At 65.2% G+C, this 56,512-nt stretch carries 52 protein-coding genes and 1 pseudogene (1 of these 53 cut by a window edge); 27 read left to right on the top strand and 26 right to left on the bottom strand.

Translation table 11 applies throughout. From position 1 onward, the window contains the following. A protein-coding gene (locus IQ16_RS39065) for an isocitrate/isopropylmalate dehydrogenase family protein (protein WP_026312485.1) crosses the window boundary here: on the bottom strand, window positions 1-917 show its 5' portion. The gene continues 145 nt to the left of window position 1, outside the view; the window shows 917 of its 1,062 coding nt (coding positions 1-917); its start codon is at window positions 915-917; its stop codon lies beyond the left edge, outside the window. A 170-nt stretch (window positions 918-1,087) separates the two neighbouring features. On the opposite strand from IQ16_RS39065, the gene IQ16_RS39060 reads away from it, so the two are divergent. Continuing rightward, window positions 1,088-2,476: an MFS transporter gene (locus tag IQ16_RS39060; protein WP_026312484.1), complete on the top strand. Its 1,389-nt coding sequence runs from the start codon at window positions 1,088-1,090 to the stop codon at window positions 2,474-2,476. 4 nt (window positions 2,477-2,480) lie between these two features. Here IQ16_RS39060 and IQ16_RS39055 read toward each other — a convergent pair whose 3' ends face one another. The 7 genes from IQ16_RS39055 to IQ16_RS39025 form a co-directional block, all read right to left on the bottom strand. Beyond that, window positions 2,481-4,097, bottom strand: a complete 1,617-nt coding sequence (locus IQ16_RS39055) for a B12-binding domain-containing radical SAM protein (RefSeq protein ID WP_018646173.1) — start codon at window positions 4,095-4,097, stop codon at window positions 2,481-2,483. Between the two features lie 188 nt (window positions 4,098-4,285). Beyond that, on the bottom strand, window positions 4,286-5,125 hold the full coding sequence (locus IQ16_RS39050) for an aKG-HExxH-type peptide beta-hydroxylase (RefSeq protein ID WP_018646172.1): 840 nt from the start codon (window positions 5,123-5,125) through the stop codon (window positions 4,286-4,288). Between the two features lie 22 nt (window positions 5,126-5,147). After that, a complete protein-coding gene (locus IQ16_RS39045) occupies window positions 5,148-6,563 on the bottom strand; it encodes a hypothetical protein (protein ID WP_018646171.1) in 1,416 nt (471 codons plus the stop codon). Further along, window positions 6,560-7,720: a radical SAM protein gene (locus tag IQ16_RS39040; RefSeq protein WP_018646170.1), complete on the bottom strand. Its 1,161-nt coding sequence runs from the start codon at window positions 7,718-7,720 to the stop codon at window positions 6,560-6,562. Before IQ16_RS39040 ends, IQ16_RS39045 begins: the two co-directional genes overlap by 4 nt. Then, the gene (locus IQ16_RS39035) at window positions 7,717-9,663 is read right to left on the bottom strand and encodes a RiPP maturation radical SAM C-methyltransferase (protein WP_018646169.1); all 1,947 of its coding nucleotides are present in this window, start codon (window positions 9,661-9,663) and stop codon (window positions 7,717-7,719) included. Before IQ16_RS39035 ends, IQ16_RS39040 begins: the two co-directional genes overlap by 4 nt. Then, a complete protein-coding gene (locus tag IQ16_RS39030; RefSeq protein WP_244636024.1) occupies window positions 9,660-10,727 on the bottom strand; it encodes a radical SAM/SPASM domain-containing protein in 1,068 nt (355 codons plus the stop codon). Before IQ16_RS39030 ends, IQ16_RS39035 begins: the two co-directional genes overlap by 4 nt. 70 nt (window positions 10,728-10,797) lie before the next feature. Next, window positions 10,798-11,052 (bottom strand): hypothetical protein, encoded by a 255-nt coding sequence (locus tag IQ16_RS39025; RefSeq protein ID WP_018646167.1) that lies wholly within the window; start codon window positions 11,050-11,052, stop codon window positions 10,798-10,800. Between the two features lie 269 nt (window positions 11,053-11,321). Between IQ16_RS39025 and IQ16_RS39020 the strand changes: the two genes are divergently transcribed. The 10 genes from IQ16_RS39020 (at window position 11,322) to IQ16_RS38975 (ending at window position 20,660) form a co-directional block, all read left to right on the top strand. Continuing rightward, window positions 11,322-11,771, top strand: a complete 450-nt coding sequence (locus tag IQ16_RS39020; RefSeq protein WP_026312483.1) for a (2Fe-2S)-binding protein — start codon at window positions 11,322-11,324, stop codon at window positions 11,769-11,771. Window positions 11,772-11,782: 11 nt separating this feature from the next. Further along, a complete protein-coding gene (locus IQ16_RS39015; RefSeq protein WP_018646165.1) occupies window positions 11,783-13,969 on the top strand; it encodes a xanthine dehydrogenase family protein molybdopterin-binding subunit in 2,187 nt (728 codons plus the stop codon). A gap of 48 nt (window positions 13,970-14,017) precedes the next feature. Then, on the top strand, window positions 14,018-15,301 hold the full coding sequence (locus IQ16_RS39010) for an NAD(P)/FAD-dependent oxidoreductase (RefSeq protein ID WP_018646164.1): 1,284 nt from the start codon (window positions 14,018-14,020) through the stop codon (window positions 15,299-15,301). 234 nt (window positions 15,302-15,535) lie between these two features. Continuing rightward, window positions 15,536-15,931 carry a sulfur oxidation c-type cytochrome SoxX gene (soxX, locus tag IQ16_RS39005; RefSeq protein WP_244636022.1) on the top strand — a complete coding sequence of 132 codons (396 nt, stop codon included), beginning with the start codon at window positions 15,536-15,538 and terminating at the stop codon, window positions 15,929-15,931. Between the two features lie 7 nt (window positions 15,932-15,938). Then, window positions 15,939-16,406, top strand: coding sequence for a SoxY-related AACIE arm protein (locus IQ16_RS39000; RefSeq protein ID WP_018646162.1), 468 nt, complete (start codon window positions 15,939-15,941; stop codon window positions 16,404-16,406). Beyond that, the gene (soxZ, locus tag IQ16_RS38995) at window positions 16,406-16,723 is read left to right on the top strand and encodes a thiosulfate oxidation carrier complex protein SoxZ (protein ID WP_018646161.1); all 318 of its coding nucleotides are present in this window, start codon (window positions 16,406-16,408) and stop codon (window positions 16,721-16,723) included. The genes IQ16_RS39000 and soxZ overlap by 1 nt, the downstream gene beginning before the upstream one ends. Then, entirely contained in the window at window positions 16,720-17,499 is a 780-nt protein-coding gene (soxA, locus tag IQ16_RS38990) for a sulfur oxidation c-type cytochrome SoxA (RefSeq protein ID WP_018646160.1), read from the top strand. The genes soxZ and soxA overlap by 4 nt, the downstream gene beginning before the upstream one ends. A gap of 79 nt (window positions 17,500-17,578) precedes the next feature. Next, window positions 17,579-18,904, top strand: a complete 1,326-nt coding sequence (locus IQ16_RS38985; protein WP_145832106.1) for an ABC transporter substrate-binding protein — start codon at window positions 17,579-17,581, stop codon at window positions 18,902-18,904. Then, window positions 18,901-19,839, top strand: a complete 939-nt coding sequence (locus tag IQ16_RS38980; RefSeq protein ID WP_026312481.1) for a carbohydrate ABC transporter permease — start codon at window positions 18,901-18,903, stop codon at window positions 19,837-19,839. Before IQ16_RS38985 ends, IQ16_RS38980 begins: the two co-directional genes overlap by 4 nt. Continuing rightward, the gene (locus IQ16_RS38975) at window positions 19,836-20,660 is read left to right on the top strand and encodes a carbohydrate ABC transporter permease (RefSeq protein WP_026312480.1); all 825 of its coding nucleotides are present in this window, start codon (window positions 19,836-19,838) and stop codon (window positions 20,658-20,660) included. Before IQ16_RS38980 ends, IQ16_RS38975 begins: the two co-directional genes overlap by 4 nt. A 69-nt stretch (window positions 20,661-20,729) precedes the next feature. Here the strand turns inward: IQ16_RS38975 and IQ16_RS38970 are convergent, their stop codons facing one another. After that, window positions 20,730-21,734 (bottom strand): NADP-dependent oxidoreductase, encoded by a 1,005-nt coding sequence (locus IQ16_RS38970; protein WP_145832105.1) that lies wholly within the window; start codon window positions 21,732-21,734, stop codon window positions 20,730-20,732. A 60-nt stretch (window positions 21,735-21,794) separates the two neighbouring features. After that, the gene (locus IQ16_RS38965; protein ID WP_018646155.1) at window positions 21,795-22,730 is read right to left on the bottom strand and encodes an oxidoreductase; all 936 of its coding nucleotides are present in this window, start codon (window positions 22,728-22,730) and stop codon (window positions 21,795-21,797) included. 36 nt (window positions 22,731-22,766) lie between these two features. Between IQ16_RS38965 and IQ16_RS38960 the strand changes: the two genes are divergently transcribed. Continuing rightward, on the top strand, window positions 22,767-23,318 hold the full coding sequence (locus IQ16_RS38960) for a TetR/AcrR family transcriptional regulator (RefSeq protein WP_018646154.1): 552 nt from the start codon (window positions 22,767-22,769) through the stop codon (window positions 23,316-23,318). 108 nt (window positions 23,319-23,426) lie between these two features. Here the strand turns inward: IQ16_RS38960 and IQ16_RS38955 are convergent, their stop codons facing one another. The 3 genes from IQ16_RS38955 to IQ16_RS38945 all read right to left on the bottom strand — a co-directional run bounded on the left by IQ16_RS38955 (window position 23,427) and on the right by IQ16_RS38945 (window position 27,079). Continuing rightward, window positions 23,427-25,094, bottom strand: coding sequence for a xanthine/uracil/vitamin C permease (locus IQ16_RS38955; protein ID WP_018646153.1), 1,668 nt, complete (start codon window positions 25,092-25,094; stop codon window positions 23,427-23,429). A gap of 10 nt (window positions 25,095-25,104) precedes the next feature. Continuing rightward, window positions 25,105-25,803: a cysteine hydrolase family protein gene (locus IQ16_RS38950; RefSeq protein WP_018646152.1), complete on the bottom strand. Its 699-nt coding sequence runs from the start codon at window positions 25,801-25,803 to the stop codon at window positions 25,105-25,107. Window positions 25,804-26,113: 310 nt separating this feature from the next. Further along, entirely contained in the window at window positions 26,114-27,079 is a 966-nt protein-coding gene (locus IQ16_RS38945; protein WP_018646151.1) for a hypothetical protein, read from the bottom strand. A 166-nt stretch (window positions 27,080-27,245) separates the two neighbouring features. On the opposite strand from IQ16_RS38945, the gene IQ16_RS38940 reads away from it, so the two are divergent. Then, window positions 27,246-30,722 (top strand): indolepyruvate ferredoxin oxidoreductase family protein, encoded by a 3,477-nt coding sequence (locus IQ16_RS38940; protein ID WP_018646150.1) that lies wholly within the window; start codon window positions 27,246-27,248, stop codon window positions 30,720-30,722. 258 nt (window positions 30,723-30,980) lie between these two features. Here IQ16_RS38940 and IQ16_RS38930 read toward each other — a convergent pair whose 3' ends face one another. The 4 genes from IQ16_RS38930 to IQ16_RS38915 all read right to left on the bottom strand — a co-directional run bounded on the left by IQ16_RS38930 (window position 30,981) and on the right by IQ16_RS38915 (window position 35,941). Further along, a complete protein-coding gene (locus IQ16_RS38930; RefSeq protein ID WP_018646149.1) occupies window positions 30,981-32,705 on the bottom strand; it encodes an FAD-dependent oxidoreductase in 1,725 nt (574 codons plus the stop codon). A 58-nt stretch (window positions 32,706-32,763) separates the two neighbouring features. Beyond that, entirely contained in the window at window positions 32,764-33,783 is a 1,020-nt protein-coding gene (locus tag IQ16_RS38925) for a S1C family serine protease (RefSeq protein ID WP_018646148.1), read from the bottom strand. Between the two features lie 102 nt (window positions 33,784-33,885). After that, window positions 33,886-34,335: a hypothetical protein gene (locus tag IQ16_RS38920; protein WP_018646147.1), complete on the bottom strand. Its 450-nt coding sequence runs from the start codon at window positions 34,333-34,335 to the stop codon at window positions 33,886-33,888. A 7-nt stretch (window positions 34,336-34,342) separates the two neighbouring features. After that, complete coding sequence (locus tag IQ16_RS38915) at window positions 34,343-35,941, bottom strand: GMC family oxidoreductase (protein ID WP_018646146.1); 1,599 nt, start codon at window positions 35,939-35,941, stop codon at window positions 34,343-34,345. A gap of 200 nt (window positions 35,942-36,141) precedes the next feature. Between IQ16_RS38915 and IQ16_RS38910 the strand changes: the two genes are divergently transcribed. Then, on the top strand, window positions 36,142-36,930 hold the full coding sequence (locus tag IQ16_RS38910) for a thermonuclease family protein (RefSeq protein WP_018646145.1): 789 nt from the start codon (window positions 36,142-36,144) through the stop codon (window positions 36,928-36,930). A gap of 213 nt (window positions 36,931-37,143) precedes the next feature. Here the strand turns inward: IQ16_RS38910 and cyoD are convergent, their stop codons facing one another. The 4 genes from cyoD to IQ16_RS38890 are packed head-to-tail and all read right to left on the bottom strand — an operon-like array spanning window position 37,144 to window position 40,994. Further along, window positions 37,144-37,533: a cytochrome o ubiquinol oxidase subunit IV gene (gene cyoD / locus IQ16_RS38905; protein WP_018646144.1), complete on the bottom strand. Its 390-nt coding sequence runs from the start codon at window positions 37,531-37,533 to the stop codon at window positions 37,144-37,146. Beyond that, a complete protein-coding gene (locus IQ16_RS38900) occupies window positions 37,530-38,171 on the bottom strand; it encodes a cytochrome (ubi)quinol oxidase subunit III (RefSeq protein WP_018646143.1) in 642 nt (213 codons plus the stop codon). The genes cyoD and IQ16_RS38900 overlap by 4 nt, the downstream gene beginning before the upstream one ends. Beyond that, window positions 38,171-40,171 (bottom strand): cytochrome o ubiquinol oxidase subunit I, encoded by a 2,001-nt coding sequence (gene cyoB / locus IQ16_RS38895; RefSeq protein ID WP_026312478.1) that lies wholly within the window; start codon window positions 40,169-40,171, stop codon window positions 38,171-38,173. Before cyoB ends, IQ16_RS38900 begins: the two co-directional genes overlap by 1 nt. Further along, window positions 40,161-40,994 carry a cytochrome ubiquinol oxidase subunit II family protein gene (locus tag IQ16_RS38890; protein ID WP_018646141.1) on the bottom strand — a complete coding sequence of 278 codons (834 nt, stop codon included), beginning with the start codon at window positions 40,992-40,994 and terminating at the stop codon, window positions 40,161-40,163. Before IQ16_RS38890 ends, cyoB begins: the two co-directional genes overlap by 11 nt. A 249-nt stretch (window positions 40,995-41,243) precedes the next feature. On the opposite strand from IQ16_RS38890, the gene IQ16_RS38885 reads away from it, so the two are divergent. Continuing rightward, a complete protein-coding gene (locus IQ16_RS38885) occupies window positions 41,244-42,044 on the top strand; it encodes an SDR family NAD(P)-dependent oxidoreductase (RefSeq protein WP_018646140.1) in 801 nt (266 codons plus the stop codon). A 182-nt stretch (window positions 42,045-42,226) separates the two neighbouring features. Here IQ16_RS38885 and IQ16_RS38880 read toward each other — a convergent pair whose 3' ends face one another. Beyond that, a complete protein-coding gene (locus IQ16_RS38880) occupies window positions 42,227-43,558 on the bottom strand; it encodes a PQQ-dependent sugar dehydrogenase (RefSeq protein WP_018646139.1) in 1,332 nt (443 codons plus the stop codon). A 237-nt stretch (window positions 43,559-43,795) separates the two neighbouring features. Between IQ16_RS38880 and IQ16_RS38875 the strand changes: the two genes are divergently transcribed. The 4 genes from IQ16_RS38875 to IQ16_RS38860 all read left to right on the top strand — a co-directional run bounded on the left by IQ16_RS38875 (window position 43,796) and on the right by IQ16_RS38860 (window position 47,506). After that, window positions 43,796-44,986, top strand: coding sequence for a urate hydroxylase PuuD (locus IQ16_RS38875; protein WP_018646138.1), 1,191 nt, complete (start codon window positions 43,796-43,798; stop codon window positions 44,984-44,986). A 147-nt stretch (window positions 44,987-45,133) separates the two neighbouring features. Then, window positions 45,134-45,991, top strand: coding sequence for a VOC family protein (locus IQ16_RS38870; protein ID WP_018646137.1), 858 nt, complete (start codon window positions 45,134-45,136; stop codon window positions 45,989-45,991). Window positions 45,992-46,068: 77 nt separating this feature from the next. After that, window positions 46,069-46,344: a hypothetical protein gene (locus IQ16_RS38865; protein WP_018646136.1), complete on the top strand. Its 276-nt coding sequence runs from the start codon at window positions 46,069-46,071 to the stop codon at window positions 46,342-46,344. A 199-nt stretch (window positions 46,345-46,543) separates the two neighbouring features. Then, window positions 46,544-47,506 (top strand): lytic transglycosylase domain-containing protein, encoded by a 963-nt coding sequence (locus IQ16_RS38860; protein WP_018646135.1) that lies wholly within the window; start codon window positions 46,544-46,546, stop codon window positions 47,504-47,506. Between the two features lie 47 nt (window positions 47,507-47,553). Here the strand turns inward: IQ16_RS38860 and IQ16_RS46975 are convergent, their stop codons facing one another. Together IQ16_RS46975 and IQ16_RS46970 are read right to left on the bottom strand one after the other, a co-directional pair. After that, the gene (locus IQ16_RS46975) at window positions 47,554-47,796 is read right to left on the bottom strand and encodes a DUF1236 domain-containing protein (RefSeq protein ID WP_244636021.1); all 243 of its coding nucleotides are present in this window, start codon (window positions 47,794-47,796) and stop codon (window positions 47,554-47,556) included. Window positions 47,797-47,932: 136 nt separating this feature from the next. After that, window positions 47,933-48,016, bottom strand: a pseudogene (locus IQ16_RS46970) (DUF1236 domain-containing protein); the annotation flags it as partial. A 223-nt stretch (window positions 48,017-48,239) separates the two neighbouring features. On the opposite strand from IQ16_RS46970, the gene IQ16_RS46965 reads away from it, so the two are divergent. From IQ16_RS46965 to IQ16_RS38845, 3 genes are all read left to right on the top strand, one after another. Continuing rightward, complete coding sequence (locus tag IQ16_RS46965; protein WP_244636020.1) at window positions 48,240-48,683, top strand: hypothetical protein; 444 nt, start codon at window positions 48,240-48,242, stop codon at window positions 48,681-48,683. A gap of 58 nt (window positions 48,684-48,741) precedes the next feature. After that, complete coding sequence (locus IQ16_RS38850) at window positions 48,742-49,203, top strand: NUDIX hydrolase (RefSeq protein WP_018646133.1); 462 nt, start codon at window positions 48,742-48,744, stop codon at window positions 49,201-49,203. A 185-nt stretch (window positions 49,204-49,388) separates the two neighbouring features. Continuing rightward, window positions 49,389-50,303 carry an IclR family transcriptional regulator gene (locus IQ16_RS38845; RefSeq protein WP_035667438.1) on the top strand — a complete coding sequence of 305 codons (915 nt, stop codon included), beginning with the start codon at window positions 49,389-49,391 and terminating at the stop codon, window positions 50,301-50,303. Window positions 50,304-50,595: 292 nt separating this feature from the next. Here the strand turns inward: IQ16_RS38845 and IQ16_RS38840 are convergent, their stop codons facing one another. Then, window positions 50,596-51,579, bottom strand: a complete 984-nt coding sequence (locus IQ16_RS38840) for a Bug family tripartite tricarboxylate transporter substrate binding protein (RefSeq protein ID WP_018646131.1) — start codon at window positions 51,577-51,579, stop codon at window positions 50,596-50,598. A gap of 454 nt (window positions 51,580-52,033) precedes the next feature. Here IQ16_RS38840 and IQ16_RS38835 point away from each other — a divergent pair, with 454 nt between their 5' ends. The 5 genes from IQ16_RS38835 to IQ16_RS38815 all read left to right on the top strand — a co-directional run bounded on the left by IQ16_RS38835 (window position 52,034) and on the right by IQ16_RS38815 (window position 55,636). Beyond that, window positions 52,034-52,636: a hypothetical protein gene (locus IQ16_RS38835; RefSeq protein ID WP_018646130.1), complete on the top strand. Its 603-nt coding sequence runs from the start codon at window positions 52,034-52,036 to the stop codon at window positions 52,634-52,636. Beyond that, complete coding sequence (locus IQ16_RS38830) at window positions 52,633-52,902, top strand: HGGxSTG domain-containing protein (protein WP_018646129.1); 270 nt, start codon at window positions 52,633-52,635, stop codon at window positions 52,900-52,902. Before IQ16_RS38835 ends, IQ16_RS38830 begins: the two co-directional genes overlap by 4 nt. Before the next feature lie 112 nt (window positions 52,903-53,014). Beyond that, window positions 53,015-54,529, top strand: a complete 1,515-nt coding sequence (locus IQ16_RS38825) for a CYTH and CHAD domain-containing protein (protein WP_018646128.1) — start codon at window positions 53,015-53,017, stop codon at window positions 54,527-54,529. 15 nt (window positions 54,530-54,544) lie between these two features. After that, entirely contained in the window at window positions 54,545-54,913 is a 369-nt protein-coding gene (locus IQ16_RS38820; RefSeq protein ID WP_018646127.1) for an avidin/streptavidin family protein, read from the top strand. Window positions 54,914-55,219: 306 nt separating this feature from the next. Then, on the top strand, window positions 55,220-55,636 hold the full coding sequence (locus IQ16_RS38815; RefSeq protein WP_321175563.1) for a hypothetical protein: 417 nt from the start codon (window positions 55,220-55,222) through the stop codon (window positions 55,634-55,636). Between the two features lie 109 nt (window positions 55,637-55,745). Here IQ16_RS38815 and IQ16_RS38810 read toward each other — a convergent pair whose 3' ends face one another. After that, the gene (locus tag IQ16_RS38810) at window positions 55,746-56,084 is read right to left on the bottom strand and encodes a hypothetical protein (RefSeq protein WP_018646125.1); all 339 of its coding nucleotides are present in this window, start codon (window positions 56,082-56,084) and stop codon (window positions 55,746-55,748) included. Window positions 56,085-56,512: the final 428 nt, after the last annotated feature.

Here is a 56,512-nt window from a genome sequence, read left to right as displayed (position 1 = left end):
GCGCTGGTCTTCTCGCCGTGCCAGGCCAGCAGCAGCGCCGTCGACAGGATCAGCGAGACCGGGTTGGCGACGTCCTGGCCTGCGATGTCAGGCGCCGAGCCGTGCGCGGCCTGCGCCATCGCGTAGCGGTCGCCGACATTGAGCGAGCCGCCGAGGCCGAGACTGCCTGAAAGCTCCGCCGTGAGATCGGACAGGATGTCGCCGAACATGTTGGTCGAGACGATCACGTCGAAACGGTCGGGGCTCCGCACCACATGCGCCATCATGGCGTCGACCAGGATGTCGTCGACCGCAAGGCCGGGATAGCCCTTCGCCGCCGCGCGGCAGATGTCGAGGAACATGCCGTCGCCGATCTTCAGCACATTGGCCTTGTGCACGATGGTGAGATGCTTGCGCCGCTTCATCGCGAGCCGGCAGGCGGCGTGCGCGATACGCTCGCAGCACAGGCGCGTGATCCGGCGCAGCGAGATCGCGACGTCCGGCGTGACCAGCATCTCGCCATTGCCCTGCTCCATGTTGCGGTCGGCATAAAACCCTTCGGTGTTCTCACGCACCACGACGAGGTCGAAATCACCGATGCGGCCGGGCCGCCCCTCATAGGTGCGCGCGGGCCGGACATTGGCATAGAGATCGAGGTTCTTGCGGAAATGCCTGGATGGATTGATCTCGCCATGCGCTTCGTCCTTGAAGTCGAAGGTCGCCGTCGGCCCCAGGATCAGGCCGTCGGCGGCGCGGACGATGTCGAGCAGCTCGGGGCGCACCGTCGTGCCCGATAGCTTCAGGCTCGCATGCCCGACCGCATGCTCCTCGAGGCGGAGATTGAGCTGGAAGCGTTCGGAGGCCGCGCGCAACACGCCCGATGTCGCGGTCGTGATCTCCGGACCGATGCCGTCACCGGGCAGAACGACGATTTGCATGGCGTTTCCCCATATTGCGGCAGCCGGCGCGATCATACGCCGGCGCAAGGCAACATCGCCTCATCTTCGCGCATACACAGCATGCAAGCATATGCCTGTGGAAGCTGCCTTCGGCGTAGTACATGCCAAAAGTCCTCTCAGCCACGCCGCCGGAGCAACGCGCCAGCGCAATGACAATCACGTTACCTGCCGCCGCGCGCGAGCCCGACCACATCACCGCCGACGGCCTTCCGGCAGCGCAGCGGCGCTGGGCCATTGCTGCGATCTTCACCGCGCTGGCGATGGCCTCGCTCGACACCGCGATCGCCAACATCGCACTGCCCGCCATTGCCGCCGATCTGCACGTCACGCCGGAGCAGTCGGTGTGGGTGGTCAACGTCTACCAGATCGCGCTGGTGGCGACCCTGCTGCCGCTCGGGGCGCTCGGCGAGATCGTCGGGCACCAGCGCATCTATCTCGGCGGCCTGATCCTGTTCACCATCGCCTCGCTGTTCTGCGCGGTGGCGTGGTCGCTGGACAGCCTCCTGGTCGCGCGCACGCTGCAGGGCCTTGGCGCCAGCGGCATCATGAGCGTCAACACGGCGCTGGTGCGCTTCGTCTATCCCGGCCGCATGCTCGGCCGCGGCTTCGGCCACAACGCGCTTGTTGTCGCGACCGCCTTCACCTTCGGCCCCTCGATCGCCTCCGCCATCCTCGCGCTCGGCCCGTGGCCCTGGCTGTTCGCCGTCAACATCCCGTTCGGCCTGGTCGCGATCGGCATCGGCTTTGCGATGCTGCCGAAGACGCCGCGGGCCGATCACGGCTTTGACTTCCTCGGCGCGATCCTGGCGTCGGCCTGCCTCGGCCTGTTCATCACCGGCATCGGCAGCGCCGCGCACAATTTGTCGCCGGTTGTCGTGGGCATCGAGCTGGTCGCGGCCATCGCGTTCGGCTTCATCCTGACGCGCCGCCATGCTGACCATCCCGCGCCGATGCTGCCGATCGACCTGTTCGCCCGGCCGATGTTCGCGCTGTCGGCGGCGACCGCGGTGTGCTCCTTTGCCGTCCAGGGCCTCGCCTTCGTCTCGCTGCCGTTCTATTTCGAGGACGTGCTCGGGCGCTCGCAGGTCGAGACCGGCTTCTTCATGACGCCATGGCCGCTGGTGGTCGGCATCATGGCGCCGATCGCAGGACGCCTGTCCGACCGCCACGCGGTCGGCCTGCTCGGCGGCATCGGCCTCGTGCTGCTTGGCCTCGGCATGGCATTGCTCGCGATGCTGCCGTCCAACCCTGCCATCCCCGACATCATCTGGCGGATGGTGATCTGCGGCATGGGGTTCGGCTTCTTCCAGGCGCCGAACATGAAGGCGGTGATGTCGAGCGCCCCGCCCCATCGCAGCGGCAGCGCCTCCGGCATCGTCGCCACCGCACGCCTGACCGGGCAGACCACGGGCGCGGCGCTCGCCGCGCTCTGCTTTGCGCTTGCCGGCCACGACGGCGCAACCGTCGCGCTGGCCCTCGGCGCGGGCTTTGCCGCGCTCGGCAGCGTCATGAGCTTTTTGCGGCTCGCGGTGAAGTAAGGCTTCAGGCCAGGTGCCGCGCCGCAGTCACGTCGATCGTCGCCGCGGGGACGACCGACTCGTCATCGAGCGCGGCGAGGCGCGTGTCGATGGCTTCGATGACCTTGCGCGAGAACGGCCCGAGATGCGCATAGGCGGCAATCATCTGCACCGCAATGCGCGCCGATGACGTGTCGCGCTTGGCGCAGTTCATGAAGGTCTGCCAGAGCGGCCCGCGCGCCTCGGGAAGGGCGGTGACGACGCGGTGCACCGTCTCCATCGCCCCGAGCCTGGCGCGGATATCTCCTTCGGCGAGTTCGGGGCGCTGCCTGGAACGGTCGAGCAGCGTCATCAGGCGGTCGACGCGCCTCGCATACGCCGCCGGGCTATAGATGTGCTCCAGCACCCGCTTGTAGTCCATCAGGATGTCGCGCAACGGGCGGACCGGATCGAAGTTGATGCCGGCCGTGCACTGATCGGCACCGATGGTCGGCGCCACATCGTGGCCCGTATGCAGCCGGCCTTCGCGCTCGAGTCGGCGCGTCAGCTGCGTGTTCGGCAACGCATAGAGCAGGCCGACCATGGCGACCGGAATCGCGGCCTCCTCGATGAAATCGATCATCGCCTCCGCCATCGAGACCTTCTCGTTGTCGAAGCCGACGATGAAGCCCGCGGTGACCAGCATGCCGGCGGCGTAGATCTTGTGGATGCTCTCGGCAATGTTGCGCCGCGTGTTCTGCTTCTTGCGCATCGCGACCAGGGTCGCGGGGTCCGGGCTTTCGATGCCGACGAAGATGCCGAAGAAATTTGCAGCTCCCATCAGCTCCAGCAATTCAGGATCGTCGGCGAGGTTGACCGAAGCTTCGGTCGACAGCTCGAAGGGATAGTTGTGAGCGCGCTGCCATTCGGCGAGCTGGGGCAGGAACTGCCGCAGCGATTTCTTGTTGCCGATGAAATTGTCGTCGACGAAGTCGAGATGGCCGCGATAGCCCATGTTGTAGAGCGTCTGGAGCTCGACGAACATCTGCTCGGTCGTCTTGGTCCTGGGCACGCGGCCGTAGAGCTCGATGATGTCGCAGAACTCGCAGGTGAACGGGCAGCCGCGCGAATACTGCACACCGATATAGAGATAGTCCTCGAATTTGAGCAGGTCGAAGCGCGGCACCGGCGTCTTGGTGACGTCGGCCTGGAATTTCGGCGCGGTGAACACGCCGGAGCGGGCCCCGCCCTCCCAGGCGGCGATGAACTCGTCAATGACACTTTCGGCCTCGCCGAGCACCCGGAAGTCGGCCTTCTCGTAGATGTGGGGGCTGGAGGTGGGATCGGGCCCGCCCACGACCACCGGCTTGCCGGCGGCGCGGCAGAGCTCGATCAGGTGCAGCGTGTCGGCCTGCTGCGGCAACATGCCGCCGGTGAAGACGACATCGGCCCAGGCGAGATCCTCGTCGCCGAAAGCTTGCGTGTTGCAGTCGATCAGCCGGACCGTCCAGTCCTTGGGCAACATCGCGGCGACCGTGATCAGGCCCAAAGGGGCCGCAGGGCGCTTGACGCCCATCACCTTGCAGGATTCGCCAAAGCTCCAGAAGGACTCTGCCGAGAACAGCGGATAGAGCATTAGCACGTTGGGACCCGGCACGTTCATGGAACTCCTTTTGACTCGGGTGCAGTGTAGCAAAGCATTTCCGTCTTGCACCCCTGCAAAAGGGACAAACTGTCGCCGCAACGCAGCGGCGGTCGGGGCCTGGAACCCGCGTTCACCGCCGGGCGTCGCTTCAGGCCGCATTATCTGGCATTTCGGGCTGGAACCCGGCCTGCCGCGGACCGACCCGATCAGGCGCCCTCGGTCGCAAGCATCTTTCGGCTGGTCGCCAGGACATCACTGCACCAGGCGAAGAACGCGCCGAGGAACTCGCGGCCCGGCCCGTCGGTGCGGGCGTGCTGCCGCAAGGTCTCGAACCCCTTCTCCATCCGCGATGCGTTGCGCGCGAGCAGCTGGCGGATGTCGTTGCGCACCTGCGGATCCTCCTCCTGCTCCAGCATGTGCACGTCGAGCTGGGTGACGTGGATGAACGAATATTGCGCGTGCAGCACCGCCGTCATCGGGCGCGGCCGGTCGACCACGATGGGGCTCGGATAGAGCTCGTCCTGCGGATTGCTGATGATCCGGATCGCATTCTCGTTGGCGACGCCGAACGCCCTCAGCTTGTGATGTGCCATCTCATGGACGATCGCCTGCGCGGTCGCGAGCGGGCAGTTCACCGTCAGGCCGATGACGCCGAAACGCGCATCGACCGAGTGGCTGGCCGAACCGAGGCGGCCGGGTCCTTCGGTCGGCTGCTCGGTGTCGTGATAGCACTGGATCGTATGCACGATATCAGGCCATTGTTTCGCAGCGAGCGGCCAGCGGCGAACGTAGCGCAGCGCCTGCTCCATCGCCGGGACCGCTTGCGCGGCGGGGACGAAGCGCGGCGCGGGCAGCAGCGGATCCTCGGTGCGCAGGGCAACCCTGCCCTCCGCAATCGACGGCGCGCCGTTCACCGCAGGCCGCTGCGGCGGCAGCGGGCGCCACGGCGTCGGCTCGGTTTCGATCAGGCCGAGTGCGACGGCGGTGTCGTAGCCGTCGGCCTGCGGGCGTGCCGTGCGTTCCCAGTCAATCGACGTCGCATTCATGGCGCGTACTCCTTCGAACCGGTCAGTGCAGGCGATCATTCGCCGGCGAGAGCGCCGCAGAGACTCTCGCTGCCCGTCCAGGCAACAAGGCGAGCCCCATCGCCGCGGCATACGCATTCATGTCCTTGAACCGGTGCAGCGAGCGGTCGGTGCCAATCACGATCACCGTTTTTGCGATCGCGCGGACCGCGGCCAGCGCGTCGCGGCCACCAAGCTGCTTCGGATCGACGAAAGCGAGGTCCAGTCCTTCGGGTACGAGGCGCGCCAGCGCCGCAAGCGCCTCGAGGCCGGCCCCGCCGAGCACCGGCAAGGAGGCGCCGAGGCGCCGGCGCGCGGCCTCCGCTGCCGCAGCATCTTCCTCGGTGCCGTACAGTTTCAGCTTGGACTTCGTTTGCGCGATCAGCTCCAGCAGGAGCCCTTCGCGGCAGCCGACATGCACGGCTGATGTGGCGCGGCGCAACGCAGCGGTCTGCTCCCACACCACGGTACTGAAGCGCGAGCGCATGGCGAAGGGGCTTTCGAATCCGGCCGCTTCAAAACCATTGCCGAATTCGGTGAGGATGTTGGCGCTATCCGCGGGTTCGCCCGGCGCGGCCTTTCGTTTCTCGGGGCGCATCACTGCGCGACGCAGCGGCCGAGCCCGCGCCGCCCCCTCGTCGGAGAGCCACGTGCAGCGGAAGGTCGCCGTCGTGATCTCGGCGATGCCATTGACCAGCGACGCATCGACCGCCCAATCAGCGATCTCCTCGAGCCACGCCATCTCTTCGACAAATCCGAGTTCGCGGCCGAGATCGAGGAACGCGCGCGAGCCTTCCCGCGAGGCGAGACAATCCGCCGAACACGGCGCGTGCCGCAGCGGCCCCAGTCCCAGAACCGCGAGCGCGACGTGGGCTGGCATCGCCGCCTTGTCATCGCGCGCGAGAAGGCTCGCCAGCGGATCGCTTCCGCCGTGCCGGAGGTCATTCGCCCAGGACCTTGCGCAGCATGCGGGATAGCCGAACCGCATCGCCGCCTGCGCCAGGCCATCCGCCGCAGGCTCCGCGATCGATGCATCGAGCGGCCGAGCACCGATCAGGAACGCATAGTCGAGCAGCCGCTTCGGTTCGTCGATCGACGCCTCAGGCGGCCAGTCGGCGGCATAGCCGAGCGAGGCCTTGACCGGCTTTGCGTCGAGACCGATCGCGCGCGCCTGTTCCGTCAAGGCGTCGACGCCATCATAGTCGGTCCACACCAGCGTCGCCGGGATGCGCCCTTGGCGTACCTTCTCGAATTCGATCGCGAGCGCCACATGCCGAAGACGCTCCAGACGCGGCTGCCAGAGGCTACGGGCTTGCGGGCCGCTGAAGCTGATGCGCTGCGTAGCCGCCTTGGCGACAACAGGCTCGCGCGGGGTCGCCGCAAGCGGAGGGCGCGGCCAGGTCAACCAAGCGGACGTCATGGTGCATCCACCTGCTCGATCAGCGAATGCAAGGTCGGATTGTCACCGATCGACCAGGCCGCGATCATCTTCGCTTCAAGGTCGGACCGGCGCTCCGACCGGCTGATTGCGGTTTCTCCCTTCGCTTGAAGCTCGGTCTCGATGTCCTCGAACAGGCCGAACCATACCGGGCAGTCGACCGAGCGCATCCGCCAGTCGCCGCCGATCGCAGTGCCCGGACAATTGCCCTTGCACGCCAGGAAGAACCGGCAGCCCTGGCATCCGCCCTCGGCCTGTGGCGTCCGGTAGAGCGAGAGCTGACGCTCGAACGCCTCGCGGCCCGCGCGCAGATGGGTCACGCCATCCTTGTTGGTACGACCGCAATTGCCGAGCCGGCCATCGCTCTCGACGCCCACCACGGCGCGGGTCGCATAGGGATCGCAGGCGTGGAAGACGCACGAGGTGCGCGCGTCGTCGCCCCGGAGCATCGCGGCCATCTCGGCGAAAATGTCGAACTGGACTGACGGCAGCTCCTGTTCGAGCCGGCGCAATCGCCGCAGGGCCGCCAGGTTCTCCTGCGCGGTAAGTGCGAGCCCCTCGCCGCCTTCCGTTTCGTCCTGCTCCAGCAAATGCAGGCGCAGCTTGCGTACACCAAGGCTGCCGAGAAACCTGATCCATTCGCACAATACGCCCAGCCGTTCCGGCGCAGCGTTCATCCGGTTGAGCGTCACGATCACGTTCGGCGGCATGCCCTCGCGGCACAGCGTCTCGATCACCGCCTCGATCCGCGCGGTCGCGCGCCGCGTTGCCGGCAGGCTGCCGGCCCAGCGGGCATCGTTGAGCGGTCCCGGGCCGTCGATCGAAATGCCGATGCGCACGCGATATTTCCTGAACAGCTCGATGTCGCGCTCCTCGATCAGCGTGCCGTTGGTCTGCATGCCGACGCCGCCGTGACGGTCGAAGCCCAGCTGCATCAGGCGCTCGAGATCGGGCCGGCGGGTCATCATGATCTCGCCGCCGAACAGGCTGAACGGCTCCGCCAGCCTGTCCAGCGTCGCCATGATCGCGTCGAGATCGTAGCGCGTCGGAACGTTGCCGGCGGTGCGAATGCCCTCCTGATAGCAGTAGCGGCACTTGATGTTGCACTTGTCGCCGAGCGGGCGGACTTCGACGGTCATGGCTGCACCCGTTCCAGGCTGGCCGGCTCTTCGCGAACTTCAGTCAACGCCGCACGAGCTGTCGCGCGCTCGCGCGGCAGGACGAATCCGAGCGGAAACTCGGCGCGGGCATTGGCGTCAAATATCTCCCGGCCGGCCTCCGTGACGAGCGACAGCATCCTGCCGTCAATCTCGACCGCAAGCCGCCGCGTCAAGATTGCGTCCATTGCAGCCTCGACCGTTACAGTGTCGAAGCGATCTGCGAGCTGCGCAACGACGCTTGGCCGCGTGCAGGGATTGCGCAGCAGATTGAGCACGGCAATCTCGGCCGGTGCCGGGCAATAGAACGGCTGGAGCGCGCAGGCCCGCGTGTCGCTGACAAGATGCGCGGTGCCCACGGCCGTCATCGTCAGTTGCGGCGCGAAGGGCTGGTCGAACCAGCGCGCGCGCCATGCCGCGCTCGCGTCCTTGAGCAACACCAAGTCCTGCTCGCATGCGGCATCGGGTGCATCGCCCTCGAAGAAATAAGCGAGGCTCGCGATATCCTCGTCCGGGACGTCGTAGATCGCGCCATAGGCCGGCATCGGCGTGACATTGCGAAAGCCGATCTCCGCGGCGCGTTCGAAATTGGGGCTGAAGCGGTCGAGGCGAATCCGGCCGCAGCCGACCGGCGGCTGAAGATGTTCCAGCAGCGGGACCATCTTGGCGACGGTGTCGTAGGCCTCGCGCGGCTCTCCGGGGAAGCCATAGAGGATCGACCAGACCAGTCCGACGCCGAGCTCGCGGCAATTGCGCAATAGACGCAGGTTGAGCAGAGCGCTCACGCCCTTGCGCATGAGATGCAGCACCGGATCCGACAGGCTCTCGATGCCGGGCTGCAACCAGACCGTCCCCGCAAGCGCCAGCGTCTCGAGCTGCGCCTCGTCCATGTTGGCCTTGATCTCGTAGAAGAAGCGAAAGCTGTGCACCGGGCGTTCCGCGAGCTTTCCGAGTACGCCGTCGATGTGGGACATGCCCAGGATATTGTCGGTCGCGGCAAACCTGATGATTCCGAACTGCGCATGCAGCGTCTCGATTTCCTCGAGCACGCGCGGCGCCGACTTGGCCCTGAACGCCATGCCCTGCCCGTTCAGGCCGCAGAACGTGCAATGGTGTTTTTGGCCCCACCAGCAGCCGCGCGAGGACTCGAACGGAATCGAGGGGCGCACGCGCGCGGCGTCGGACAGTTCGGCCAGTTGCACGAAATAATCGGCGTAGTCGGGAATCGGCAGCGCATCCATCGCGGTCGGACCGGCCGCTGCATCCGTTGCGGGCTGGTCGCGCGACACGCATCCCGGCAGGCCGCGGGGCTGCTCGCCGCGCAGGATCGCCTCCACGGCCGGGCCGAACACGGTATCGGCCTCGCCATTGAAGACGTAGTCGATCTGCGAAAAGTTCTTCAGCAGCACCGCGCCCATCGGCCCGTGGCAATTGGCGCCGCCGAAGCAGATCACGACGGAGGGATCCCGCACCTTGACCGCAGCCGCGATCGCGAGCGAAGCGACCGTCTGCTCGAACATCGAGGTGAAGCCAATGATCTTGGGCTTTCGTTCGAGCAGGCGGTCGGCTGCCTCGGCTACGAAAGATGGGATCAGGTTGCGGCGGATCTCGTAGAGCTGCTCCAGCCCCTTGCGCGCGATGGCGGCGCCGAGCTCGTGGCTGTGGCGCTGCACCTGCGGCCGGTCGGGCCGCGTACCCAGGCAATCACCAAACAACCAGTCGCCGGCCAGGAGATGGCTGGGCAGCTTCTCCGCAAGCTGCTCGTTCAGATCGAGCCCGATACGATCGGCGAACAGCAGATTGAGATAGAGCGTCTCGGCGCGAATGCCCTTCTGCCGCAGCAGCGCCTGCAACAGACCGAGCGCCGCCGACGGCCGTACCACGGACATCACCGGTGCCGAGCAGAAGAGGACATCGGTGCTCATTGGGCGCCCACGAGATTGGCCGGCTGTCCGTCCAGCAGCATCTCGCAGGTCTCGATCTGGCTGCGACGTGCCTCAGCAGCTTCGCGCACGCGTGCCAACAGGTCCGGCGAGCGGAAGATGCGATCGCATGCGGTGCAGATGCCGTCGAAATCCTGCGCGCGCATCGGCACGGGGTCATCGGCCGTGACAGCGGCCAGGATGGCGATGGGCCCTTCGAGCCTGATCCATCGGTAGAGAGGATCGTCGGCGGCCGCCCGCATGGCGGCCTCGATCCCCTCCTTCGCGATGTGCCCGACCTTCAGTGAATCGTAATGAGGCAGCACGCCGCAGCACGGCCGGATGCCGCCCTCGTGATCGATCGAAACCGTGTGGAGAACGGACTCGCAGGGACCGCGATAGGCCGACGCGTGCTGAACGCGCCCGGCCTGCGTTTCTTCGTCCGTGCCCTCGCCGCGACCGGTCGAGTTGGCGACGGTCTCATAGATGTTGATGCCGGGCTCGTCCTGAAGGCCGAGATCGGCGCGCAGGCTGGCGGCGGTGATCTTCGAGCCTGCTTCAACCACCACCGCGATCCGCAGCATCAGGCCGCACTCGCGCGCCGCCGTCACCGCGTTGGCAATGAAGTTCAGCGGTACGAACTCGGCATGGGGATCGTCGTAAGACAGCGTCATTTCGGTGAGGCCGGCCGTGCGCAATCGCCGGACGGCCGCCGTCGCGCGCGCGGGCGACTTGGCCCAGAACGCACTCGTGGTGATGCCGGCGCGCAAGCCCAGCGATGCCGCCAGCGCCACGGCCTCGGCCACGATGTCCGCATGCAGCATCGGATCGCCCCCGACGAAATGGACGATCTCCATCGACGGGATCTGCGCCGCTTGCCGGATGCAGCGGTGGACGTCCGCGGCGGACAGATGGCCGCCGTGAAACATGTCAGATGAAAAGCAGCAGTGCGAACACTTGAGCGGGCATTTCAAGGTGACGTTGAGAACGAGATTGCTGGGCGTCACCCTGGCCGCGCGAAAATCGGATAAGAACTGTGCGCCGAGCGCCATGGCCGACGACCTCATATCCCGGCTGCCCGGCGAACCGGTCAGCCGGCCATCATGATCTGCCGACGAGATATTTGCCGACGCGGAATCAGAGGATGTCGATATGGATCGTTCCGGCCTGCACGCCGCCGCTTCGCGTGGCGAGCTTGCTCCGCAACATCGTTGCCGTCTGGTCGTCGAGCTGAACGCCGACACTGCTCAGATACGAGACGGGATCCTTGCTGACGTCGCTGGCAAGGCCGAGCAGGTCTGCGTGTGTCGTGAGTCCAGAAGGCGACTTGGCTTTGAGATCGTTACCTGACGCGAGAACTTTTTCGAGATCAATCGTGACGATGCGGCCCATGGCACTTCTCCCTTAGGATGGACTAATGGTCCATCAAACGCAAAGGTTGTACAACGCCTTGGGTTAGTCAAATCAATTCTGTGCGGCCAAGGGCTGCGGCCATGCACGGCCGTTCACACGCCGCAACACCGCGCACCCGACATTCTTCCCCGCGCGTTTCGATCTCTTTGACGGCCACCCCGCGGACTCTTGATTTGAACAGTTCCAATTTGCCGGACACATTACGCCCCTGAGTCCAATCGGTGGATTGGGCCAATCAGGGGACTGCGATGGCAAACCTAACAATCAACGGAAAAAACCTCACACTCGACGTCGAGCCGGACACCCCGCTGCTCTGGGCGATCCGCGAGAATGCCGGTCTGACCGGCACCAAATATGGCTGCGGCATCGCACAATGCGGCGCCTGCACGGTTCACATCGACGGTGTCGCCACCCGCTCCTGCGGCGTCTCGGTCGCCGAGGCCGAGGGCAAGAAGATCACCACGATCGAGGGGCTCGCCTCCGGAGCCACGCTGCACAAGGTGCAGGAAGCCTGGATCGCGAAGGATGTTCCGCAATGCGGCTATTGCCAGAGCGGCATGATCATGGCGGTCGCGGCGCTGCTGAACGAGAAGCCGAAGCCGACCGACGCCGATATCGACGAGGCCATCACCAACATCTGCCGCTGCGGCACCTTCCAGCAGGTGCGCGAGGCGATCCACACGATCGCAGCCGCGTAAGGAGCCGCCTCATGAACAAGCACGTCTCTCCCAAGATGAACCGTCGTGCCTTCGTCATCGGCAGCGCTGCTGTCGGCGCAGGCCTTGCAGTCGGCCTCGACATCCCCTTCGGCGGCCCCGCCGTGATGCGCGCCGCTGACGGCTCGCCCGAGATCGGCGCCTGGGTCGTGGTCAGGCCTGACGACACCGTCGTGATCCGCATCGCCCGCTCCGAGATGGGCCAGGGCTCGCTCACCGGCCTTGCCCAGCTCGTCGCCGAGGAGCTCGAATGCGACTGGTCGAAGGTCACCACCGAATATCCGACCCCCGGCCAGAGCGTTGCCCGCAAACGCGTCTGGGGCGATTTCTCCACCGGCGGCAGCCGCGGCATCCGCTCCTCGCAGGACTATGTCCGCAAGGGCGGCGCCACCGCGCGCGTGATGCTGATCGAGGCCGCCGCCAATGAGTGGAAGGTGCCGGCGTCCGAATGCACCGTGGCCAGGGGCGTCATCACCCATAAGGGATCAGGCCGGACCACGACCTATGGCAAGGTCGCCGAGGCCGCCGCAAGGCTGACGCCGCCAGCCGACGTCAAGCTCAAGGATCCCAAGGACTGGACCATCGTCGGCAAAGGCCTGCTGCGGCTCGACACCGCCGACAAGACCACCGGCGCGATGATCTACGGCATCGACGTCAAGCTGCCGGGCATGCTGAACGCCGCGATCAAGGACTGCCCGGTGTTCGGCGGCAAGCTGAAGAGCTATGACGAGGCCAAGGTCGCCGGCATGAAAGGCGTCAAGAAGGTCGTCAAGGTCGGCGATACCGCGGTTGCGGTCGTGGCCGACACCTGGTGGCACGCCAAGACCGCGCTGGAAGCGCTGCCGATCGTCTGGGACGAAGGCGACAACGCCAAGGTCTCCAGCGAGTCGATCGCAAAGTGGCTGGCGGAAGGTCTCGACAATGACCAGCCGGCCTATGTCGGCAACAAGAACGGCGACGCCAAGGCGGCGATCGCCGGCGCCGTCAAGAAGGTCGAGGCCGTCTACTCCTATCCCTACCAGAACCACGCCACCATGGAGCCGATGAACGCCACGGCGGTCTACACGGCGGACAAGTGCGAGGTCTGGTGCGGCACCCAGAACGGCGAAGCCGCCTTCGCGGCGGTGCTGGAGGCGTCAGGCCTGCCGGCGGAGAAGTGCGACGTGCACAAGGTCATGCTCGGCGGCGGCTTCGGCCGGCGCGGCCAGACCGACTATGTCCGCCAGGCGGTCATGATTGCCAAGCAGATGCCGGGCACACCGGTCAAGCTGCTGTGGTCGCGCGAAGAGGACATGGCGCACGGCCGGTATCACCCGATCACCCAGTGCAAGATGACCGGCGCGTTCGATGCCAACAACAACCTGGTCGCGCTGCACTACCGCCTGTCCGGGCAATCGATCCTGTTCTCGCTGCGCCCCGAAGCGCTGCAGAACGGCATGGATCCTGCGGCATTCCAGGGCGTCGCCCAATCCGGCGAAGCCGCGTTCGGCTATTCGGTGCCGAACCTGCTGGTCGAGCATGCGATGCGCAACCCGCACGTTCCGCCCGGCTTCTGGCGCGGCGTCAACGTCAATCACAACGCGATCTACATGGAATGCTTCATGGACGAGCTCGCCCATGCCGCAGGCCAGGACCCCCTAGAGTTCCGCCGCAAGCTGATGGGCAACCATCCCAAGCATCTGGCGGTGCTCAATGCGGTCGCCGAGAAGATCGGCTGGACCACGCCGGCGCCGCAAGGCGTCTATCGCGGTATCGCGCAGGTGATGGGCTATGGCAGCTATGTCGCCGGCGCCGCCGAAATCTCGGTGACCGACGGCAGCAAGATCAAGGTGCATCGTATCGTCGCCTCCACCGATCCCGGCTACGTCGTCAACCCGGCGCAGGTGGAGCGGCAGATCGCCGGCTCCTTCGTCTATGGCCTCTCGGCGCTGTTCTACGGCGGCTGCACCGTCAAGGACGGCAAGATCGAGCAGAGCAACTTCGACACCTACAACTCGATGCGCATCAACGAGATGCCGAAGGTGGAGTCGGTGATGGTGCCGAGCGGCGGGTTCTGGGGCGGCGTCGGCGAGCCGACCATCGGCGTTGCGGCGCCGGCGGTGCTCAATGCCTACTTCGCGGCGACCGGCAAGCGCATCCGCTCGGTGCCGCTGCGCGACCAGAACATAACCTTCGCCTAAAGCAACATGCTGCGGCGGCGAGAGATTGCCGCCGCAGCCCTTTTCCAGATGCCCCTGATGACCACGCGCCCGGTGACACGGCGCAATGCCGTGTTCGGCATCACCTTGGCGGCCGCAGCGTTGGCGCGGCCATCGATTTCGTGCGCGCAATCCACGGGACGTGTCGTCGTGGTCGGCGGCGGCTTCGGCGGCGCGGCTTGCGCCCGCGCGCTGAAGCATGCGCAGGGAGATTTGCAGGTCATCCTGATCGAACCCAACGCGGTCTACACCGCCTGTCCCTTCAGCAACGAGGTGATTGCGGGCCTGCGCGACATCGACGCGCAGCAGTTCGGCTACGACAAGCTCGCCGCCGAGGGCGTCACTGTGATCGGCCAGGCCGTAACCGCGATCGAGCCGGACCGGCGCAGCGTCATGACGACCGACGGCGTCGCGCTGCCTTACGACCGTCTCGTGCTGTCGCCCGGCATCGACTTCCACGTCGAGGCCCTGTCCGGCTATGACAACGCCGCATCGGAAAAGATGCCGCATGCCTGGAAGGCCGGCGCGCAAACGCTGTTGCTGCGCCGGCAGTTGGAGGCGATGGAAGACGGCGGCACGGTCGCCGTTGCGATCCCCGCCAATCCGTCGCGCTGTCCGCCGGCGCCTTACGAGCGCGCCAGCCTGATCGCGCATTATCTGAAGACGAAAAAACCGCGCTCGAAAGTGCTGGTCCTCGACGCCAAGGACAGTTTCTCCCAGCAGCGGCTGTTCGAGAAGGCGTGGAAAGAGCTCTACGGCGACATGATCGAGCGCATCGGTCTGTCGCAAGGCGGCCGCGTGACCTCTGTCGATGCCGCGACCCGGACCATCGTCACCGAATTCGGCAACTACACGCCTGACGTCGCCAACGTCATCCCGCCGCAACGCGCCGGTCGCATTGCCGATATCGCAGGCGCGGCGGACCACACCGGCTGGTGCCCGATCGATCCTGTCACCTTCGAGTCAAAACTCGTTCCGAACATCCACGTCATCGGCGATGCCTGCCTTGGCGGCGGCATCCCGAAATCGGCATCAGCCGCGAGCGCTCAGGGCAAGGCGTGCGCGAGCGCGATCATCGGCCTCCTCGCGGGCCGCGCGCCGGAGGCGCCGCGATTGACCGGCGTCTGCTACAACACCGTCGCGCCGGGCTACGGCTTCTCGCTCGCCGGCAACTACCAGCCCAGGGGCGATATCTTTGCCGAGGTCGAGGGCGGCACGACGAGCCCGGTCGATGCGCCGCGCGAGTTGCGTGCCCGCGAAGCGGCCGAGGCGGAACGCTGGTTTCAAACCATCACGGCGGACACCTTTGGCTAAGACATGCTGAGACGAAGCCGCCGCCACGACCATAGTGCGCCCCCTCCCCCGCTTGCGGGGGAGGGTTGGGGAGAGGGTGTCTCCGCACGCGAGAACCCCCAAGAGGATCGAGCCCTCACCCGCCGCTGCGCGGCGACCTCTCCCGCAAGCGGGAGAGGTGAGCAGAGCTCGTGGCAATCTCAGTCACTCCATCGAGCACTGGCGATTTCAGCATTGTTCGTATCGATCTTGGCCTTGCCCGCCCGAGCGGACGAGCTCGTGCCCTACAAGATCGTCGGCGACGGCATTCCACAATCGCTCACCGGCGCGCCCGGCGATGCCGCGCGCGGGCGCGCGCTGGTGCTGGCGCGCACGACCACCTGTATCCTCTGCCATTCCGGCCCGTTTCCGGAAACGCGGTTCCAGGGCGACCTCGCGCCCGATCTCAGCGGCGCCGGGAACCGGTGGTCGGTGAGCCAGTTGCGGCTTCGTCTGGTCGACGCAGCGCGCTTCAACCCGGAGACCATCATGCCCTCCTATTATCGCAACGATGGCCTCGTCCGCGTCGGGCGCAATTTTGCCGGCAAGCCGATCTTGTCGGCTGCGGAGATCGAGGACATCGTGGCCTCTCTTGCAACGCTTCGGGACTAGACCGTTCATGCCCACCACGCGACGACAATTTTTGAGCCTTGCCGGTGGCGCCACGGTTGCCGGGACGATCCCGATCGTCACGATACGGCCGCTGGACGCGACGCCGGCGATGCTCACCGCCGCGATCCGCAACGTCGTTGGTGAAGCACAGATCCGCACCGGCAGGGTCAAGCTCGACATTCCGCCCCTGGTCGAGAACGGCAACACGGTGCCGATGACCGTGAGCGTCACGAGCCCGATGACGGCAAACGACTACGTCAAGAGCATCCATGTCTTCAACGAGAAGAACCCGCAGCCGAACATCGGCAACTTCTATCTCAATCCCTCCTCCGGCCGCGCCCAGGTCTCGACGAGGATCCGGCTGGCCGACACCCAGAAGGTCGTGGCGGTCGCGCGGCTCTCCGACGACACCTTCTGGCAGGTCGCGGCCGATATCGTCGTGACGCTGGCCGCCTGCACCGAGGAGATGAACTGATGGCCGCGCTCATCAACGTCCCGGCCAAGGCCAAACACGGCGACGTCATCGAGATCCGCACCCTGACCTCGCACATCATGGAGACCGGCTTCCGCCACACCGCCGACGGCAAGTTGGTGCCGCGCGACATCATCACGAGCTTCACCTGCCGCTACAACGGCGCCGAGATCTTTCGCGCCGACCTGTTTCCGGCGATCGCCGCGAACCCATACCTGTCCTTCTTCACCGTCGCGAAGGAGAGCGGCAAGTTCGAGTTCGAATGGACCGGCGACAACGGCTATTCATCCACCGCCTCTGCATCGATCGCGGTCGAATGATTTTTTGGCGCGCGATAGCGGCGGCGATGCTGCTCGTCACGGGCCCCGCCCTGCTCGCCGGAGAGATCCCGCCCGATGCGCGTCGCTCCGGCTATTCCTTCATGGGGCCGGACACGCGCGCCATGCAGGACGACGACACCTCCAATCCGGGCATGCTGTTCGTGCTCGACGGCGAGGCGCTCTGGGGCAAGAAGATGGGCGACGCCGGCAAAGCCTGCGCAGATTGCCACGGCGATGCTGCGACCAGCATGAAAGGCGTCGCGGCGCGCTATCCCGCCTTCGACAAGGCGCTGGCGCGCCCCGTCACGCTCGACCAACGCATCAATCTCTGCCGTGCCAATCATCAGCAGGTAACGCCGCTGCCTTACGAGAGCCGCGACCTGCTGGCGCTGTCGGCCTATGTCGCGCACCAGTCGCGCGGCGTCGCGATCACGGCCGGCGACGATCCGCAGCTCAAGCCGTTCGTCGACCAGGGCCGCGACCTCTTCATGCAACGTGAAGGGCAGCTCAACCTCGCCTGCACCAATTGCCACGACGATAATTTCGACAAGCGCCTCGCGGGCGCCCCGATCACGCAAGCGCAGCCGACCGGCTATCCGCTCTACCGCCTGGAGTGGCAAACGCTGGGGTCAATCGAGCGCCGGTTGCGCAGCTGCATGAGCGGTGTCCGAGCCCAGGCCTATGATTACGGCTCGCCCGAGCTGGTCGCGCTCGAGCTTTACCTGATGTCGCGAGCGCGCGGCCTGCCGATGGAGACGCCGGCCGTACGTCCCTGATCGTAGATTAGGACTAGGCAGGCGTGGTACGGCCGCTAGTATCCCTCCCAAAGAAGATGAATCAGAGGGAGGGACTGCATTGGCCAACCACAACATCTCGCGCCGCACGCTGCTGAAGGGCACCGCCGCGGCCGGCGCGCTCAGCCTGACCGGGCTGCCGGCACGCGCCGAGGTCAACTGGAAGAAATACGCCGGGACCAAGCTGGAGGTGATCCTCGCCAAGGGTCCACGCGGCGACAACCTGCAAAAGAACATCAAGGAGTTCACCGAGCTCACCGGCATCCAAGTGGAATCCGAGCAGATTCCCGAGCAGCAGCAGCGCCAGAAGGTCGTGATCGAGCTGACCTCGGGACGGCCGAGCTTCGACGTCGTGCATCTCAGCTATCACGTGCAGAAGCGGCAGTTCGAGAAAGCCGGCTGGCTCGCCGACATGACGCCCTTCATGAAGGACCCGACGCTGACCGCGCCGGATCTCGTCGAGAGCGATTTCTCGGCCGCCGGCCTGCAATACGCCAAGAACGACAAGGGCCAGATGCTGTCGCTGCCCTGGTCGGTCGACTATTTCATCCTCTACTACAACAAGGAGCTGTTTCAGAAGAAGGGCGTCGCGGTGCCCAAGACCTTCGACGAGATGATCGCGGCTGCCGAGAAGCTCACCGACCCCAAGGAAGGCACCTTCGGCTTCGTCGGACGAGGCCTGCGCAATGCCAACATGACGTTGTGGACCAACTTCTTCCTCAATTGCGGCGGCGAATTCCTCGACGCCAAAGGTAACATCCTGACCGACGGTCCGGAAGCGATCGAGGCAACAAAAATCTACCAGACGCTGCTGACGAAGGTCGCTCCGCCCGGCGTCGTCGGCTTCAACTGGATGGAGTCGATGGCTTCGTTCACGCAAGGACGTTCCGCAATGTGGATCGACGGCGTTGGCTGGGCGCCGCCGCTGGAAGATCCTGCCGCCTCGCGCGTCGTCGGCAAGGTCGGCTACACCGTCGTTCCCGCCGGACCGAAGGGACAATATTCGGCCACCTATGGTGACGGCATCGGCATTGCCGCGGCGAGCAAGAACAAGGAAGCCGCTTATCTGCTCTGCCAGTGGGTGGTTTCCAAGAAGCAAGGCGCGCGGCTGTTGCAGGCCGGCGGCGGCGTGCCGTTCCGCAACTCAATCCTGAATGACCCCGAGGTCCAGAGCGGCGTAAAGATGCCCAAGGAATGGCTGCAGTCGGTGATTGATTCCGCCAAGATCAGCAAGCTGGGCCTGCCCGTGATCATCCCGGTCGCCGAATTCCGCGATCTTGTCGGCGCCGCAATTACCTCGACCATCACAGGTACCGACCCCGCCACAGAGCTGAAAAAGGCTCACGAGCAGTTCCGGCCGATCCTGGAGCGCAGTGAAAAAGCGTGAGTGCGTTGACACAATCGACTCCGGCCGCGGCACGGTCCGATGCCGCGCCGGAGAAGGAGCTGCGGCCGCCGTCCTACTGGCCGTTCGTGGTGCCGGCGCTGGTCGTCGTGCTCGCGATCATCATCTTCCCGTGGGTCTTCACGATCTGGATGAGCCTGAACGAATGGAAGGTCGGCTCGCCGACCACCTTCGTCGGGTTCTCCAACTATCTGCGGCTCACCAGCGATCCGCGCTTTCTCGAGGCGGTCGGCCATACGCTGGTCTACACCGTGCTGTCGGTGGTGCTGCCGCTGATCCTCGGAACACTCTCGGCCGTGGTGTTTCACCAGAACTTCGCCGGCCGCGGGTTTTTGCGCGGCGTCTTCATCATGCCGATGATGGCGACGCCGGTGGCGATCGCGCTGGTCTGGACCATGATGTTCCACCCCCAGCTCGGCGTGCTGAACTATCTGCTGTCGCTGGTCGGGATCCCCGCACAGCTCTGGGTCTTCCACCCCGCAACCGTGATTCCTTCGCTGGTGCTGGTCGAGACCTGGCAATGGACGCCGCTGGTGATGCTGATCGTGCTCGGGGGCCTTGCCGCAATCCCGACCGAGCCTTACGAGAGCGCGCAGATCGACGGCGCCAGCTTCTGGCAGGTGTTCCGCTTCATCACGCTGCCGCTGATCATGCCGTTCCTGTTCATCGCGGGCATGATCCGCATGATCGACGCGGTGAAGAGCTTCGACATCATCTTCGCGATCACGCAGGGCGGACCGGGCTCGGCCTCGGAGACGATCAACATCTATCTCTACAGCGTCGCCTTCACCTATTACGACCTCGGCTACGGCTCGGCGATCGCGGTCGTGTTCTTCCTGCTGATTGTCCTGCTTGCGGCGGTGATGCTCTACGCCCGTCAGCGCATGCTGTGGACCGAAATCGCGAGCGGCGCATGACACCCCGTCAGATCATCGGCAAAATCGGCCTGTGGCTCTCCGTGTTCGTCATCGTCTCGCCGGCGATCCTGTTCTTCCTCTGGATGATCTCGCTGTCGCTCAAGTTCGAGGTCGACAATGCCGCTTACCCGCCGGTGTTCTTTCCGGATCGCATCGCCTGGAAGAACTATGCCGACGTGCTCGCCTCCAACCGCTTCCTGACCTATTTCGTCAACAGCCTGATCGTGACAGGCAGCTCGACGCTGCTGGCGCTCATCGTCGGCGTCCCCGCCGGCTACGGCATCGCCCGCATGGCCGCGCACAAATCCGCGATCGTGATCCTGATCGCCCGCATCACGCCGGGCCTGTCCTATCTGATCCCGCTGTTCCTGCTGTTCCAGTGGCTCGGTCTGCTCGGCACGCTGGTGCCGCAGATCATCATCCATCTCGTCGTGACCGTGCCGATCGTGATCTGGATCATGATCGGCTATTTCGAGACGACGCCGATGGAGCTGGAGGAAGCAGCCCTGATCGACGGTGCCGGGCGCTGGCAGGTGTTCCGCCACGTCGCGCTGCCGATCGCAAAACCCGGCGTCGCCGTCGCGTTCATCCTCGCCGTGATCTTCTCCTGGAACAATTTTGTGTTCGGCATCGTGCTGGCGGGGCGCGAGACGCGCACCCTGCCGGTTGCGGTCTACAACATGATCTCGTTCGACCAGCTCAGCTGGGGCCCGCTGGCCGCCGCCGCGCTGATCGTCACCCTGCCGGTGTTGTTGCTGACGGTGTTCGCGCAGCGGCAGATCGTGGCCGGACTCACCGCGGGAGCCGTCAAGGGCGGGTGATCGTTCCTCGTCCTGGGACCGCGCCCGCAGTCCCAACGACGCAATCGACAGTCCACCGTACGGACGCACTCAACGGATCTGGACGACGACCTTCCCCTTGGCTCGCCCCGTCTCCAGATATGCAAGCGCCGCTTTTGCCTGCTCGAACGGAAAGACCTTGTCGATCACGGGCCGGATGTGCCCGGCCCCGAGAAGTTCACCGAGCTCTGCGAGTTGGCTACCGTCCGGGTGTACGAACAGGAAGGAATACGCCGCGCGGCTTACCTTGGCGCGCCGAAGTATCTTGCGGCTCAACAACCCGAACAGGAACACCATGAAGGCATTCATGCCACGGGCGCGGGCGAATGCAGCGTCAGGTGGCCCGACGAGCGAGACGATTGCACTGCCGGGCTTCAATATCCGAAGGGACTTCTCAATTGCGTCGCCCCTGATTGTCCCCAGGACGGCATCGTAGCCGCGCAGCACGTCCTCAAATTGCTGCTTCTTGTAGTCGATCACCTCGTCGGCACCGAGACTCCGGACCAAATCCAGATTTCCGGTGCTCGTCGTCGTCCCCACCTTCGCTCCGAGGTATTTCGCGAGCTGGATCGCGAAAGTACCGATGCCGCCCGCCCCCGCCGGTATGAACACCTTCTGACCAGGCTGGAGCCGTGCTCGTTCCCTGAGTGCTTGCCACGATGTCAGCCCCACCATGGGTATCGAGGCCGCCTGCACGAAGTCGAGATTTGCCGGTTTGAGCGCGGCTGCATTCTCAGGCACCGTCGCGAACTCGGCCAGAGCGCCCGTGCCGCTCAGGTCGAAGACGCTGGCGAAGACGGCGTCGCCCGGCTTGAAGCGGGTGACGCGATTTCCAACCTCCACCACGACACCGGCCAAATCGCTGCCCAGCGTCGCCGGAAGCCGAAACCGAAGGATGGGCTTGAACGTTCCCTTCGGAATCATGTTGTCGATGGGGTTCAAACCGGCCGCATTGACCTGAACGAGAATCTCGTTCGGCTTGGGCACCGGCCGAGGAGTATCAACGAACGCGACCTGGTCTGGTCTGCCATAGCGCTTGAAGACGAGTGCTTTCATGTTTGCCGATGTCCGGTTTTGGGGTCTTGGCCGTGTGGCGCTTGCACGAGCCGCATGCCGTCAGAAGGCTCGGGCCGGGCGGCGAGGCTGCGACGCGGTCAGTGCATCAAGCCGCAGGTCCTTTCGGATCCCGGCGTCGACCAGGCCAGCGGGCGCAAATCGGCGAAGCAACCGCAGGCGGTTCGCAAGCTTGCCGGCCGCGTACCGGACTTTCGGGTGCGCCGCGCTGGCCGCTTTCAGAACGGTGTCGGCCACGACGTCCGGATGCTCGGCCGTTGTCATCACCTCGTCCACCCTCTTGACGACGTGCGCACGGGCCTCGCGATACTCATCGAGCTTGGCATCTGGCTGCATGAAGTTCGCGTCGAACGACGTCTTCGTATACGCGGGCTCGATGACCGAGACCCGGATGCCCCTCGTGCGCAGCTCGTGGTCGAGCGATTCCGAATAGCCTTCCACCGCGTGCTTGGTGGCGGCATAGAGCGCGCCGTAAGGCATCGGTAGAAAGCCGAGAACGGAGCCGATGTTGATGATGCGACCATTCCCCTGCCGTCGCATGTGAGGTACGACGGCCTGCGTCATCCGGATCAGCCCGAAAAAGTTCGTCTCGAAAATCGAGCGCGCCTGTTCGATCGAGCTCTCTTCCGCGCCGGCCGGGGCAACACCGAATCCCGCATTGTTCACGAGCAGATCGATGCGGCCCTCGCGCCGCATGACTTCGCTGACGGCGGCTTCAACCGATTCATCGCTGGTCACGTCGAGGGCAAGCATCTCGAACGACCGCACGCCGGCGAGCGCTCCGCGTCTGCTGGTGCCGTAAACCTTGTAGCCGGCCTTCGCGAGCCGTTCCGCCGTGGCCTCGCCGATGCCTGACGATGCGCCGGTAACGAGCGCGATCCTTGTGCTGGTCGTATTCACGAGCTTCTCCTGAAAGGGTGCCAGCCCCGAGCCATTTTGATTACGATCGTAATTATTGATATACATGACGATCGCCATTATAATTGTCAAGACCCGGGACCAAGGAGCTGCGACATGCGCGTTTCGAAGGAGCAGGCGGCCAGAAACCGCGAGCGTATTCTCGAGGCCGCCTCCCGCCTCATGCGTGAGCGCGGCATCTCCGGCGTGGGTGTTGACGCGCTGGCCGAGGCCGCCGGGATGACCCATGGCAGCCTGTACAGTCAGTTCGGCTCCAAGGAACGGCTCGTCGAAGAAGCGGTGGCCCACGCCATCGTTGCCAAGGGTCGGGAGGTGCCCGACGAATTTGCGCTCGACGACTACGTGTCCGAATACCTCTCGGCGAGGCATCGCGACGAGCCGGGAAGCGGTTGCCCTTTCGCAGCCCTGTCTTGCGAGATGCCGCGCCAAAGCGGCGGCGTGAGAGAACGTTTCACAGCCGGCGTGCGAGGCATGATCCGGCTGCTGAGCGGTCGAATGGCCTCAACGCTGAAGCCGCGGCAACGCGAGGAGGAGGCGCTCGCGATGGCCGCCTCGCTGGTCGGGGCACTCGTGCTGGCCCGGGCCGTGAACGATCCCAGGCTCTCGGACGACATTCTTCGCGCGACCAGGAACCGGCTCGGCGAGTGATCGCTCGTGGTAACGCTGAGCTCGATCCGCCGGCGCTTGATTAGGTTGGGCAGAGACGATGCGGCCGGGCGACGCGACGCCGCCCGGCCACGATCATTTTTACCCCGCCTACTCCGCCGGCGCGGCGTGCATCTCCGGATGCGCGGCGTAGTGCTCGGTGGTGCCGAGCTTGCTGGCTGCGAACAGGCCGGCCGCCATCACGGCATAGGCGAGCGCGACCGCGGGCGTGACGCCAAAGCCGCCGCCGATGCCGACGGCTTCGCCGTGCATGAAGCCGAAGTAAGTCAGCACCGCACCGACCAGCGCAAAGCTTGATGCCTTCTCGAAGTCGCGCTCGATGATGAAGACACCGATCGCGCCGAGGATGAGGCCGCCGAGAATGGAGCCGCCGCCCATCACCTCGAGGCCGTGATAGAACACGCCCTGCTGCGGCAGCGCCGCGACCGCAGCGATCTTGACCGCGTCGGCCTTGTCGGCCGCCATGCCGCCGACGGTTGCCGCCGCCGTCATGGTCGAGGCCAGCATGGTGTCGATCTGGAGCTTGGCCCAGGCGGCCAGATGCGGCGTCAGCGCCAGCACGATCGCGGGCGCGTGCTTGACCGGGGTGGTCTGAAACGCCTGCGCGCCGATCAGCATGCCGATGTAGAGCAGGATCGGCGAGATCGCGACGACAGGCACCAGCGCCAGCAGCACCGAGATGATGCCGAACCAGGCCAGCACCACCACCATGATGCCGGTCGCAGCCGAGTAGCCGATGCGGCCGCCCATCGCCTTCCAGCCGGGATGGCCGATATAGACGGCGTTGATGAAGGGATTGCCCATCAGGCAGCCGATCAGGCTGACGACGCCGTCGGCGGTCAAGACGCGCGTGGTTGGATATTCGTCGCCGGCCGCTTCCGCGCTCTCGACATTGTCCATGGCCTCGACGAGGTCATAGATGCCGAAGGGAATGGCGGTGACGAGGATGATGCCGAGGAATTCGAAGCCGGAGAAGACGTAGCCCACGGCGGGAATCGGCACCGAGAAGCCGAAATTGGCGAAGGCCGCGCCGACGCCCGCGATGCTCAACCCGCCGAGGCCGAGCCCGAACAGGTTGGAGCCCCAGGCGATGATCATGCCGGCTGCGATGGCGACGAGGCCTGCGGGAATGCCGCGCCAGTATTTCACGCCGCCGAACCAGCTCAGCAGGATGATGGCGAAGCAGACGAGGCCGATCTGCGGCGTCATGTACATCTCGAGCGCCGGCCGCATCGAGATGAAGGTGACGGAAACGCCGGCGAGCGTGCCGAGCAGCGCCGCGCGCGGCGTGATCTTGCGAATGAATGGTGCAATGAAGCCGCCGATCATCAGAATAAAACTCTGGAAGAACACCCAGACGAGGCCGGCCGACCAGCCCTTGAGCGGATCGCCGGTCTTCAGCGTGATCGGCAGCATGATCACGAAGGTGACGATGAACATGTGCGGCACGCTGACGCCCGACGGCAGCGCGCAGACGTCGTTGCGGCCGGTCTTCTGCGCGAGGCGATAGGCGAGATACGCGTAATAGAAGGTGGACAGGCACATCATCAGCCCGAGCGCAGGCAGGATACGGCCGAACACCAGGCTGTCAGGCATCTTCAAGACGAAGCGCAACAGGCCCGTGAGCACGAGCATGTTGACGAGGATGTTGGTGCCGAAGCCGAAGAACGCGTTCCAGTCGCCCGATGTCCATAGTGCCGGCTTGAACTCAGACTTGCTCAGATCAGATTTGCCGGCCGTCCCCGTCAATGTGCTCATGATAATACCCCTATGTGGTCGAAACCTTCATTGCCTCCAGAACTGCGGCCGAGTCCGCGACCCAGCCGAAGATGCCGCCCTGGGCCTTGATCATCTTCAGGCCCATCTCGTGAAACTCGGGGAAGTAGGATGCGCAGCCGTCGGAGATGACGACGCAGCGATAGCCGCGGTCATTGGCCTCGCGCACCGTGGTGTTGACGCACACTTCGGTGGTGACGCCGCACACGAGCAGATTCTCGATGCCGTATTTCTCCAGCACATCCGTGAGCTCGGTGGCGTAGAACGCGCCCTTGCCCGGCTTGTCGATCACGACCTCGCTGTCGAGCGGATAGAGTTCGGGAATGATGTCGTGGCCGGCTTCGCCGCGAATGAGGATGCGGCCCATCGGGCCGGGATCGCCGATGCGCAAGGACGGCGCGCCGCGCTCGACTTTCGCAGGCGGCGCATCGGAGAGATCGGGCAGATGGCCTTCGCGGGTGTGGATCACCAGCATGCCGGTGTCGCGCGCCGCCTTCAGCACCGCGCCAATCGGCTCCACCGCGCGCGCGAGCTGGCTGACGTCGTTCCCGAGCGTCTCGCCGAAGCCGCCGGGCTCCATGAAATCACGCTGCATGTCGATGATGAGGAGCGCGGTGGCGGGCCAGTCGAGCTTGATCGGCTCGGGCTCGGCGTTGATGACGCCCAGTGTCGGCTTGGCTGAGTTCAACATGACGCAGGCCCCCGCGAGAACTCTCTTTGCCAGGAGTTCTGCAAGCGCCGTGCCATTGTGTACAATTGCGGTAACGAGCAGTTCGCAAGAGAAATCGTTGCGTACTCAGAAGGTTACGTCAGCGATCGACGCCTGCTTATTCCCTGTGCGACGGCTTTGCGACGTGCATTTGCTTAAAGGATGAGCGGCCTCCGTCGTCATTCCGGGGCGCGACGAAGTCGCGAGCCCGGAATCCATCGGGCAGCAAGACGCGAAGTGAAATGGATTCCGGGCTCGACGCTTCGCGTCGCTCCGGAATGACGAGCAGTGACTACCGCCCCGCCCCATACAGCTGCCGATACTCATTCTCATACGGCGCATACGAGTCCTTCAGCGTCGCCATGTTGAGCAGCATCGTCGCAACCACCGTCCCCGCCTTGTCGAACACGCGCGTCTTCACCCAGGCGCTTTCGGTGCGACGGCTGCCGGAGAGCGCGACCACTTCGCGCTCGACTTCGTATTCCTCGTCGACGAAGAGTGGGCCCTTCATCAGGCGGATCTCCTGGTCGGCAAACAGGCCGACGGCCGGTCCCCTGGCCGGCAGCGGATCCTCCTTGGAGCGGTACTGGAACAGCACGCTCAGCATCTCCATCGGGATGATCGGTTTGCGCCAAGGATTCGAAGAAGCATTGTCCGCGCCCGAATAATACGGCGAGCTCTCGGTGATGACGGCAAGCTTCTGCCTGAGGGAGAACGGATAGAGGTCACCCATGTTCTGGTCGAACGCCATCCTCACCGTCTGCCGCTTGCTCGTCTGCGCCACCTTGACGTCGCGCAGGATGACGGGATCGGCCAGCGGCTTGAGCTCGCCGAGGCGGGTCTCGAGCGCGGTCGCAACCGCAGCGTCGCCGATTGAGGCCGTGCCGCGCAGCACCTCGGTGCCGTCGCGCTTGACCATCTGGACCTGGCATTGGCTTGTGCCCGGCAATGGCTTCGACAGGATCGCCTGCACCTCCTCGCCCTCGTAGCAGACGCTGCGGTAATGCGCGGACAGGCAGCCGCTCTCGAACCAGGCCTGCCCCCAGAGCCGCGCGCCGAGCGGGGCAAACTGGCTGAAATGCGTCGGGCCTTCGATGGTACCGCCCTTGAAGCCGAGCTTCTGGGCGGTGGCATCGTCATGGATGGAGGCGTGCGCGTCGTAGGTTTGCGCCTGCAGCATCTGGCGCGGCTTGCGCCACGGGCCGATCAGCGTCTCCGCGGTCTCGGTGATCTCGGTCTCGAATGCGTTTGCGGTCATGGCTTTCCTCCACAGGCAGCCATGACTAACAGGACCGCCACGGATGCGGCCAGCGATATTGACTTCGCCCGTCCATGCTTTTGACTGGCAACACCCGCTTCGCAAGCCGCCTCTCTTTCCGCGGCGCAAAATCCCCGCCGAACCAAGAAGAACAAGGACCTCCGAAATGACGCTGATGCAGGTCGAGCTGGACGACAAATACCGGCTCGAATCGAAGCGGATCTTCCTGTCCGGCACGCAGGCCCTGGTCCGCCTGCCCATGTTGCAACGCGAACGCGACCGGCTCCAAGGCCTCAACACCGGCGGCTTCATCTCCGGCTATCGCGGTTCCCCGCTCGGCATGTACGACCATGCGCTGTGGCGCGCGAAGTCATTCCTGCAACAGCAGGACATCGCCTTCGTCCCCGGCCTGAACGAGGACCTCGCGGCGACCGCGGTCTGGGGCAGCCAGCAGGTCGGCCTGTTCCCCGGCGCCAAGGTCGATGGGGTGTTCGGCATCTGGTACGGCAAGGGCCCCGGCGTCGACCGCTCGGTCGATGCGCTCAAGCACGCCAATGCGGCCGGCACCTCTCTCAATGGCGGCGTGCTCGCGCTCGCCGGCGACGACCATGGTTGCCAATCCTCGACGCTGGCACATCAGAGCGAGCAGGTGTTCGCGGCGGCGCTGATTCCGGTGATCAATCCGGCGACGCTGCAGGATTATCTCGACCTCGGCCTCTACGGTTTCGCGCTGTCGCGCTTCTCCGGCTGTTGGGTCGGCTTCAAGGCGATCAGCGAGACCGTCGAGAGTTCGGCGTCGATCTATAGTGATCCCGAGCGTATCCAGATCAAGCTGCCCGACGATTTCGAGATGCCGCCCGGCGGCCTCAACATCCGCTGGCCCGATCCGCCGCTGGACGCCGAGAGGCGCCTGTTCGGCCCGAAGATGGCCGCGGTGCAGGCCTTTGCCCGCGCCAACCAGCTCGACCGCATCGTGCTCGATTCAAAACCTGCGCGGCTCGGCATCGTCGCGACCGGCAAGGCCTATCTCGATCTGCGCCAGGCCCTCGCCGATCTCGGCATCACCGACAAGGACGCGCAAGACCTCGGCCTTCGCATCTACAAGGTCGCGCTGACCTGGCCGCTGGAGGAAAGCGGCGCCAGGCGTTTCGCCGAAGGTCTGCAGGACGTGCTGGTGGTCGAGGAGAAGCGTGGCTTCATCGAAGACCAGCTGATGCGCATCCTCTACAACATCGACGCTTCAAAGCGTCCGACCGTCACGGGCAAGCGCGACGAGCGCGGCGCGCCGCTGTTGCCGAGCGAGGGCGAACTAACGCCGACGATCGTTGCCTCCGCCCTCGTCGCGCGGCTGCGCAAGCTCGGCCATCACAGCCCGGTGCTGGAGCAGCGCCTGGCGCGGCTCGAAGCATTCGACAATCCCGTCACCACGAGCGCGCCGATCAAGCTGGCGCGCACGCCCTTCTTCTGCTCGGGCTGCCCGCACAATTCCTCGACGCGCGTGCCCGAGGGCAGCCGCGCGATGGCCGGCATCGGCTGCCACGGCATGGCCCTGAGCATGCCGACCCGCCGCACCGATCTGATCTCGCACATGGGCGCCGAGGGCGTGAACTGGATCGGCCAGTCGCCCTTCACCACCGAGACGCACATTTTCCAGAATCTCGGCGACGGCACCTATACGCATTCGGGCCTGCTGGCGCTCCGTGCCGCCTCCGCCTCCGGCATCAACATCACCTACAAGATCCTCTACAACGACGCCGTCGCGATGACCGGCGGACAGCCGGCCGAAGGCGCCTTCAACGTCGCGCAGATCGCGCATCAGGTCTGGGCCGAGGGCGTCAAGCGCCTCGCGATCGTCTCGGACGATCCCGGCAAATACCCTGAAGGCAACTACTTCCCGCAAGGCGCAACCATCCATCACCGCCGCGAGCTCGACGCCGTGCAGCGCGAGCTACGCGACATCAAGGGTCTCACGGTCATCATCTACGACCAGACCTGTGCGGCGGAAAAGCGCCGCCGCCGCAAGCGCGGCCTTTATCCCGATCCCGCCAAGCGCGCCTTCATCAACGAGCTGGTCTGCGAAGGCTGCGGCGACTGCTCGCAGGCCTCCAACTGCGTTTCGGTACAGCCGCTCGAAACCGAATTCGGCCGCAAGCGCCAGATCGACCAGTCGAACTGCAACAAGGACTTTTCCTGCGTCGAGGGTTTCTGCCCGAGCTTCGTCACCGTCCATGGCGGTTCGCTGAAGCGCATGAAGACTTCGGCCGTCGATTCCGGGCAGCTGTTCGCCGATCTGCCGCTGCCGCCCGCGCGTGAGCTCGACGGACCCTACAACATTCTCGTCACCGGCATCGGCGGCACCGGCGTCATCACCATCGGCGCCCTGCTCGGCATGGCCGCCCATGTCGACGGCCGCGGCTGCTCGGCGCTGGACTTCACCGGCCTGTCGCAGAAGAACGGCGCGGTGATGAGCCATGTCCGCATCGCGCCGAAGCCGGAGGACATCTCGGCGGTCCGCATCACCACCGGCGGCGCCGACGTCATCCTCGGCTGCGACATGATCGTCTCGGCCGGGCCGACTGCGCTGAGCCGCGCCGAGCGCGGCGTGACCAAGGCCTATATCAACGCCGATTTGCAGCCGACCGCGAGCTTCGTGCAGAATCCCGATCTCGATTTCGAGATGGGCACGATGCAGACCGTGCTGCGCGACGCCATCGGCGACAAGAACCTCGATATCATCGACGCCACGGGCATCGCCGCCGCGCTGATGGGCGACAGCATCGCGACCAATCCCTTCATGCTCGGCTTCGCCTTCCAGAAGGGCGCGATCCCGCTGTCGCTGGAGGCCCTGCTCCGCGCCATCGAGATCAACGGCGCCGCGATCGAGATGAACAAGCTCGCCTTCACCTGGGGCCGCCTTGCCGCCCACGACATGTCGCGGGTGCGCAGCGTGCTGCAGTTCAAGGCCCGGGCCGCAGCGCCGGTGAAATCGCTCGACGACATCATCGCGACGCGCGCGGAATTCCTGACCGGGTATCAGGACAAGGCCTACGCCGATCGCTATCTCGCCGCGGTTGCCAAGGTGCGCAAGGCGGAGAGCGCGGCATCGCCCGCGTCCACTGAGCTGGCGGAAGCTGTGGCGAAGAACCTGTTCAGGCTGATGTCGTATAAGGACGAGTACGAGGTCGCGCGGCTCTATACCGACGGCAGCTTTGCGCAGAAGGTGTCGGAGAAGTTCGACGGCGACTTCACGCTGAAATACCATTTGGCGCCGCCGATCTTCGCCAAGCGCGACAAGGCGACCGGGCGTCTGCAGAAGCAGGAGTTCGGCAGCTGGATGATCCACGCCTTCCGCGTGCTGGCGAGGCTGAAATTCCTGCGCGGCGGCGCGTTCGATCCGTTCGGACGCACCGAGGAGCGGCGGAACGAGCGGAAGCTGATCGAGGATTATCTGGCGATGATCGATGAGCGGATCGCCGGGCTGAAGGCGGAGCAGATCCCGCTGCTGGCACGGCTCGCGCGCGTGCCCGAAAGCATCCGCGGCTTCGGCCACGTCAAGGAAGCCAACGTCAAGCTGGCGGCGACCGAAACGGCGCGGCTGGAAGCTGAGCTGGAGAACAGCCGCTTTGCGGCGGCGGCGGAGTAGCGAATAGGCGCGCGCTCTCTCCACACGTCATTGCGAGCAGCCCTTGCGACGAAGCAATCCAGACTGCCACTGCGGCCAAAATCTGGATTTCTTCGCTGCGCTCGCAATGACGGAGATTGTGGCACGCGCTCGACTCACACGCGCTGTCATCGCCCGCGAAGGCGGGCGATCCAGTACTCCGAGACGGTTGTGATTGAATCGAGAGCCGCGGCGTACTGGATGCCCCGCCTTCGCGGGGCATGACAGCGGTGATAATTGCTAGAGCGACGCCTTCGCGGCACTCGGCGCTATCGTCGCCCCCTCCGCCAGATGCCGTCCCGCGATATACCCGAACGTCAGCGCCGGGCCGAGCGTGATCCCGGGCCCCGGATAATTGCCGTTCATGATCGAGCCCATGTCGTTGCCGCAGGCGTAGAGGCCCGCGATCGGCGTGCCGTCCTCGCGCAGCACGCGGGCCTGCGCATCCACCTTCATGCCGATCGCCGTGCCCAGATCGGCGGGATGGATGCGCATCGCGAAGAACGGCGCGCGCACGATCGGCGCAACACAGGGGTTCGGCTTGTGCGCGGCATCGCCGAGGTGGCGCTGATAGACGGTGCTGCCGCGGCCGAATTCGGGATCGCGCCCTTCCTTCGCAGCTTCGTTGTAGCTCGCAATCGTCGCCGAGAGCGTCGACGGCTTGATGCCAATCTCCGCCGCCAGCCGCGCGATGTCAGGCGCCTCGACCAACTCGCCGCTCGCCACATAGCGCCGAACACTGCGCGTGAACGGCTTGATGCGACCGAGACCATAAGCCCACAGGAACGCGCGGTCGCAGATCAGGTAAAACGGCCGGTCCGGCTCGCCATTGCCATCACGCAGCATCGCGAACACGAACTCGTGGTAGGACAGCGCCTCGTTGACGAAGCGGCGGCCCGCCGCATTCACGGCGATCACGCCGGGCTTGGCGCGGTCGGTCACCGTGTGCGAAAACACGCCGCGGCTGCCGTCGGCGCGGCGGAACAGCGAGGCGGGCACCCAATAGGCCGGGCTGGTCGCGTCCGTGTTGAGGGCAGCACCGGCCGTCGCCGCAAGCCGAAGCCCATCACCAGTGCCTGCTGTGTTGGTCGCCGAGACGAATCCGGCGGCAGGCGGGAAGAAGCGTTTGCGCAACGTCGCGTCATGCGAGAAGCCACCGGTCGCCAGCACCACGCCGCGTCGCGCTGCGATCAGACGATCACGGGCGCCGTGGCGGATCACCACGCCCGCGACGCGATCGCCTTGCATCGACAGATCTTCGACATCGGCGCTGAAAAGGATCTCGACCTGCCGCGCCAGCAGCGAGGCGTATAGCCGCGCGGCGAGCGCATTGCCGAGATGCAGCGTCGTGCCGCGCGGGCTGCGCAGGCGCTGCAACGCGTATGCAGAAACAAGCCGCGCCGCGCGCAGGGTCGAGCGCAGCGATTTTCCGACACGCCGCAGATGCGGAATGTCGAGCCGGTTGACCATCATCCCGCCGAACAGCGTGAACTCCGGCAGCGGCGGCCGCAGCCGCGCGAAAGCCCGACCAAGCCGCGTGCCGTCGAAAGCCACCGGCTCCAGCACGCGGCCGCCCGATGTTGCACCCAGCCGTTCCGGATAATAGTCCGGATAGACCTTCACGGGCTGGAGCCGCACCTCGGTGTTGGCTTCGAGCCAGGCGACCGCCTCCGGCCCGCGCGCGAGGAAAGCGGCGCGCAAGCCCGCATTGGCAGCTTCAGGCACCGTGCTCGACAGATACCGGACGGCGTCTGTGATGCTGTCCGAGAGCCCTGCCTCTTTCATCTTGGGATTGGCGGGAATCCAGACCATGCCGCCGGACCACGCGGTGGTACCACCGACAAAAGCGGTTTTCTCGATGACCAGCACGCGCAGGCCTGCGACAGCCGCAACGGCCGCCGCCGTCATGCCACCGGCACCGGCGCCGACGACAATGACGTCGTAGATCTCGTGCGCCGGCATCATGCGGCAGGTGTCCGAAAGCGGGGCATGACACCGTAATACCCTTCCGACCGGCCCGCAGCTAGCGGGCTGGCTTGCGCTCGATCGGGTCGATGTCGATCGCCCGCAGACGGCCGAGCCGCAGCACGTCCATGGCAAGCCGCCGGCCGATCCGGTCGCGGTCGAGCACGCGGATCAGATCGTCGACGCCGTTGATCTCGACGCCATCGAGCCTGATCACGACGTCGCCGGGCAACAGGCCCGCCTTCGCCGCGGGGCCGTCCGGCTCGATCTGCATCAACAGCGCGCCCATCTTGTTCTCGACGCCGGCCACGACCGCGTGCCGCCGCGGGACCGGCGCGGTCTGCCCGGCGACGCCGATATAGGCGCGGCGGACATAGCCGTGGCGGATGATCTCCGACAGCACGAATTGCGCGGTGTTGCTGGCGACCGCAAAGCAGATGCCCTGCGCGCCGTTGATGATGGCCGTGTTGATGCCGATCACCTCGGCTTTCGAGGAGACCAGCGGCCCGCCGGAATTGCCGGGATTGAGCGCGGCATCGGTCTGGATCACGTCCTCGATGGTGCGCCCGCTCACTGAACGGATCGAGCGCCCGAGCGCCGAAACCACGCCGGCGGTCACGGTCGACTCGAAGCCGAGCGGGTTGCCGATCGCGATCACGAGCTGGCCACGCCGCAAGGTCTTGGAATTGCCGAGCGCGGCATAGGGCAGATCGCGCACGCCATTGGCGCGCAGCAGCGCAAGATCGGTGTCGGGATCGACGCCGAGCACCCGGGCATCGCCGACATGGCCCTCGACATCCCGCAGCCGGATCTCCTTCGACGTGCCGACCACGTGGCTGTTGGTGAGGACAAGCCCGTCAGGCGAGATCACGATGCCTGAGCCCAGCCCGCCGCGCTCGCGGCCGTTCGGCACTTTTGGTCCGGTCTCGACGCGCACGACGGCAGGGCCGACGCGGTCGGTGACGTCGATCACGGCATTGGAATAGGCGTCCAGCAGCGCCCGGTCGTCAGCCGGGGCAGCCGCCGCCGTTCGCGATGACGGGGCGTCACCGGCGATATCTGATGTGAAATCCAGCATGGTAGGAGTCCTTGAGGCTCACACAGATGGTGGCCTGTTCCCTCCAGCGCAAGGGACCGTCTGGGGCGCAGGGCTGGGCTGCCCAGTGGACTGCCCAACTGGCTAGGGCGCGCGCCGCAGCGTGCCCGCCCGCGCCTTGACCGGGTCGAGCAGCGACCAGTCGCCGTCCGGAAGCACATGGCCCTTCGGGAATGGCGCCCGCAGCTCCAGCCCGAGCGAACGCAGCACGCGGTCGTCGCGGTAGTAGCATTGCAGGACAACGCGAACGAGCGTTGCGGCCGCCGCACCACCGTGCTTGCGAAACACCAGCGCCACGGCATCGCGCCTGTCGGCATCGAGCTCCGTGAGCAGTCCTCCTGCCAGGTCTGCGAGGTGGTCCAGCGCCGCCACCACCAATTTGGTGTCGCGGCCGAGGGTCGCAAGAATATCGGCCTGGATCGCAGGATCATCGGCGCCGGGGACTTTGTATTCGTCGCTGGCGGGCACGATCATCGCCGCGACAGTGCGGAGGTTGTTGCATTGGGCGCGCGTAAGCGAATTGTCTGCGGACATGGCGGCCTCAGTCGAACAAATTGGCGAGGCGCTGCTTCATCTGGTCGGCGATGTAGAGCGCGAGGGCCTGGATGGTGGAGGTCGGGTTCACCCCGCCCGAGGTGACGAAGATGCTGCCGTCGACGATGAAGAGGTTCTTCACGTCGTGCGCGCGGCCCCATTCGTTGACGACGGAGCGCTCGGGGTCGGTGCCCATCCGCGCCGTGCCGAGCAGATGCCAGCCGCCCCACGGGATCGGCGAGTTGACGCAGATGTCGCTCGCTCCCGCCGTCTCGAGAAACTCCCGGCCGCGCGCCAGCGCATGCTCCATCATCTTCCGGCTGTTCTCGCTGATGGTGTAGTCGATCTTCGGCGCGGGAATGCCGTGGCTGTCCTTCAGAACCGGATCGAGCGTGACGCGATTGTGCTCCTCCGGCAGGTCCTCGCAGATCGCGGAGAAGCCTAGGCGATGGCCGTTGAGCTTGCGGAAGACGCGATGATGATCCTCGCCCCAGGGCAGAATGCCCTTCTGCTCGCTGACGACGGCCTCGAACACGGGCCCTGCTCCGCGCACGAACTGGACGCCGTAGCCGCGCACGAAACCGCGCGACAGGTCGGTGTCGTACCATTCCTTGCTCCAAAGGCAGGTCGGCGGCGCACGGTTGCTATCGGTCGGCTCCTTCACATAGCCGTAGATCTGCGCATAGGGGTGGAACATCAAATTCTTGCCGACGAGGCCGGACGAATTGGCAAGGCCGTTCGGGAAGCGGCCGGACGCCGAGTTCAGCAGCAGCCGCGGCGTGCCGACGCCGTTGCAGGCGATGATGACGACATGCGCGGGCTGAAACTGCTCGACACCGTCCTTGTCGTAATAGACCACGCCCGAGGCCATGCCGTTCTCGTCGGTGGTGATCTCGCGCACGCGGCAATGGGTGCGCAGCTCGACGCCGGCGCGGATCGCATGCGGCCAATAGGTGATGTCGGTGGAGGATTTTGCGCCTTGCGCGCAGGCCGGCGTGCAATGGCCGAGATTGATGCAGCGCGCCCGGCCCTCATAGTCCATGGTCGCGACCGTCGTGTCCGACGGCCACCAGTGCCAGCCGCGCTCGTTCATGGCCTTGCCGATGATGGCGCCGGACAAGCCCATCGGCTGCTGCGGCATCGGCGGGTGCGTTAGCGGCGACAGCGGATCCCCCGACAGGCCCGACGTGCCCATCATGCGGTCGTTCTCTTCGAAGAACGGGGTCAGTGCATCGTAATCGATCGGCCAGTCGTCGGCGACGCCGTCGAGCGTCTTCACCTTGAAATCGGAAGGGTGCAGCCGCGGCCAGTGCGCGGTGTACATCACCGTCGAGCCGCCGACAGCATTGTAGTTGACGACCTTGATCGGCGAATCGTCGTCATTGATCGGATAGTCCTCGGGCCGGCCGCGGACGTTGGGGCTCGACGACCACTCCCCGTAGAACTTGGCCTCCCAGTCCCGGCCCGTGCTGGGATATTCCGCCGGGTTCATCCAGCCGCCCTGCTCCAGGCAGACGATGTGCATCTTGGTTTCGGCCAGCGACCACGCCACCGCCGCGCCCGATGCGCCGGCGCCGATGATCAGGACGTCCACGGGGTCTTTCATCGCAACCTTTTCCTCCCCCTCGCCGCTTACCGGGCGATTCGGCCTTTCGCGCTCCGCGAGGCCGGCAAACGATAGGGTCAGAGCTGCGGCCGAGTAAAGCCGTCGGCCCGGAATGTCGCACTTCGCAGGGCGCAGACCATTGGTATCGCCACGTCCGGATGCTAGGAACAGGGCGCACGAGCCATCGATAGCGAGACCGCATGTCCTTTCGAAATTTCTTTGCCGCCGCCCGCGCTTTTGCGCTCGTTTTGTTTTTTGTCTTGTCCGGAGTTCTGGCGTCTTCCGAGCCGGCCTCCGCCCTGACCGCTGCCGCGACGGCCCGCGACGGCAATTCCATCCAACTCGGCGACGTCACTTACCGGCTCGACGGCGTCGACGCGCCCGAACTGGACCAGGTCTGCATCGACGATCACGCCGATCCCTGGACCTGCGGCATCGAGGCCCGCGACCAGCTGGCGAAGCTGATCAACAAGCGCTCCGTGCGTTGCGACGATGTCGGGCCGGAAAAGAGTTTTGGCAAACGCCACCGCGCCATCTGCACGGCCGAGGGCGACAAGGCGACCTTGAACGAGCAGCTGGTCAAGCTCGGCTATGCCATCGCTCGCGAGCCGATCAAGGCGAACGTCAAGCCGGCGGCGGCCGAGGCGAAGACCGCCTCGGCCGGGATCTGGAAGGGCTGCTTTGTTGCGCCGCAAGAATTCCGCAGCGGCAAGAAGGACGGTGCGCTGCTGGGCGCCGCCTGCCGCTCCGACCGCGACAAGGAGATCCGCGCCGTGCTGTTCCCGGACGAGCCGACGATGCCGCCGAGCTGCAGCATCAAGGGCAAGCTCGCGGTGCGCGCCCGCGTCACCGGCAATATCGGCATCTATCATTTGCGGGGCTGCCCGAGCTATCCCGCAACCACCAAGCCGGACCGCTGGTTCTGCTCCGAGGACGACGCCCAGGCCGCCGGCTTCCGCAAGGCCTATAATTGCCGCCGGCCAAAGTGAAAAATTCCTTCACGCACGCGTGAGTGGTAGTCCGAGACCGTATTGATCCGGAATTGAACTTCGGCGGGAGTTGCTGCACTTATCAAAGTGCGCACGCGCTTTGCGCGAGCGCTTCCTTGGCAGACGATCCTCATCGGATTGTCTTTGCTCGGGCGTTTCCTCCCTAGACTTGGGCCGCTTGTCACAACAAGCGGCTCTTCTTTTTGGGGGTCCCTACGTCCGCATCCGCATGATCTGGTCCATCGGCGGCATGTTCCCGTTCAGATGCGACATGATCCAGACGGTGCCACCGACCACGAGGAAGACGACCAGCAGCCCGAACGCCAGCGCCAGCACGTTGTTGGTGTTGTCAGGGCCCGTGGTGATGTGCAGGAAGAACACCAGATGCACGCCCATCTGCGCGATCGCCAGCACGATCAGCGCAACCGGGATCGAAGGCTGCCAGACCAGATCGGTGCCGGCGATGAAGAACGACGTCGCCGTGAGCAAAAGCGCCAGAACAAGACCGACGACGTAGCCCAGAATCCGCTCACCGACACTGTGCTGCTCTTCCTCGCCCGGCGCGAGATCGTGCCCGGTCGGAATATGCGTCTGATCGCTCATGGGGCACCCCCAAGCAGGTAGACGACGGAAAACACCCCGACCCAGATGATGTCGAGTGCGTGCCAGAACAGCGCAAAGCACATCATCCGCCGCAACACGTCGGCGCGAAAGCCTTTCGCGAAGACCTGAGCCATCATGGTGAGCAGCCAGAGCACGCCGGCGGAGACGTGCAGGCCGTGGCAGCCGACCAGCGAGAAGAACGACGTCAGGAAGGCGCTGCGCGAGGGGCCATAGCCGCGCGCGACGAGATCGGCGAATTCGCGGAACTCGATGACGAGGAAGATCACGCCGAGCACGCAGGTCACGGCCATGCCGAAATAGAACCAGAACCGGTTGCGCACGTCGGCGGCAATGCTGGCCATGCCGCAGGTAAAACTCGACAGCAGCAGGCACACCGTCTCGATCGCGACGTTCCGCTGCTCGAAGATCTCTGCTCCGCTGGGGCCGCCGGCAGTCTGGCCGGACAGCACCGCATAGGCCGCGAAGAAGCAGGAGAACATCACGATGTCGGAGAGCAGGAAGACCCAGAAACCGTAGGCAGTGACGATCCGCTTCGATGCGGGCCCGGGATGCTCGATGACGACCCCGATGTGATGGGGATCGGCGTGCGCATGGCCGACGGCTGCTGTCATCGACATCAGACCGCTCCCGCCATGCTGACGAGGCTGCGCCGCTCCTCGAGATTGATCCGATCGATGCGGGCGACCTCTTCGGCCGGAATGACGTATTCGTCATGGTCGCGCCAGGCGAACACGACAAATGTCGCGAACGCGCCGAGGCCGCCCAGGATCACCATCCACCAGATATGCCAGATCAGCGCAAAGCCCATGATCGAGGCAAAGAACGCGCAGATGAATCCGGTCGGCGAGTTCCGGGGCATCTCGATGTCCTGATATTCGGGCACGTCATGCTCGAACGATTGCTGCTGTGCGCGGGTCTTCATATCCCAATAGGCATCCTCACCGCGAACATCGGGATGGAAGGCAAAATTGAACACCGGCGGCGGCGAGGACGTCGCCCATTCCAGCGAGCGGCCGTCCCAGGGATCGCCGGTGCGGTCGCGTAGCGCCTCGCGATTGCGGATGCTGACCACGAGCTGCATGATCTGGCAGATCACCCCGATCGACAGCACGGCCATTCCGATTGCCGCGACGATCATCCAGGGCCGCCAGGCCGCGACGTCGTAATGCTGCAGGCGCCTGGTCATGCCGAGCATGCCGGCGATGTAGAGCGGCATGAAGGTGACGTAGAAGCCTGTGAAGGTGAACCAGAATGCGGCCTTGCCCCAGCGCTCGTCGAGGCGGAAGCCGAACGCCTTCGGAAACCAGTATTCGAAGCCGGCAAAGGCCCCGAACAGCACGCCGCCGATGATGACGTTGTGGAAGTGGGCGACCAGGAACATGCTGTTGTGGAGCATGAAGTCCGCCGGCGGCACCGCGACCAGCACGCCCGTCAATCCGCCGATGATGAAGGTGACCATGAAGCCGACCGACCACAGCATCGGAGTCGCGAAGCGGATGCGGCCGCCATACATCGTGAACAGCCAGTTGTAGATCTTCACGCCGGTCGGTATCGCGATGATCATGCTGGCGATGCCGAAGATGGCATTCACATCCGGCCCTGCGCCCATGGTGAAGAAATGGTGCAGCCAGACCATGAAGGAGACGACGCAGATCGCCATGGTCGCGAGCACCATCGAGCGATAGCCGAACAGCGCCTTGCCCGAGAAGGTCGACACCACCTCGGAGAAGATGCCGAAGGCCGGCAGCACGAGGATGTAGACCTCCGGATGTCCCCAGGCCCAGATCAGGTTCATGAACATCATGACGTTGCCGCCGGCTTCGTTGGTGAAGAAGTGAAAGCCGAGGTAGCGGTCGAGCAGCAGCATCGCGAGCGTCGCGGTGAGGATCGGGAACGCTGAGACAATCAAGAGGTTCGAGGCCAGTGTGGTCCAGCAGAACATCGGCATGCGCAGATAGTTCATGCCCCTGGTGCGCAGCTTCAGCACCGTCGTGACGAGGTTGATGCCGGCGACCAGTGTGCCGACGCCGGAGATCTGCAATGACCAGGCGTAATAGTCGACGCCGACGCCGGGTGAATAGGACAGTCCGGAGAGTGGCGGAAACGCGAGCCAGCCGGTGCGTGCGAACTCGCCGACCACCAGCGAGATATTGACCAGCAGCGCACCGGTCGCGGTCAGCCAGAAGCCGACCGAATTGAGCGTCGGAAACGCGACGTCGCGGACGCCGAGCTGGAGCGGCACGACGAGGTTCATCAACCCGATCACGAACGGCATCGCCACGAAGAAGATCATGATGGTGCCGTGCGCCGAGAAGATCTGGTTGTAGTGCTCCGGCGGCAGATAGCCCTGCGACTGGTAGGCGACCGCCTGCTGGATTCGCATCATGATGGCGTCGCTGCCGCCGCGCAGCAGCATCACCGAGGCGAGCAGGATGTACATGACGCCGATGCGCTTGTGATCGACGCTGGTGATCCATTCATCCCAGAGATAAGGCAGATGTCCCTTCACCACGACCCAGATCAGCACGGCGAGGATCGCAACCAGCACCACCGCGCCCGCGACGAGCGGAATGGGCTGATCGAACGGAATGGCCGACCAGTCGAGCTTACCGAGCATCGTGGCCTCCACTGTGCGACCGGCCGGCAGCCGATATCAGCTCGGGGCCAGGCCCCGGCGGAATGTGCTGGGTTGCGATCAGGTCGAACAGACGCGGGTCTTCCAGGCGGTAGGTCGGCCGGCCCCGCTCGATGCCCTGCTGCATCAATGCCTTGTAGCTGGCCTCGTTCAGCACGGCATCGCTCTTCGCCGTGGTCGCGACCCAGTCGGGAAACGCCAGCGGCGAGATCACGTTGACGTCGAACATCATGTCGGGAAAGCCGTCGCCGGAGAAATGCGCCGACAGGCCTTGCAACTTGCCCTCGTTGTCCGCGCGCAGGTTCAGCCGCGTCACCATGCCGTTCATGGTGTAGATCATGCTGCCGAGCTGCGGGATGAAGAACGTGTTCATCACGCTCGACGACGTCAGCTGGAAATTCAGCTCGGCGCCGGCCGGCACCGTCAGCGTGTTGACGGTGGCGATGCGCTGGTCCGGATAGATGAACAGCCATTTCCAGTCGAGCGAGACGGCCTGGATGCGCACCGGACTGCCGGTCCCCGGGACGGGCGCGGCGGGATCGAGCTGGTGCGAGCCGATCCAGGCGACACCGCCGAGCAGGATGACGGTCAGCGCAGGTATCGACCACACCACCATTTCGACGCGGCCGGAATAGACGAAGTCCGGCTGGAAGCGCGCTTTTGTATTGGATGCGCGAAACCAGAACGCAAAGGCCAGGATCGCGACGATGGTCGGCACCACGATCACGAGCATGATGAAGACGGAATCGACCAGGATGGTGCTGTTGGCCGCAGCCACGGGCCCTTGTGGGTCGAGCAGATTCATCGGCAAGCCACTGGCGATTGGGAAGCCCCGGGAGAGAGCCTAGCGCGGAAAAGGCTCCGCAACAAACGCCGCGACTTCGGAACGGTTCCTGAACCGCAAGGGGAGCCATGCCCGTTGAGCCGGCCGCAGCATGCAATTCCATGTGATGTCAATGACATGAACGCAGGAGCGGCGCCCTTCTCGCCGGTCTGGTCGATTGCTAATCTGCACGAAAATAATGAGATGTACCGATCCAGGGAGTGAGCTGAAATGCGCTTGAAGGACAAGGTTGCCATCGTCGTCGGCGCCGGCCAGAGCCCGGGCGAAGGCATGGGCAATGGCCGCGCCACCGCGCTGACCTTCGCGCGCGAAGGCGCCAAGGTGCTGTGCGTCGATCACCACCTGGAGTCGGCGCAGGAAACGGTTGCGATGGTCACCGCAAAAGGCGGTACCGCCGCGGCCTTCAAGGCCGACGTGACCAAGTCAGCCGACATCAAGGCAATGGTCGCGGACGCGCAAATGCGCTGGGGCCGGATTGACGTGCTGCACAACAATGTCGGCGTCAGCCTGTCCGGCGGCGATGCCGAGCTGCTTCAACTCACCGAGGAGGCCTTCGACCGCGTCGTCGCCATCAACCTGAAGAGCTGCATCCTCGCAGCGAAAGAGGTGATCCCGATCATGCGCGCGCAAAAGAGCGGCGCCATCATCAACATCTCCTCGATGGCGGCGATCACGACGTATCCTTATGTCGCCTACAAGGCAACCAAATCGGCGATGATCGCCTTCACCGAACAGCTCGCCTACCAGAACGCCGAATACGGCATCCGCGCCAACGTCATCCTGCCCGGCCTGATGAACACGCCGATGGCGGTCGATACCCGCGCCCGCGAATGGCACAAGACCCGCGCCGAGGTCGAAGCCGAGCGCGACAGCAAGGTGCCGCTGCGCAAGAAGATGGGAACGGGTTGGGACGTCGCGAACGCCGCGCTGTTTCTGGCGTCGGACGAGGCGGGCTTCATCACGGGCGTGACGCTGCCGGTGGATGGCGGCGCCAGCGTGAGGCGGGGGTAGAAGCGAGCATGCTGCTCTTACCCTCCCCTGGAGGGGGAGGGTCGGTGCGCATGTAGCGAAGCGGAATGCGCAGCGGGGTGGGGTGAAGGTCCCTCCCCGTCCAACAGTTTCCGTGTGGAGAGATCACCCCACCCCGCTCGCGCTGCGCGCGATCGACCCTCCCCCTCCAGGGGAGGGTAAGATCAGTGCGTCACCCGCCAGATCGTGCCGTTGCCATCCTCCGACACCAGCAGCGACCCATCCTTCGCCACCGCCACGCCCACCGGCCTGCCCCACACTTCCGTGTCGCTCAGCACAAACCCCGTGACGAAATCCTCGTACTCGCCGGTCGGCTTGCCGTCCTTCATCCGGATGCGGATCACCTTGTAGCCGGTGCGCTTGGAGCGGTTCCAGGAGCCGTGCTCGGCGGCGAAAGCGTCGCCCTGGTACTCCGATGGAAATTGCGTGCCCTGGTAGAACGTCATGCCGAGCGAGGCCGAGTGCGGCTGAATCAGCACGTCGGGGACCGTCACCTTGTCCTTGATATCAGGCCGCGCGCCGGCATGGCGCGGGTCTTCGTTGCCGCCGATATAGAACCACGGCCAGCCGTAGAACGCGCCTTCCTTCACACTCGTCACATAGTCGGGCACGAGATCGTCGCCGAGGCCGTCGCGCTCGTTGGTCGAGCACCAGGGCAGACCGGTCTGCGGCTGGACCGCGAGCCCGACGCAGTTGCGGATGCCGGTGGCGTAGATCTTCCGCTCCTTGCCATCGGGATTGAAGGCCAGCACGGTGGCGCGCTCCGTCTCGCTCGCCCAGGCCGCGCCGAGCGGCTGCGCTTTCGACCAGGCACCCATTCCGCCCGGCGGCGTTCCCATGCCCTCGGCGACATTGCTGAGCGAACCCACCGACACCAGCATGCGCTTGTCGTCCGGTGTGAAGACGATATCGCGCGTGGAATGGCCGCCGTCATGCGGCAGGCTCACCACGATCGTCTGCGCCTTGCCACGCGCCTTGAGATCGCCGGCCTGATAGGGAAAGCGGACGACGCTGTCGGTGTTGGCGACATAGACCCATTGCGGGTTGTCGCCATTTGGAAAGAAGGCGATGCCGAACGGCTGCTTCAAGCCGCTCGCAAACACCTCGTTGGTCGCGACCTTGCCGCCCTCCCCAGTGCGTAGCACGCGAATGGTGCCGGCCCGCGTTTCCGCGACGAAGACATCGCCGTTCGGCGCGACCCTGATGATGCGCGGCGCGCGCAAGCCTTCGGCGAACAGCTCGATCTTGAAGCCGGCCGGCACCAGGAGCGATGCCTGCGAAGGCCGCGGCACCACGCGCGAGAAGCTGGCAACCGACGGCGTCGCATTGGGCCTGGCGAGGTCCTGCGGCCGGATTAGCCTGACCGCGCCGGGCTTGTCGGCCCGCCAATCGCCATAGGCGTCCTTGCCCTGCAGCACCGGGTCGGCCTGCACGCCAGACGCAACAACGACCAGCAACCTCGCGGACATCGCCACGGACGAAATCCTGTTCTTCACGTCGCCATCCTCCCGGCCTGCACGTCGCCAACGTCAACGTTGGTCGACCCGCAAACGTTCTGCGGCAGGTCAAACGCCTGCCGAATCCCACATCAGCTCATGCCCGCACGATGTGCATCAGCCGCAGCCCATCATACTGGAAAATGCGGCTGATCGGTGCGACACATTGCAGGGGCGGCGGCCGCCGGTTGCGGTCATCAAAGCTGCGGCGTCAATGTCGCACCTGATGGGGTGATCATGTGGGGATCCATCATATCGGAATGGGCGAGCCTGCTGCTTCGCTGGCTGCACGTGGTGGCGGCGATCGCCTGGATCGGCAGCTCCTTCTACTTCATCGCCCTCGATCTCAGCCTGAAGCCGAGGTCTGACCTGCCGGACGGCGTGCAGGGCGAGGCCTGGCAGGTCCATGGCGGCGGCTTCTACCGGATCATGAAATATCTGGTGGCGCCCACCCAGATGCCCGACGAGCTGACCTGGTTCAAATGGGAAGCCTACACCACCTGGCTATCCGGCTTCGCGCTGATGGTCGTGGTGTATTATCTCGAGGCCGATTTGTTCCTGGTCGACAAGTCGATCCTCGATCTCACGCCGTTCCAGGCCGGCCTGTTCAGCTTCTGCAGCCTGGCGCTGGCGTGGCTGCTCTACGAGGCCGCCTGCCGCCGCGGACTGGCACAGCGCGAGCTGCCCTTCGCCATCGGCGGCTATCTGTTCCTGGTCGCACTCACCTATGCCTTCACCCATGTGCTGAGCGGCCGCGGCGCCTTCAACCAGATCGGAGCGATCATCGGCACCATCATGGTCGCCAACGTCTTCACGCTGATCATCCCGAACCAGAAGAAGATCGTGGCGGCGCTGGTCGCGGGACAGGCGCCCGATCCGAAGCTCGGCAAGGCCAGCAAGGAGCGCTCGGTCCACAACAACTATCTGACGCTGCCCGTGGTCGTGCTGATGATCAGCAACCACTATCCCCTGCTCTACGCGACAAAATTCAACTGGATCATCGTCGCGATCATTCTGGCGCTCGGGCCGGTGATCCGTCATTTCTTCAACGAGGGTCATGCCGGGCGCAAATCGCCATGGTGGGTGTGGGGCGTAGCCGCGATCGGCGTGATCGCGATCCTTTTCCTGTCCGCCGCCGGCCCGCGCGAGGTGAAGACGGGCGCGCTGTCGACGCCGGTCACGGTCGCCAATGTCGAGGAGATCGTGATGTCCCGCTGTAGCATGTGCCACGCGGCCGAACCGGTCTGGGCCGGCATCGTCACCGCGCCAAAAGGCATTTTGCTCGATGCGCCCGAGCACATCCAGCGCAACATTCGCTTGATCGGCCGCGTCGCCGCCTGGTCCAATGCAATGCCGCCGGGCAACATCACCGAGATGACCAGCGAGGAGCGCGCCATCCTCGCAGCCTATATCGAGCAGGCCCGCTAAGGCCGTCATGCGTCGATAACGCATTTCGCGGAATGAAATTCCGCATCTCCCACAGAATTGAAAATGACTCGATCGCCTATCCGGCGTAGACAGGACCAAGCGGCCGCTGGTGCGGTCAAATTCAGTTTGCATTCGGGGATAAGAACAGTGGCCCTCAAAAACGTCATCGGTATCGACCACGCCGTGGTCATGGTGAAGGATCTCGACAAGGCCGCCGAGAACTATCGCCAGCTCGGCTTCACCATCTCCCCGCGCGGCACCCACAGTGCGCATATGGGCACCGGCAACTACACCATCATGTTCGACCCCGACTATATGGAGCTGCTCGGCGTGCTGGTGGCGACCGAGCACAATGCGCCGGCCCGCGCCTTCGTCGAGCGGCATGGCGAGGGCATCGAGCGCATCGCCTTCACTGCGGTCGACAGCGCCGCCGGCGCGGAGGAGATTCGCGCGCGCGGCCTGACGCCGATCGGCCCTACTGATTTCGAACGCCCTGTCACGCTGCCTGATGGTACGATCTCGGCGGCGAAATTCCGCACCTTCATGTGGCCGACCGCGGAGGCGCCGGGCGGCGTGCGCATCTTCGCCTGCCAGCACAAGACCCGCGAGACCGTGTGGATCCCCGAGCTGATGAAGCACGCCAATGCGGCCAGGCGGATCAAGCAGACGCTGATCGCAACGCCGGAGCCAGCGAAGGACGCCGCCCATCTCGGCCGGCTGATCGACCGCGAGCCGAAGGCGGAGGCCGACGGCGCCGTGACCGTGCCCTCCGGCGGCGAGCGCGCCGATTTCGTCTATCTGACGCTGGACCAGCTCGGAAAGCGCTATCCCGGCGTCCCGCTCGCGGGCCTCTCCGAGCGCGGCGGGGCGGCCCTGGTGCTGGTCAGCGGCGATCTCGCAGCGACCGAGAAGGCGCTGGGGTCGGCTGCCGTGCGCAGCGGGACCGCGATCTGCGTGCCGCCGGCCAAAGCCAACGGCACCCTGCTCGCCTTCATTGCCGGCTGATTTGAACTATTTCTTTAACGTGTGTTTACCCGGCGGCTCTAGGATTCCAGGCCATCCAAGTCGCCGGGACCAGACGCATGTTCAAAGAGGGATCGCCGATCGCCTACGACGCGCCGGCCGAGCTGAAGAAGTGGCCATCGCTGAAGGGCGAGAGGCAGAAGGATCGGGGCCCGCCCTATCTCGTCTACAATGGCACGCTCGCCGACTGCGTCCGCGAGCTCATGGACAAGCCGATCAAGGGCATCTCGCTCTATGACATCATGACGAAGCCGCAGGCCGCCTTCGACCAGACCGTGCTGTCGCCCGGCGATGCCGCCGAGATCGCGATGCGCAAGGATTTCCCCAAGGCGTAAGCGCTCTGCGCACACTAGCGTGACAGCGCCGCGGTTCCCGTAGATCCGCGGGCCGACGGCGCATGTTCAGCCGTGGGAACACCGTACTAACACCGTGCGCCCTTCGGAATCGCAGCTTCGCCGCAATTACGGTTAATGAAGTCCTCGTCTCCGGCGCAGGCGCCGGTCGTTCCCCCACAGTTCGAGGACTCTTACCGAGATGCGATTTCTCGTCGCGGCTTGTGCTGCGTTCCTGATTCTGATGTGCGACGTCGGCTCATCGCCCTCCCGGCAGGCATCAAGCATCGACAGCGCCACTCCGAAAGCCGACCGCGCGCCCGCGCTGGTTCCCCTGGTTGATCTCTTCCTCGCGAGCGTGCAGGCCATTGAGCTCGCGAATGCGCGCGCGGCTTACGAGGAGACGATCGAGCCGCCACGCACCATCGAAACCGTCGTGCAGGCCGCGGCTTCGCCGACCGAGCAATTCTGTCACGCGCTGAAGGAAGCGGCTGAGGCCAGCGGCATTCCCGTGCCGTTCTTCGCGCGTCTGCTCTGGCAGGAGAGCCGCTTTCGTTCCAACGAGGTCAGCTCGGCCGGTGCGCAGGGCGTCGCGCAGTTCATGCCGGAGACGGCCGCCGAAGTCGGCCTCGACGATCCCTTCGATGCCATGAAGGCCTTGCCGGCATCGGCAAAGTTTCTGCGCAAGCTCCGCGACGATTTCGGCAATCTCGGTCTCGCCGCGGCTGCCTACAACGCTGGGCCTGGTCGCATCCAGAAATGGCTCGCCAGGGAGAGCGAGCTGCCGCGCGAGACGCGTGACTATGTCCGCATCATCACCGGCACCAGGGCTGAGGACTGGACCGAACGCTCGGAGGCCCTCGCAATCAGGATTGACCTGCCGCGCGAGGCGCCATGCGAAGGCATCGGCAGCCTCTCCAAGACGAAGGACGTTGCCTGGGTTCCGGTGAACCTGACGCCGTCCGTCGTCACCACCTTGCGCAGGGCCGAGCACCTGGCGGCGCGCCTCTCGGCAAACCGTGCGCGCAAGCGGTTTGCGTCCTTGCTGCGGAAGAGCGCCTCAGTCCACGGCAAGGCGCGCAGCATGATTGCGGCGCGCGCGGCCGGAAAGAGCGCCAAGGCCCGAGCCATCCGTGTAGCATCGCGCGAGCGTTCCTCGAGCTGATGCGAGCCGGAAGCCGCTCGGACGAGCGGCTTCCAACGGCATCGGGGCTAGTCGATCTCCTCGATCACGCGACGTTCGCGAGGCTCGATGACGTAGGTCCGCGTATCGCGATGGATGTAGCGATATTCCCGCAGGTCTGGCGCGTCGCGATAGACCGTGCTCGGGAATTCCTCGACCTCGACAGTCTCGGGGACGCGGTCGCCGACATGGATCTCGGTGCGTACGGTGCTGCCAGTGGTCCGCGCCTCGCTGCGCCCCTCGGTGCGGGTCTTCGCATGCTTGCGGATCACCTCGCGATCGCGATCCGAGAACTTGCTGGCGCTGCTCGCGCGTGGTCGTCGTCGCCGTCGACTGTCCGGAATACGGAAGGACCGTCACGATCTTGTAGCTCGCGGGATCGACCACCACGATCTGATCCTTCACCAGCGCGAAGCTGTAGCCGCGATATTGCGGCACGATCTCGACGACATCAGGCGGCAGCGTCGAGAGGTGCACATCGCGAGGCACCACCGTGCCGACGTTCAGTGAGAAATTGACATTCGTCAGCGGCCGCACGTTCAGGTGCGAGATCGAAGCGCTGATCTTGGTTTCCTGCTGGCGGTTGAGATTGACGTCGGCGGCAGCCTGTGAATTGGTTCCCGTCCGATCACCCTGCGCCTGATTGCTGGCCGGCGCATTCGGCGTTTGCTGAGCCTGGTTGGTCCCGGTCCCGCTCGGTGCCTGCTGTGCCTGGTTGCTGTTGGACGGCGGCGGATTGGAGCGATCCTGCGCCTGGTTCGTTGCCGGTGGATTGGCGCTCTCCTGGGTCGCGGGCTGGTTTCCGGTCGTACTCGAGTTTGCGGCCCCGCTTTGCGGCCGCGAGGACGTGTCGGTGCTGTTGGCAGCGTTCGAGGTGCCGGAGCCGGTGTTGGCAGGCGGTGTGGCGCTCTGTGCGTTCTGCGCCGATGTCGGTGATTGCTGCGGCTGCGATGTGGACTGCTGCGGGCCAGCAGCGCCTGACGGCGCGGCGTTGGACGGCGCGGCGGAATTCGGTTGGGATTGCGGCGTCTGCTCGGGCTTCGTGTTCGTACTTGGCGATTGCGCAAAGGCTGCGCTTGCCAGCACCAGACCTAATGAGTTGTTGCTAACAGTCGGATCATGCTTCTCTCCCTTTGTCTGGTTTGACTTCGGCTACTAACCGGCGCTGGGAAGCTCGGTTCCAGTTTTTCCCGACCCAAGGCTGCAGGGAACTTGCGATGCCATCGAAGAGCGCCGGGATCATCGCCTACCGCAAGCGCCACAACGTCGAGGTTCTGCTCGTGCATCCCGGAGGGCCGTTCTGGCGCAACAAGGACCTCGGCGCATGGTCGATCCCGAAGGGCGAGTACGCGGACGGAGAAGACGCAGAGATCACCGCCCGGCGTGAGTTTGCCGAGGAGCTGGGACTCGAGGTGACGAATCCGCTGATCGCGCTTGGTCAGATCAGGCAGCGCGGCGGCAAGATCGTCACCGCGTTCGCGGTCGGGCTCGATATCGACGTCGGCAGCATTCGCAGCAACACGTTCGAGATCGAATGGCCGCCGCGCAGCGGCAAGCGGCAGCACTTTCCGGAAGTCGACCGCGCCGAATGGTTCACGGTCGAAGATGCGCAGCAAAAGATCAACGCAGGACAACGCCCATTGCTCGAACGCCTTGCGCGGCTGGTCGGCGACGGATAGGCCGCGCGCCGCTCACACCGGCTTGTCGTCGTCCGTCACCGTCGAGGTCATCTCGTGATGCTGTACGTCAATTTATACTGTGATAGCCTACGTCCCGAGGAAACACCGGGCGCCGTGCCGACGGTCGCGCCGGCTGCGTGCTAGTGTAGCAGCAACGCCGTCACGACGATTCACGAGAAGAGGGCTTGTCCTTGAAATCGCGCACCAAGCCCACGACCGAGAAGCCTGCAAGCCCGCGCAAGGCGGCGATTGCCAAACTGGTCCCTGCTCCGCGCGCCGAGGGCGATGTCGAGTCCGACGACAAGCAGCGCGGCGGCGGCGTGCAGTCGCTCGGCCGCGCCTTCTCGATCCTCGAAGAGGTCGCGCGGCATCGCGAGGGCATTGGCCTCGCAGAACTCAGCAAGCTGGTCGGCCTGCACAACTCCACCACCTTCCATCTGGCAAAGACGCTGGTCTCGCTCGGCTATCTGCGCCAGGAGAAAGACAACAAGCGCTACCGCATCGGGCGCCCCTTGTTCGCGCTCGCCGCATCCGCGCTCGACGAGATCGAGATGGTCAATGTCGCAACGCCGGTGCTGGAGGAGCTGTCGCGCCAGACCAGCGAAAGCAGCCATTTTGCCGTGCGGATGGGCGATGCCGTCGTCGTCATCGCGCGCACCAGCGGCCCCGGCGCGTTCCAGCTGACCGACCGCGTCGGCGTGGTGCGCCCGGCACACTGCACCGCGCTCGGCAAGATCATCCTGGCCTCGCTCCGTCCCGAACAACTGAAGCGATTCCTCGATCATGCCGAGCTGAAACCGTCGACGCCAAAGTCCATCACCGATGCCGCCGTGCTGATGCGCGAGATCGCCGAGGTGCAGCGCACCGGCGTAGCCTTCGACGACGGCGAGTTCAACCCTGAAGTGCGCTGCGTCGCCGTGCCGGTCACCGATTTCACCGGACAGGTGATCGGCGCACTCGGCATTTCCGGCCCGATCTGGCGCCTCTCCAACCAGGCGCTGCACGACGGCGCGCAGATCGTGCAAGCCGCCGCCGACCGCCTCTCGGTCGAGTTCGGCGCCAAGGATCGTGCGCAGAAGGCGTTCGCCAAAAAAGTCTGAACCCTGCGCAGGCGGCGATTTTGCCGGTCGACACTGGCAATGGCGTTCATCCTCCAGCAAGCAGATTTTGTGGCTGTGATCGTTGCCGCGAAGGAGGTGGCTCCTTCTCCCGCTTGCGGGACGCGACGAGCTTCGCTCGCGCCGAGAGGATTGGGGAGAGGGTGTCTCCACAACGGGGCAATCCCCCCAGGAGGAAAGAACCCTTACCCGGCGCGTGGGACGATGCTTCGCATCGCCCGGGACGCGCCGACCTCTCCCGCAAGCGGGAGAGGCCCGCAGCGCTACCGGCGCCCTACTCCGCCTTGATGTTCGCGGCAGCGACGACCTCGGCAAGCTCCTTCGTCTCCTTTGCGATCTTGGCGGCGTAGTCGGCAGGGCTCAGCACGCTGACGACGCCCTGCGAGCCGAGCTTCTCTTCGACCGCCGGATCCTTGGCAGCCGTGACGATCTCCTGGTGCAGCGTCTGCAGGATCGGCGCAGGGGTCGCCTTCGGCATGAAGAAGCCGACCCAGAACGAGATGTCGAAGCCGGGATAGCCGGCTTCCGCGACGGTCGGCACGTCGGGCAACGCCGGCAGCCGCTCGGCCGAGGACACCGCGAGCGCGCGCAGCTTGCCGGCCTTCACCAGTGGCACGGCGGAGAGCGGATCGAACACCGCCAAGACCTCCTGCGCGAGGATGCCGACCTCGGACGCCGCGCCGCCGCGATAGGGCACGTGGATCAGCTTGATGCCGGCCTTCTGGGCGAGCAGCTCCATGGCGAGATGGGCGAGGTTGCCGTTGCCGCCCGAGCCATAGGCGAGCGCGCCGGGGGCCGCTTTCGCCGCCGCAACGAGATCGGCGACGGTCTTGATGTCGGCGGTCTTGGGATTCTCCGGATTGACCACCAGCACCAGCGGCGCCGACACGACGGTGGTGAGCGGCGCGAAGTCCTTTTCCGGATCGTAGCGGATGTCTTTGAACAGCGTCTTGTTCAGCGTGATGGTCGAGGAGTTGCAGGCAAGCATGGTGTAGCCGTCCGCGTCGGCGCGCGCGACGCCTTCGGCCGCGATCATGCCGTTGGCGCCGGCACGGTTCTCGACCACGAAGGGCTGTCCAAGCTTGTTGGCGAGACGATCGCCGACGATGCGCGCGACCACGTCGACCGGGCCGCCGGCGCTGAAGCCGACCATGATCTTCACCGGCCGCGACGGATATTTCTGCGCGAGGGCCTCGGTCGTCAGCGCCGCGGCGCAGAGTCCGGCGATGAGCGCCAGCAGGCGGGCCGTTCGTTGCATTCGTTCTCTCCCCAACCTCGCGCGCCGCTTGTGCATGTTTGTTGGTGCGGCGCGTGCGAGGACCATGATGAGCGGCCAAACCGGATTTCGCAATCGCGTTTGCATCCGCCCGATGCCAGGCAATTCCGCCGCGCGGCACGTGAGAAGCGGTCTCAACAAAAAAAGTGCGAAAACAACCCCATGCACAGTAGCCGGCCCCAGTCGCATCAAGGACTTGCGAGGCAAACCCGCGCTTTCTGATTTTGCTAAATCGATTTGACCCGTCGGGCAAAACAGTGGCAGAATGGCATCATCGCGATAACCGCAAGCCTCCATCCGGCCCCGACATGGGCGCCTGGCCGCGGCTCCGCGTAAACCCCTCATCCACGTCTGAAAATCGCAACCGCCGCGCAAAGCGCGATGGGCTCCGCTCACGGCGGGCCCGCGCGCCTGCGCCGGCAAGGGACACATCGACATGACGACAGCTCCGGAACGCAACGGCACGACATCCATCGCGGCGAACGGCTACGGCAGACCTGCAAGCCCGCGGATCAGGCTGCATCGGCGGCGCATTGCGATCGACCACCCCGATCAGCAGGCCGGCGAGCGCCTGCTCGCCGATGCCCTCGGCGCGGTCGACCGCGACGCGCTGCACGGCATCCTGAAGCAGCTCATGAAGGCGAGCGCGATCGGGCAGAAGCCGGACGAGGCCAATCTCGCCTTCATGGTCTCGATGATGAAGAGCATCGCGCCCAGGGATTCCATCGAGGCGATGCTCGCGGCGCAGATGGTGGCAGTCCATGCCATGGCGATGCGCTCCGCCTGCCGCCTGGCCTTCATCGACGACCTTGCGCAACAGGAAAGCGCCACGCGCGCCCTGACCCGGCTGGCCCGCACCTTCGCGGCGCAGACCGAGGCCCTCAGCCGCCATCGCAACAGCGGGGAGCGCGCGATCACCGTGCAGAACCTGTCGGTCCAGGACGGCGGCAAGGCGATCGTCGGCAACCTCACCCAGCATGCGAACATGATCGTCGCGGAAGCCGGCTCGAGCGACGGAAGGCAGGGTGCAGTCGCATGACCGGCGGCCACACGCGCAACACCATCCCGATGCGGGCCAGCCGGCGCTGCGGCGCCAGGACGCGCGATGGCGCCGCGTGCCGCTCGCCGGCCGCGCACGGCAAGGCGCGATGCCGCATGCACGGCGGCACACCGGGATGCGGCGCGCCGCTCGGAAACCGCAATGCGCGCAAGCATGGACTGTTCACTGGGGAAGCGATCGATGAGCGAAGTCAGATCGATTCTTTGCTGGATGATGCGCTGAAGCTGCTGCGGAACTTGACGTGACCGCGTCCGGCCGGCGTGGATCACGGGCGGGCGTAACGGGATTCGAAATGCCCGTTGCACACGGAACTTATCGCACTGGCACCGCTTTGAATGAGCAACGGAAGCTTGCCCGATGAATGCCGAAACGGAACTCAAATTCCGCCTTGCGCCGCGAAAGCTGTCATCCGTCTTGCGCGCCGCCGCTTCGAACGGACGACGCGGCGACCGGTCGGAGCAGGATCTGGTGTCGACCTATTACGACACGAGCAAGCAGAAGCTCAAGCGACATGGTCTCACGCTCCGCGTCCGCAAGATTGGCGATCGCTACGTCCAGACCGTGAAGGCGGGCGGCTCCGGAACCGTGACGCGCGGCGAATGGGAGCATGAGGTCGCGGGCGCAAGGCCCGACTTCAGGAAGATCAAGAACACGCCTCTTGCGGACCTCGCATCCAAAAAACTTCCGCGCCGGCTGCGGCCGGTGTTTCGGACCGAGGTCCATCGCACCACCGAGGCGAGGCGGGTGCGAAAGAGCCAGATCGAGCTCGCCGTCGACCGTGGCCGCATCGGCGCCGGGCGGCGCTCGCGGCCGGTTGCCGAGTTCGAGCTGGAATTGAAATCCGGGCAGGTCGCCGATCTGTTCCGGCTGGCGCGCAATCTCGAACGCAGGACGGGCGCCGAGCTCGATCTGCGCTCGAAAGCCGAGCGAGGCTTTCAACTCGTGACGGGAAACGGCGCGGGCGCGCAGCGCGCCGAGCCGATCGAGCTCAAATGCGAGCTCTCGCCGCGCAATGCCTTCGGCGTGATCGCGCATTCGACGCTTCGCCAGATTGCGGCGAATGCCGACCCGGTGCGGGACATGGATTCGGAAGGTGTCCACCAGATGCGCGTCGGCCTGCGGCGCTTGCGGGCCGCGATCTCGCTGTTCTCCGACATCCTGCCGCGCGCCAGCACGGAGCGGATCAAGACCGAGCTCAAATGGCTCACGGGCGAGCTGGCGCCGGCGCGCGAGGTCGACGTCTTCCTCACGGAAAGCATTCTGCCGATCGCCGGCCAAGGCGTCCCGAAACGCGGCGCTCGCGCGATCGCCAGGAAGTTTTCCGCGGAGCGGAGGGCCGCCTTTGCGCGCGCCCGCGAGGCGGTCGAATCGCCCCGCTACCGCCGCCTGCTGATCGACGTGATCGAGTGGATCGAGACCGGACCGTCCCGCGCCGACGACGACCGGTCGATTGCTGCTTACGCCGCCGCGTTACTGGACCGCCGGATCAGGACGGCGCGCAAGCAGGGCAAGCATCTGGACGATCTCGACCCGATGCAGCGTCACAAGCTGCGGATCAGGATCAAGAAGATCCGTTACGCCGTCGACTTCTTTGGGAGTCTCTACAGCGATCGCGACCAGCGGCAGCTCGCAAACCTCTCCGGCCAGCTGAAGGCGATTCAGTCCGCGCTGGGATCGCTCAACGACTTCATGACGCATCGCGAGCTGGCGACGGAGACGGCGTTGGCGGCGCCGCCGGCCAACCGGCGCGCCCAGGCCTTCGCGTCGGGGTTCATCGTCGGCCGGGAGCGCGAGGCGGCGCACGGCCTGATGAAGGACGCCGCCGGCGAGCTGCATCGATTGCACCGGCTGCGCGTCGCGCCGGGCAAGTGACGTGGGAGAACCGGGATGTCATGGGTCGGCAGTTGGCGAAATCAGTTCGGCTCCCTCCTTCGCATCATCAGCGAGACGGAGGAGCGCATCGAAGGCACGTTCGAGACGGCGCTCGAAGACAGCGGCTTCTATGGACAAACGGTGCAGGTCACCGGGTTTCATCGGGGCAATTGCATCGGCTTTGTCGCCGTGGGCTCGTCTGCGACAGGCGACCGCGTCGTTTCGTACACGGGATTGTTGCGTCACGGGAAAATGGAGACCGCCTGGTTCGTGGTCGCCGACCAGGCGCTGAGTGCCGCCAGCGAGGGTGATCCCGCCAAGCTCAAGCCGTTGAACTGGTGGCGCGCCGTGACAACCAACGTCGACACTTTCGAGCGGGCATAGCGTTCGGCTTCCCCTGGAGCTGCTGCGCGAGCTGACGTGACAGCGTCCGCCCGGCCTTCACTTAACTTACGTTATAGGGGTCACAAAAGAGCCTCATTTCAACCGAGTTCGCCGTCGTATTTTGGTCCAGGATTTTGTTCCTTCTCTGCGGCGGGGCAGGCTTCATGAACCTGGAGACCTGCGATGCGCCGTCATGTTGCGTTTGCGTTTGCTTTTACTTGTATTGTCGCGATTTCATCGGGCGCTGCCGATGCACGCCCCGCTCGATCCCTCCGCGCGGCGCCGCCGCCCGAGTGCAACGTCATCATGCCCTGCGACTTCGCCGGCTCGAACATGCGCACGACGGCATCGCGCCTTCGCGCGCCGCAAGCGGTGACGGGACGCGTTGCCGTCATGCGGGTTGCGACAACGGAAGGCGCAGGCCAGGTTGTCGGCGGCCGTCCATCCGGCTGCCCCCGCTCCTTCTGTGGTTGCGCGGCGTCGATCCGCGTGTTTGGCCACATCGTGCCGGGATTGAATCTGGCTGCGAACTGGCTGCGCTTTCCGCGGACCTCGCCGGCGCCCGGGATGGTCGCCGCGCGGCACGGACACGTCTTCGTTCTGGAGCAGCATGTCGGCGGAGACGTGTGGATGGCGTATGACGGCAATTCGGGAGGCCGTGCCACCCGCATTCACGCGCGATCGTTGCGCGGCTATGCGGTGGTGAATCCGCGGGTCGGGTGAGCGGGCGCCTAAAGCGCGACGAGATTGCGACGAATCGTCATCGCGCTCTAGGTTATTGTTTGAGCATGATCTTTTCGGAAAACCGCTTCACACTTTTCCGGATCATGCTCTAGACGCCCCGCGAGCTCACCTTGTCGCGCAGGCGATGACAGAGCTCGTCCAGCAGCGTCTGGAGCCTTTCGAAGTTGACCAGCAGCCGGTCGGCTTGCGCACGCTCGGTCGTGCCGGGCGCGAAAGCACTGCGCAGGCCCATCAGATGGTTCAGCCGCTGGCGGCCGCTCGCCGCCCGGCTTTCCGCAAATTCGAGATGCTCGAGGTCATGGCTGAGCGTGTCTTCTTCCGCGATCAGCAGCTTGAGGATCGTGTCCCGGTTATGAGGCGGCAGATCGTTCCCGTTCAGAAGACCGATATAGTGGTCGATGTTGGCGCGAGCGACATATCCTTGCATGACGCTTCTCCCGGTCGATCTCGGCATGCCAACACAAAGGGGTAACCGAGGCAAGCGGCTGTTGCGTGCCCCCGACCTAGGTGAAGCAGCCCGCCAAGGGCAGCTTTTGACCCGAATGTATGGTCCGGCCGTGCGTAGCAAGAGGTTCGTCGATCAGGTGGTGAGTGGTCTTGCATCAATGTATCCGGCCTTTGATTGGAGCATTCTCTCCGGGCCATCATGGATATCAGCGCGCGTGCGTTCTCATTAGCGGACAGGCCTCGATTGGGCCATTTGGGTCACCAGTGTTCGCATGCGCCGGGAAGACCGAACCTCCATCTCGTCTCATCCTCTCGCAGACCTTGGCTGGAACCTGTTGATGGGGTTACGTCATCGCTTGCTCCTCCTACCTCGCAGTTCCTGTGTTCGAGCCGGGGGCCGTTCCTTCG

Source organism: Bradyrhizobium huanghuaihaiense, from assembly GCF_007830635.1.
Taxonomy (GTDB): Bacteria; Pseudomonadota; Alphaproteobacteria; order Rhizobiales; family Xanthobacteraceae; genus Bradyrhizobium; species Bradyrhizobium huanghuaihaiense.
Note: the sequence above shows the minus strand (reverse complement) of the source record. Positions and strands in the feature narration are given on the sequence as shown.

Bases quoted from the DNA above. Each gene is read 5' to 3' on its own strand.
- IQ16_RS39060 (WP_026312484.1), top strand. From the start codon at position 1,088: ATGACAATCACGTTACCTGCCGCCGCGCGCGAGCCCGACCACATCACC.
- IQ16_RS39055 (WP_018646173.1), bottom strand. From the start codon at position 4,097: ATGAACGTGCCGGGTCCCAACGTGCTAATGCTCTATCCGCTGTTCTCG.
- IQ16_RS39050 (WP_018646172.1), bottom strand. From the start codon at position 5,125: ATGAATGCGACGTCGATTGACTGGGAACGCACGGCACGCCCGCAGGCC.
- IQ16_RS39045 (WP_018646171.1), bottom strand. From the start codon at position 6,563: ATGACGTCCGCTTGGTTGACCTGGCCGCGCCCTCCGCTTGCGGCGACC.
- IQ16_RS39040 (WP_018646170.1), bottom strand. From the start codon at position 7,720: ATGACCGTCGAAGTCCGCCCGCTCGGCGACAAGTGCAACATCAAGTGC.
- IQ16_RS39035 (WP_018646169.1), bottom strand. From the start codon at position 9,663: ATGAGCACCGATGTCCTCTTCTGCTCGGCACCGGTGATGTCCGTGGTA.
- IQ16_RS39030 (WP_244636024.1), bottom strand. From the start codon at position 10,727: ATGAGGTCGTCGGCCATGGCGCTCGGCGCACAGTTCTTATCCGATTTT.
- IQ16_RS39025 (WP_018646167.1), bottom strand. From the start codon at position 11,052: ATGGGCCGCATCGTCACGATTGATCTCGAAAAAGTTCTCGCGTCAGGT.
- IQ16_RS39020 (WP_026312483.1), top strand. From the start codon at position 11,322: ATGGCAAACCTAACAATCAACGGAAAAAACCTCACACTCGACGTCGAG.
- IQ16_RS39015 (WP_018646165.1), top strand. From the start codon at position 11,783: ATGAACAAGCACGTCTCTCCCAAGATGAACCGTCGTGCCTTCGTCATC.
- IQ16_RS39010 (WP_018646164.1), top strand. From the start codon at position 14,018: ATGCCCCTGATGACCACGCGCCCGGTGACACGGCGCAATGCCGTGTTC.
- IQ16_RS39000 (WP_018646162.1), top strand. From the start codon at position 15,939: ATGCCCACCACGCGACGACAATTTTTGAGCCTTGCCGGTGGCGCCACG.
- soxZ (WP_018646161.1), top strand. From the start codon at position 16,406: ATGGCCGCGCTCATCAACGTCCCGGCCAAGGCCAAACACGGCGACGTC.
- soxA (WP_018646160.1), top strand. From the start codon at position 16,720: ATGATTTTTTGGCGCGCGATAGCGGCGGCGATGCTGCTCGTCACGGGC.
- IQ16_RS38975 (WP_026312480.1), top strand. From the start codon at position 19,836: ATGACACCCCGTCAGATCATCGGCAAAATCGGCCTGTGGCTCTCCGTG.
- IQ16_RS38970 (WP_145832105.1), bottom strand. From the start codon at position 21,734: ATGAAAGCACTCGTCTTCAAGCGCTATGGCAGACCAGACCAGGTCGCG.
- IQ16_RS38965 (WP_018646155.1), bottom strand. From the start codon at position 22,730: ATGGCGATCGTCATGTATATCAATAATTACGATCGTAATCAAAATGGC.
- IQ16_RS38960 (WP_018646154.1), top strand. From the start codon at position 22,767: ATGCGCGTTTCGAAGGAGCAGGCGGCCAGAAACCGCGAGCGTATTCTC.
- IQ16_RS38955 (WP_018646153.1), bottom strand. From the start codon at position 25,094: ATGAGCACATTGACGGGGACGGCCGGCAAATCTGATCTGAGCAAGTCT.
- IQ16_RS38950 (WP_018646152.1), bottom strand. From the start codon at position 25,803: ATGTTGAACTCAGCCAAGCCGACACTGGGCGTCATCAACGCCGAGCCC.
- IQ16_RS38945 (WP_018646151.1), bottom strand. From the start codon at position 27,079: ATGACCGCAAACGCATTCGAGACCGAGATCACCGAGACCGCGGAGACG.
- IQ16_RS38940 (WP_018646150.1), top strand. From the start codon at position 27,246: ATGACGCTGATGCAGGTCGAGCTGGACGACAAATACCGGCTCGAATCG.
- IQ16_RS38930 (WP_018646149.1), bottom strand. From the start codon at position 32,705: ATGATGCCGGCGCACGAGATCTACGACGTCATTGTCGTCGGCGCCGGT.
- IQ16_RS38925 (WP_018646148.1), bottom strand. From the start codon at position 33,783: ATGCTGGATTTCACATCAGATATCGCCGGTGACGCCCCGTCATCGCGA.
- IQ16_RS38920 (WP_018646147.1), bottom strand. From the start codon at position 34,335: ATGTCCGCAGACAATTCGCTTACGCGCGCCCAATGCAACAACCTCCGC.
- IQ16_RS38915 (WP_018646146.1), bottom strand. From the start codon at position 35,941: ATGAAAGACCCCGTGGACGTCCTGATCATCGGCGCCGGCGCATCGGGC.
- IQ16_RS38910 (WP_018646145.1), top strand. From the start codon at position 36,142: ATGTCCTTTCGAAATTTCTTTGCCGCCGCCCGCGCTTTTGCGCTCGTT.
- cyoD (WP_018646144.1), bottom strand. From the start codon at position 37,533: ATGAGCGATCAGACGCATATTCCGACCGGGCACGATCTCGCGCCGGGC.
- IQ16_RS38900 (WP_018646143.1), bottom strand. From the start codon at position 38,171: ATGTCGATGACAGCAGCCGTCGGCCATGCGCACGCCGATCCCCATCAC.
- cyoB (WP_026312478.1), bottom strand. From the start codon at position 40,171: ATGCTCGGTAAGCTCGACTGGTCGGCCATTCCGTTCGATCAGCCCATT.
- IQ16_RS38890 (WP_018646141.1), bottom strand. From the start codon at position 40,994: ATGAATCTGCTCGACCCACAAGGGCCCGTGGCTGCGGCCAACAGCACC.
- IQ16_RS38885 (WP_018646140.1), top strand. From the start codon at position 41,244: ATGCGCTTGAAGGACAAGGTTGCCATCGTCGTCGGCGCCGGCCAGAGC.
- IQ16_RS38875 (WP_018646138.1), top strand. From the start codon at position 43,796: ATGTGGGGATCCATCATATCGGAATGGGCGAGCCTGCTGCTTCGCTGG.
- IQ16_RS38865 (WP_018646136.1), top strand. From the start codon at position 46,069: ATGTTCAAAGAGGGATCGCCGATCGCCTACGACGCGCCGGCCGAGCTG.
- IQ16_RS38860 (WP_018646135.1), top strand. From the start codon at position 46,544: ATGCGATTTCTCGTCGCGGCTTGTGCTGCGTTCCTGATTCTGATGTGC.
- IQ16_RS38850 (WP_018646133.1), top strand. From the start codon at position 48,742: ATGCCATCGAAGAGCGCCGGGATCATCGCCTACCGCAAGCGCCACAAC.
- IQ16_RS38840 (WP_018646131.1), bottom strand. From the start codon at position 51,579: ATGCAACGAACGGCCCGCCTGCTGGCGCTCATCGCCGGACTCTGCGCC.
- IQ16_RS38835 (WP_018646130.1), top strand. From the start codon at position 52,034: ATGACGACAGCTCCGGAACGCAACGGCACGACATCCATCGCGGCGAAC.
- IQ16_RS38830 (WP_018646129.1), top strand. From the start codon at position 52,633: ATGACCGGCGGCCACACGCGCAACACCATCCCGATGCGGGCCAGCCGG.
- IQ16_RS38825 (WP_018646128.1), top strand. From the start codon at position 53,015: ATGAATGCCGAAACGGAACTCAAATTCCGCCTTGCGCCGCGAAAGCTG.
- IQ16_RS38820 (WP_018646127.1), top strand. From the start codon at position 54,545: ATGTCATGGGTCGGCAGTTGGCGAAATCAGTTCGGCTCCCTCCTTCGC.
- IQ16_RS38815 (WP_321175563.1), top strand. From the start codon at position 55,220: ATGCCCTGCGACTTCGCCGGCTCGAACATGCGCACGACGGCATCGCGC.
- IQ16_RS38810 (WP_018646125.1), bottom strand. From the start codon at position 56,084: ATGCAAGGATATGTCGCTCGCGCCAACATCGACCACTATATCGGTCTT.